The 57,671-nt window shown below is 44.1% G+C and carries 49 protein-coding genes (1 of these 49 only partly in view); 31 read left to right on the top strand and 18 right to left on the bottom strand.

The genetic code is table 11. From position 1 onward, the window contains the following. Window positions 1-541: 541 nt before the first annotated feature. Window positions 542-2,470: a 1-deoxy-D-xylulose-5-phosphate synthase gene (gene dxs / locus AC07NA_RS18220; RefSeq protein ID WP_494899115.1), complete on the bottom strand. Its 1,929-nt coding sequence runs from the start codon at window positions 2,468-2,470 to the stop codon at window positions 542-544. Between the two features lie 141 nt (window positions 2,471-2,611). On the opposite strand from dxs, the gene AC07NA_RS18215 reads away from it, so the two are divergent. The 3 genes from AC07NA_RS18215 (at window position 2,612) to AC07NA_RS18205 (ending at window position 8,021) form a co-directional block, all read left to right on the top strand. Then, window positions 2,612-3,364, top strand: coding sequence for a segregation and condensation protein A (locus AC07NA_RS18215; protein ID WP_345212590.1), 753 nt, complete (start codon window positions 2,612-2,614; stop codon window positions 3,362-3,364). A gap of 233 nt (window positions 3,365-3,597) precedes the next feature. Next, window positions 3,598-4,872 (top strand): serine hydroxymethyltransferase, encoded by a 1,275-nt coding sequence (gene glyA, locus AC07NA_RS18210; RefSeq protein WP_345212589.1) that lies wholly within the window; start codon window positions 3,598-3,600, stop codon window positions 4,870-4,872. Window positions 4,873-4,889: 17 nt separating this feature from the next. Beyond that, window positions 4,890-8,021, top strand: coding sequence for a PAS domain S-box protein (locus tag AC07NA_RS18205; RefSeq protein ID WP_494899009.1), 3,132 nt, complete (start codon window positions 4,890-4,892; stop codon window positions 8,019-8,021). 208 nt (window positions 8,022-8,229) lie between these two features. On the opposite strand, the gene AC07NA_RS18200 is transcribed toward AC07NA_RS18205, so the two are convergent. Then, window positions 8,230-8,928, bottom strand: a complete 699-nt coding sequence (locus AC07NA_RS18200; RefSeq protein ID WP_494899008.1) for a ComF family protein — start codon at window positions 8,926-8,928, stop codon at window positions 8,230-8,232. Window positions 8,929-8,951: 23 nt separating this feature from the next. Beyond that, window positions 8,952-10,019, bottom strand: a complete 1,068-nt coding sequence (rlmN, locus tag AC07NA_RS18195; protein ID WP_494899007.1) for a dual-specificity RNA methyltransferase RlmN — start codon at window positions 10,017-10,019, stop codon at window positions 8,952-8,954. Between the two features lie 151 nt (window positions 10,020-10,170). Here rlmN and AC07NA_RS18190 point away from each other — a divergent pair, with 151 nt between their 5' ends. The 14 genes from AC07NA_RS18190 to sov all read left to right on the top strand — a co-directional run bounded on the left by AC07NA_RS18190 (window position 10,171) and on the right by sov (window position 31,471). Beyond that, on the top strand, window positions 10,171-11,352 hold the full coding sequence (locus tag AC07NA_RS18190; RefSeq protein ID WP_494899006.1) for an amidohydrolase family protein: 1,182 nt from the start codon (window positions 10,171-10,173) through the stop codon (window positions 11,350-11,352). Window positions 11,353-11,456: 104 nt separating this feature from the next. After that, window positions 11,457-11,741: an acylphosphatase gene (locus tag AC07NA_RS18185; protein ID WP_494899114.1), complete on the top strand. Its 285-nt coding sequence runs from the start codon at window positions 11,457-11,459 to the stop codon at window positions 11,739-11,741. Window positions 11,742-11,771: 30 nt separating this feature from the next. Further along, window positions 11,772-13,274 carry an oligosaccharide flippase family protein gene (locus AC07NA_RS18180; protein ID WP_494899005.1) on the top strand — a complete coding sequence of 501 codons (1,503 nt, stop codon included), beginning with the start codon at window positions 11,772-11,774 and terminating at the stop codon, window positions 13,272-13,274. Next, window positions 13,271-13,705, top strand: a complete 435-nt coding sequence (gene dut / locus AC07NA_RS18175; protein WP_494899004.1) for a dUTP diphosphatase — start codon at window positions 13,271-13,273, stop codon at window positions 13,703-13,705. The genes AC07NA_RS18180 and dut overlap by 4 nt, the downstream gene beginning before the upstream one ends. A 1-nt stretch (window position 13,706) precedes the next feature. Continuing rightward, entirely contained in the window at window positions 13,707-15,434 is a 1,728-nt protein-coding gene (locus tag AC07NA_RS18170) for a tetratricopeptide repeat protein (protein WP_494899003.1), read from the top strand. Beyond that, entirely contained in the window at window positions 15,412-16,203 is a 792-nt protein-coding gene (gene lolB1, locus AC07NA_RS18165; protein ID WP_494899002.1) for a lipoprotein insertase outer membrane protein LolB1, read from the top strand. The genes AC07NA_RS18170 and lolB1 overlap by 23 nt, the downstream gene beginning before the upstream one ends. A 17-nt stretch (window positions 16,204-16,220) precedes the next feature. After that, a complete protein-coding gene (locus AC07NA_RS18160) occupies window positions 16,221-17,543 on the top strand; it encodes a murein hydrolase activator EnvC family protein (RefSeq protein WP_345212579.1) in 1,323 nt (440 codons plus the stop codon). Window positions 17,544-17,595: 52 nt separating this feature from the next. After that, window positions 17,596-18,024, top strand: a complete 429-nt coding sequence (locus AC07NA_RS18155) for a Sec-independent protein translocase subunit TatA/TatB (protein ID WP_494899001.1) — start codon at window positions 17,596-17,598, stop codon at window positions 18,022-18,024. A gap of 40 nt (window positions 18,025-18,064) precedes the next feature. Beyond that, window positions 18,065-18,244 carry a Sec-independent protein translocase subunit TatA/TatB gene (locus AC07NA_RS18150; protein WP_345212577.1) on the top strand — a complete coding sequence of 60 codons (180 nt, stop codon included), beginning with the start codon at window positions 18,065-18,067 and terminating at the stop codon, window positions 18,242-18,244. A gap of 111 nt (window positions 18,245-18,355) precedes the next feature. After that, window positions 18,356-19,777, top strand: a complete 1,422-nt coding sequence (gatA, locus tag AC07NA_RS18145; RefSeq protein ID WP_345212576.1) for an Asp-tRNA(Asn)/Glu-tRNA(Gln) amidotransferase subunit GatA — start codon at window positions 18,356-18,358, stop codon at window positions 19,775-19,777. A gap of 66 nt (window positions 19,778-19,843) precedes the next feature. Continuing rightward, entirely contained in the window at window positions 19,844-21,247 is a 1,404-nt protein-coding gene (locus tag AC07NA_RS18140) for a lytic transglycosylase domain-containing protein (protein WP_494899000.1), read from the top strand. A gap of 93 nt (window positions 21,248-21,340) precedes the next feature. After that, window positions 21,341-23,641 carry an NADP-dependent malic enzyme gene (locus AC07NA_RS18135; protein ID WP_494898999.1) on the top strand — a complete coding sequence of 767 codons (2,301 nt, stop codon included), beginning with the start codon at window positions 21,341-21,343 and terminating at the stop codon, window positions 23,639-23,641. Window positions 23,642-23,668: 27 nt separating this feature from the next. Beyond that, complete coding sequence (ruvA, locus tag AC07NA_RS18130; protein ID WP_494898998.1) at window positions 23,669-24,253, top strand: Holliday junction branch migration protein RuvA; 585 nt, start codon at window positions 23,669-23,671, stop codon at window positions 24,251-24,253. A gap of 225 nt (window positions 24,254-24,478) precedes the next feature. Next, entirely contained in the window at window positions 24,479-31,471 is a 6,993-nt protein-coding gene (sov, locus tag AC07NA_RS18125) for a T9SS outer membrane translocon Sov/SprA (RefSeq protein ID WP_494899113.1), read from the top strand. 185 nt (window positions 31,472-31,656) lie between these two features. Here the strand turns inward: sov and AC07NA_RS18120 are convergent, their stop codons facing one another. After that, window positions 31,657-32,706: a hypothetical protein gene (locus tag AC07NA_RS18120; RefSeq protein WP_494898997.1), complete on the bottom strand. Its 1,050-nt coding sequence runs from the start codon at window positions 32,704-32,706 to the stop codon at window positions 31,657-31,659. A gap of 242 nt (window positions 32,707-32,948) precedes the next feature. On the opposite strand from AC07NA_RS18120, the gene AC07NA_RS18115 reads away from it, so the two are divergent. Next, entirely contained in the window at window positions 32,949-33,392 is a 444-nt protein-coding gene (locus tag AC07NA_RS18115) for a YqhG/Tai3 family protein (RefSeq protein WP_494898996.1), read from the top strand. 31 nt (window positions 33,393-33,423) lie between these two features. On the opposite strand, the gene AC07NA_RS18110 is transcribed toward AC07NA_RS18115, so the two are convergent. After that, window positions 33,424-35,193, bottom strand: coding sequence for a hypothetical protein (locus AC07NA_RS18110; protein WP_494898995.1), 1,770 nt, complete (start codon window positions 35,191-35,193; stop codon window positions 33,424-33,426). Window positions 35,194-35,579: 386 nt separating this feature from the next. On the opposite strand from AC07NA_RS18110, the gene AC07NA_RS18105 reads away from it, so the two are divergent. From AC07NA_RS18105 to AC07NA_RS18065, 9 genes are all read left to right on the top strand, one after another. Beyond that, on the top strand, window positions 35,580-37,118 hold the full coding sequence (locus AC07NA_RS18105; protein WP_494898994.1) for a MiaB/RimO family radical SAM methylthiotransferase: 1,539 nt from the start codon (window positions 35,580-35,582) through the stop codon (window positions 37,116-37,118). 105 nt (window positions 37,119-37,223) lie between these two features. Further along, window positions 37,224-37,595, top strand: coding sequence for a four helix bundle protein (locus AC07NA_RS18100; RefSeq protein ID WP_494898993.1), 372 nt, complete (start codon window positions 37,224-37,226; stop codon window positions 37,593-37,595). A 133-nt stretch (window positions 37,596-37,728) separates the two neighbouring features. Beyond that, window positions 37,729-38,994, top strand: a complete 1,266-nt coding sequence (locus AC07NA_RS18095) for a sigma-54 interaction domain-containing protein (RefSeq protein ID WP_345212569.1) — start codon at window positions 37,729-37,731, stop codon at window positions 38,992-38,994. 6 nt (window positions 38,995-39,000) lie between these two features. Then, complete coding sequence (locus AC07NA_RS18090) at window positions 39,001-39,516, top strand: LptE family protein (protein WP_494898992.1); 516 nt, start codon at window positions 39,001-39,003, stop codon at window positions 39,514-39,516. Between the two features lie 21 nt (window positions 39,517-39,537). Then, window positions 39,538-40,995 (top strand): hypothetical protein, encoded by a 1,458-nt coding sequence (locus AC07NA_RS18085; protein ID WP_494898991.1) that lies wholly within the window; start codon window positions 39,538-39,540, stop codon window positions 40,993-40,995. 9 nt (window positions 40,996-41,004) lie between these two features. Then, window positions 41,005-41,367 (top strand): preprotein translocase subunit SecG, encoded by a 363-nt coding sequence (secG, locus tag AC07NA_RS18080; protein ID WP_345212566.1) that lies wholly within the window; start codon window positions 41,005-41,007, stop codon window positions 41,365-41,367. 248 nt (window positions 41,368-41,615) lie between these two features. Continuing rightward, window positions 41,616-41,891: a co-chaperone GroES gene (gene groES, locus AC07NA_RS18075; protein WP_345212565.1), complete on the top strand. Its 276-nt coding sequence runs from the start codon at window positions 41,616-41,618 to the stop codon at window positions 41,889-41,891. Window positions 41,892-42,026: 135 nt separating this feature from the next. After that, a complete protein-coding gene (gene groL / locus AC07NA_RS18070; RefSeq protein ID WP_345212564.1) occupies window positions 42,027-43,664 on the top strand; it encodes a chaperonin GroEL in 1,638 nt (545 codons plus the stop codon). Window positions 43,665-44,029: 365 nt separating this feature from the next. After that, on the top strand, window positions 44,030-44,815 hold the full coding sequence (locus AC07NA_RS18065; RefSeq protein ID WP_345212563.1) for a mechanosensitive ion channel family protein: 786 nt from the start codon (window positions 44,030-44,032) through the stop codon (window positions 44,813-44,815). 3 nt (window positions 44,816-44,818) lie between these two features. Here AC07NA_RS18065 and AC07NA_RS18060 read toward each other — a convergent pair whose 3' ends face one another. From AC07NA_RS18060 to AC07NA_RS18035, 6 genes are read right to left on the bottom strand one after another with little or no spacing between them, the layout of a single operon-like run. Then, window positions 44,819-46,165, bottom strand: coding sequence for a DUF58 domain-containing protein (locus AC07NA_RS18060; protein WP_494898990.1), 1,347 nt, complete (start codon window positions 46,163-46,165; stop codon window positions 44,819-44,821). Window positions 46,166-46,176: 11 nt separating this feature from the next. Further along, window positions 46,177-47,154 carry an AAA family ATPase gene (locus tag AC07NA_RS18055; RefSeq protein ID WP_494898989.1) on the bottom strand — a complete coding sequence of 326 codons (978 nt, stop codon included), beginning with the start codon at window positions 47,152-47,154 and terminating at the stop codon, window positions 46,177-46,179. Between the two features lie 3 nt (window positions 47,155-47,157). Further along, entirely contained in the window at window positions 47,158-48,336 is a 1,179-nt protein-coding gene (locus AC07NA_RS18050; protein ID WP_494898988.1) for a DUF4350 domain-containing protein, read from the bottom strand. Then, window positions 48,333-49,097, bottom strand: a complete 765-nt coding sequence (locus AC07NA_RS18045; RefSeq protein WP_494898987.1) for a DUF4129 domain-containing protein — start codon at window positions 49,095-49,097, stop codon at window positions 48,333-48,335. Before AC07NA_RS18045 ends, AC07NA_RS18050 begins: the two co-directional genes overlap by 4 nt. Before the next feature lie 3 nt (window positions 49,098-49,100). Continuing rightward, window positions 49,101-49,988: a hypothetical protein gene (locus tag AC07NA_RS18040; RefSeq protein WP_494898986.1), complete on the bottom strand. Its 888-nt coding sequence runs from the start codon at window positions 49,986-49,988 to the stop codon at window positions 49,101-49,103. Then, window positions 49,972-50,952 carry a stage II sporulation protein M gene (locus AC07NA_RS18035; protein ID WP_494898985.1) on the bottom strand — a complete coding sequence of 327 codons (981 nt, stop codon included), beginning with the start codon at window positions 50,950-50,952 and terminating at the stop codon, window positions 49,972-49,974. The genes AC07NA_RS18040 and AC07NA_RS18035 overlap by 17 nt, the downstream gene beginning before the upstream one ends. 95 nt (window positions 50,953-51,047) lie before the next feature. On the opposite strand from AC07NA_RS18035, the gene AC07NA_RS18030 reads away from it, so the two are divergent. Continuing rightward, window positions 51,048-51,788: an RDD family protein gene (locus tag AC07NA_RS18030; RefSeq protein ID WP_494898984.1), complete on the top strand. Its 741-nt coding sequence runs from the start codon at window positions 51,048-51,050 to the stop codon at window positions 51,786-51,788. Here AC07NA_RS18030 and AC07NA_RS18025 read toward each other — a convergent pair. Then, window positions 51,763-52,173, bottom strand: coding sequence for a DUF2752 domain-containing protein (locus AC07NA_RS18025; protein WP_494898983.1), 411 nt, complete (start codon window positions 52,171-52,173; stop codon window positions 51,763-51,765). The two genes, AC07NA_RS18030 and AC07NA_RS18025, sit on opposite strands and share 26 nt — an antisense overlap. Continuing rightward, complete coding sequence (locus tag AC07NA_RS18020; protein ID WP_494898982.1) at window positions 52,174-52,488, bottom strand: CD225/dispanin family protein; 315 nt, start codon at window positions 52,486-52,488, stop codon at window positions 52,174-52,176. Between the two features lie 105 nt (window positions 52,489-52,593). On the opposite strand from AC07NA_RS18020, the gene AC07NA_RS18015 reads away from it, so the two are divergent. Then, on the top strand, window positions 52,594-54,021 hold the full coding sequence (locus AC07NA_RS18015; RefSeq protein WP_494898981.1) for an L-serine ammonia-lyase: 1,428 nt from the start codon (window positions 52,594-52,596) through the stop codon (window positions 54,019-54,021). Window positions 54,022-54,027: 6 nt separating this feature from the next. Here AC07NA_RS18015 and AC07NA_RS18010 read toward each other — a convergent pair whose 3' ends face one another. The 5 genes from AC07NA_RS18010 to AC07NA_RS17990 all read right to left on the bottom strand — a co-directional run bounded on the left by AC07NA_RS18010 (window position 54,028) and on the right by AC07NA_RS17990 (window position 56,891). Further along, the gene (locus AC07NA_RS18010; RefSeq protein WP_494898980.1) at window positions 54,028-54,762 is read right to left on the bottom strand and encodes an SGNH/GDSL hydrolase family protein; all 735 of its coding nucleotides are present in this window, start codon (window positions 54,760-54,762) and stop codon (window positions 54,028-54,030) included. Then, window positions 54,759-55,481 carry a lipoyl(octanoyl) transferase LipB gene (gene lipB / locus AC07NA_RS18005; RefSeq protein WP_494898979.1) on the bottom strand — a complete coding sequence of 241 codons (723 nt, stop codon included), beginning with the start codon at window positions 55,479-55,481 and terminating at the stop codon, window positions 54,759-54,761. Before lipB ends, AC07NA_RS18010 begins: the two co-directional genes overlap by 4 nt. Next, complete coding sequence (locus AC07NA_RS18000) at window positions 55,478-56,125, bottom strand: 4'-phosphopantetheinyl transferase family protein (protein ID WP_494898978.1); 648 nt, start codon at window positions 56,123-56,125, stop codon at window positions 55,478-55,480. The genes lipB and AC07NA_RS18000 overlap by 4 nt, the downstream gene beginning before the upstream one ends. Window positions 56,126-56,235: 110 nt before the next feature. Further along, complete coding sequence (locus AC07NA_RS17995) at window positions 56,236-56,649, bottom strand: type II toxin-antitoxin system VapC family toxin (protein ID WP_494898977.1); 414 nt, start codon at window positions 56,647-56,649, stop codon at window positions 56,236-56,238. Next, window positions 56,646-56,891 (bottom strand): DUF6364 family protein, encoded by a 246-nt coding sequence (locus tag AC07NA_RS17990; RefSeq protein ID WP_494898976.1) that lies wholly within the window; start codon window positions 56,889-56,891, stop codon window positions 56,646-56,648. The genes AC07NA_RS17995 and AC07NA_RS17990 overlap by 4 nt, the downstream gene beginning before the upstream one ends. Before the next feature lie 202 nt (window positions 56,892-57,093). Here AC07NA_RS17990 and AC07NA_RS17985 point away from each other — a divergent pair, with 202 nt between their 5' ends. Further along, window positions 57,094-57,261: a hypothetical protein gene (locus AC07NA_RS17985; RefSeq protein WP_494898975.1), complete on the top strand. Its 168-nt coding sequence runs from the start codon at window positions 57,094-57,096 to the stop codon at window positions 57,259-57,261. A 74-nt stretch (window positions 57,262-57,335) separates the two neighbouring features. Beyond that, window positions 57,336-57,671, top strand: the 5' portion of a protein-coding gene (gene dcd / locus AC07NA_RS17980) for a dCTP deaminase (protein WP_494898974.1). Its footprint extends 201 nt past the window's final position; only the first 336 of its 537 coding nucleotides appear in the window; it begins with the start codon at window positions 57,336-57,338; the stop codon falls past the right edge of the window.

Below are 57,671 nucleotides of genomic sequence, written 5' to 3'. Positions count from 1 at the left end.
CTGCGTTCAGAATGACAGTTTTTTAATACGTAAGGGGTAGGTACGAAGTAATCTCTACTTAGTTTTTTGGCTTGTGCTGTAATTAACCTTGGTCTGCTCTTGGGCGCAGGGCCCCATTACTTTTGAGGACAAAAGTAACAAAACCCTTGTCCAGCAAAAGGCTTCTTTGCCGCACAAGGCCATACCCCGCAAAACGTGCAGAACTTTGGGCTGGAACTTTTGCCCCGCCGCTCGTTCCTTACCCACATGCAACAAGTTCACTATGCCCGCCTTTGCGCTTATGGCCTTCAATATTCTGCCCGTTTTCGCCCGAAGCTGTTTGCTGACGGAAGAGTAAATAAAAGAGCTGTCGCGAGTTTAGCATAGCGTAACTCGTGACTTAGCATGGCGTAAGCTTTCAGCTTACAGTTGAGGTAATGGTTTTCGAGTAAACGACTCTGTATGCCGGGGATTGCTTTACTACGTTAGCAATGACGAGTTTTATATAAACAGGAAGAGCGGCCAATAGCCGCTCTTCCTGTTTATATATTAATATACTCCTTTACGAAGCTATAGTATGTGTATTCTTCTTAATACCGATCTTTTTTACCTCTTCGGCGATGGAATTGGCATCGTAACCGCATTCGGCCCAAAGCTCGGGTTGTTCGCCGTGTTCAACAATGGCATCGGGCATGCCTAGGCGTTTTACTGTAGCGCTGTAACCGTTATCGGCCATAAACTCTAATATGGCGCTTCCCATACCGCCATCAAGGCAGCCGTCTTCAACAGTAATTACCTTGCCGAATTTTTGGAAAACATCATGCAGCAGGTCGGCATCTAAAGGTTTTACAAAGCGCATATCATAATGGGCAGGGTAGTAGCCTTCTTCGTTAAGGGTAGCAATAGCTTTTGTTGCCTCGTTGCCGATCGCACCAATGGTTAATATCGCTACGTCTTCGCCGTCGCAAACCTTGCGGCCTTTACCTACAGGTATAGCCTTGAACGGACGTTGCCAGTCTACCATTACCCCGTTACCACGCGGATACCTGATCACGAATGGTCCCATGTTTTCCTGCTGGGCAGTATACATCAGGTTGCGCAGTTCTTCCTCATTCATAGGGGCAGATACCACCATGTTAGGGATGCAGCGCATAAAAGCTAAATCATAAGCGCCGTGGTGTGTTGGTCCGTCGGCACCGGCAATACCGGCACGGTCAAGGCAAAATATCACGTTGAGCTTTTGTATGGCTACGTCATGTATCACCTGGTCGTAAGCGCGTTGCATAAAGCTGGAGTAGATGTTACAAAAAGGCACCATGCCCTGTGTAGCCAATCCGGCAGAAAATGTAACGGCGTGCTGCTCGGCAATACCAACATCGAAAGCGCGGTTAGGCATGGCCTTCATCATCAGGTTGAGAGAACAGCCCGATGGCATAGCCGGCGTAATCCCCATTATTTTAGGGTTTTGCTCGGCCAGTTCAATAATGGTATGCCCAAACACATCCTGGTATTTAGGTGGCTGGGGTTTATCGTATTTTGTTTTCTTGATCTCGCCGGTTATTTTATCGAACAGGCCGGGAGCGTGCCACTTGGTCTGGTCTTTTTCGGCAAGGGCGTAGCCTTTACCTTTTACCGTGATGCAATGCAACAGCTTAGGGCCGGGTATATCACGCAGATCGTTCAATACTTTTGCCAGATGCTTTACATCGTGCCCGTCGATAGGGCCAAAATAGCGGAACTTCAAAGCTTCAAAGAAATTGCTCTTTTTCAGCAGAGTGCCTTTAATGCTCTTCTCAATTTTTTGCGCTATTTTAAAAGCATCAGGCCCAATGGCCGAAAGCTTGTTCAGTACATGCGCAATATCATCGCGAAAGCGGTTGTATGATTTTGAAGTGGTAATATCGGTAAGATATTCCTTAAGCGCGCCCACATTAGGGTCGATAGACATGTTATTGTCGTTAAGGATCACCAGCAGGTTTGAGTTTTCAATACCGGCATGGTTAAGCGCTTCAAAGGCTAAACCGGCGGTCATGGCGCCATCGCCAATTACGGCTACGTGCTGCCTGTCGGTTTCGCCTTTATATTGCGAAGCCACAGCCATGCCCAAAGCGGCAGAAATAGAAGTAGACGAGTGGCCTACGCCAAAAGTATCAAATACGCTTTCGCCACGTTTGGGGAAACCACTAATACCTTTATAAACACGGTTGGTATGAAAATCGTTACGGCGGCCGGTAAGTATTTTATGGCCGTAAGCCTGGTGGCCTACGTCCCAAACCAGTTGATCGTAAGGGGTGTTTAAAACATAATGCAGGGCCACGGTAAGTTCTACCACACCAAGACTGGCGGCAAAGTGCCCGCCGTTTACCGATACAACGTCAATAATATATTGGCGCAGCTCCTGGCAAACCTGTTCTAATTCCTCTTCTTTAAGCTGCTTTAAATCAGCCGGGTACTGTATTTTCTCCAACAAATTCCCGGCGGGTACCTGCATCGACATTAATTACAAATTTTAACCTGCAAATTACGGTAAATAATTATAAATATCACGACAAGCCGCAACATATAATTGTTTTAAATAAAACGCTGCCGGGTATTCATTTAAGTCTCAATTAACCTTAATTTTGAGCAGTTTATGTCTGACGATAATTTTGAAATAAAATTACCCCAGTTTGAAGGTCCGTTTGATCTGTTGCTTTTCTTCATAGAAAGAGATGAGCTCGATATTCAGGACATCCCCATCGCGCGCATTACCGACGACTTCCTGAACTACATTCACCAGATGACCATTTTGAACATGGAGGTAGCCAGCGAGTTTATTTTTGTGGCCGCTACCCTTATGCGCATCAAGGCCAAAATGTTACTGCCCCGCTACGAAACCGACGAAGCCGGCAACGAGATTGATACCAAGGAAGAACTGATACGCAAACTGGTAGAATATAAACGCTTTAAAGACCTTTGCGAAGAAATTCGGCCGTATGAAGATGAACGCTTTAAACAGGAAAAACGCGGCAACATAAAGCAGGACCTGGAGCAACTGGAAAAAGTTCCCATTCCCGGCGAAGAACTTTCAGACCTGAGCCTTTACCGCCTGATGGTAGTTTATGGCAGGTTGATGAAGAACTACTATAACCGTACCGAAGAGGTAAAGCATACCATTGTACAATACCCATATACCATAGAAGATCAAAAAACGGCCATCGGCGATTTGCTCCGCATAAACCGGATGATGGATTTTAAGGCGATGGTAAGTCAATCAGAAAACAAGGTGCATTTTGTATACAACTTTTTAGCCATGCTTGAAATGCTGCAGCAGGAACTGATAGATATACAGATAGGCTTAGGGTATAATAACTTTTGGATATCGGCTAAGGAGATTCAGGAATAAAGATTCAGGACGAAGTGGGTAAACCAACCAGCGGAATAGATTGAAAAATAAGGAGATTAGGATAAGGCGAGTCATATATAACCATAGCACTGCGAAGTGTAAATTGATTAAGATATTGTAAAGATCAGGTCATGAATACGTAAAACCAATTTGGTATTTGGTCTTGCCTCTTGATTCTTAACTCTTAATTCTCAACACAATTGCCTAACTTAGGGGCGTTTTTTAAATATAACATGAAAAGAGACAAATTAATTTTTAAGCTGCTTGACGAAGAACAGCAGCGCCAGGAAGAAGGCATTGAACTGATAGCATCTGAAAATTTTGTAAGCAAACAGGTAATGGAAGCTGCCGGTTCTGTAGCTACTAACAAATATGCCGAAGGCTTACCGGGCAAACGTTACTATGGCGGTTGCCAAATTGTTGATGAAATTGAAACCATCGCTATTGACAGGGCTAAGCAATTGTTTAATGCCGAGTGGGCAAACGTGCAGCCGCACTCTGGCGCGCAAGCCAATGCCGCGGTAATGCTGGCCTGCCTTCAGCCGGGCGATAAAATTCTTGGGTTCGATCTTTCTCATGGAGGGCACTTAACTCATGGTTCGCCGGTTAACTTCTCGGGTAAATTATATGAGCCTCATTTTTATGGTGTAGTTAAAGAAACAGGTCTTATCGATTACGCGCAGCTTGAAAAAGTGGCGCTGGAGGTAAAACCAAAAATGATCATCTGCGGCGCTTCGGCTTACTCGCGCGATTGGGATTACGAATTTATACGCGCCGTTGCCGATAAGGTAGGCGCTATTGTACTGGCCGATATCTCGCATCCGTCGGGTATGATTGCCCGTGGTTTACTGACCGATCCGCTGCCGCATTGCCACATTGTAACTACTACTACACACAAAACATTGCGCGGCCCGCGTGGTGGTTTAATACTGCTGGGTAAAGATTTTGAGAACCCATGGGGCATTAAAACGCCAAAAGGCGAAACAAGAATGATGTCTTCCCTGTTAGATATGGCAGTGTTCCCCGGTACACAAGGTGGCCCGCTTGAGCATATTATAGCAGCAAAAGCCATCGCGTTTGGCGAAGCCCTTAGCGATAGCTACATGAAGTACATTTTACAGGTTAAAAAGAATGCCGAGGCTATGGCGAAAGCATTTGTTGACAGGGGTTATGAAATTATATCGGGCGGTACTGATAACCACCTGATGTTAATTGATCTGCGCAACAAAAACATCACCGGTAAAGCTGCCGAAAACGCCCTGGTAACAGCCGACATCACAGTAAACAAAAACATGGTTCCGTTTGATGACAAATCGCCGTTTGTTACATCGGGTATACGTGTTGGTACGGCCGCAATTACCACCCGCGGATTGAAGGAAAAACAGATGGAGGAGATCGTAGAGCTGATTGACGCGGTAATTATTGACCCGGAAAATGAAACTTCTATCAAGAAAATACGTAAGAAAGTGCATAAGCTAATGGACGATTACCCTTTGTATAAAGAGTAAAAGTGTGGGAATAATAAATGGAGATAAAGCAACAATCTATTTCAGATATTGAACCTGAGCGCCTCCGGGCGCTTAGGTCTTACAATGTGTTAGATACATTACCTGAAAAAGAATACGATGCCATTACCCGTTTAGCTTCCTATATATGCCAGGTGCCCGTTGCGCTCATCACCCTGATAGATGCCGACAGGCAATGGATAAAATCAAAAGTAGGCATTGATGCCGAAGAGATACCTCGCGCGGATGCTTTCTGCAATTACACCATCCTTAATGATACTATACTGGAGGTGCCCGATGCGCAGCAAAGCGAAATTTTTAAAGACAACGTATTTGTTTCGCAGGAGCCTAACATCAGGTTTTATGCCGGTGCCCCGCTGGTTGATCCGGATGGTTACCGTTTAGGATCGTTGTGCGTAGTGGATACCGTTCCGCGCGAACTGAACGATGAACAACGCGATGCCTTAACCACGCTTGCAGGTGAGGTAATGTCGCACTTTAATCTGCGTAAGCAAAAACTGGAGCTTGAAGAAAGCCTAAAGGCATACCAGGAATTTTCAAACCTTTTCAATACCTCGCCCGAAATTCATTGCATAATGGATAAGGAGTTCAGGATTGAACTGATAAATAAATCGGTTACCCGCATTTTGGGTTACGAGGTTGATGAGGCCATCGGTCATGCTATATGGGATTTCTTCCCGGAGGAAAACCGCGTAGCCTCGTTAAAAATATTAAAAGAAGGCCTTGGCAAACAGCAAAGGGCCATTGAGATGGAAACCCCCATCATCAATAAACTACAGGAAATTAAGTGGATAAGCTGGACAATTACCTTTAAGCAAAATAAATGGTATGCCAGCGGTCGAGATATCAGCTACCAAAAAAAGGTACTTGCCGATTTGGAAGAATTATCGTTAGTAGCCAGCAAGATCAGCAATGGCGTGGTAATTAGTGATGCCAACGATAAGGTGACCTGGATAAACGATGCCTTTGAAACCATTACCGGCTTTAACCTTGCCGATGTAAAGGATCGCCGCTTGCGCGATGTGATACTGAAAGATCAGGGTCAAAACGCGTCAATAGATGAGCTGGATGAGTTGATGAGCCGTAAAAAGGCGTTCGAGATCGATTTGCTTAGTACCACTAAAGATGGCGAAGATCTTTGGATCACTGTGCTCAACTCTGTAATATGCGATCAGGATGGTAATGCCGATAAATACATCCGTGTAATTATCAATATCACCCCGCGTAAAAAAGCCGAGCAGGAACTGGAGATCATGTCGTTCGCGGCGCGTAAATCGCCAAACGGTATCATCATTCGCGATGCCAATGGCGTGGTAATGTGGATGAACAAAGCCATGCAAGAGGTGATAGGCTATAGCTTTGAAGAGGTAGAAGGTAAAAGCATGGGCAAGATGCTGATAGGTGAAGAAACCGACCTTGACGTATTTAACTCGGCCGTAAAAGCAGTGCAGGAGAACAAGGCTTATGATGTTGAGCTGAAGATATACCCTAAAGATGGTATTGTAAAATGGGTGAGCATGTCTAACAGTCCCCTGTTTAACGAAAGCGGTAAGGTAGAGCGCCAGATAGGGGTGATGTATGACATTACCGAACGCAAAAAATCAGACCAGCAGCTGAAAATGTTGTCGCTAGTGGCCAGCAGCACTACGGGTGGCGTTATTATTAACGACCATAATGGCAATGTAGAGTGGATAAACAACGGTTTTGAAAAAATAACCGGTTATAATATAAATGATGTACGCGGCAGGCACCTTGGTGATGTAGTAAAGGGCGAATTAACCGACTTCAGCATTATTGAGCGTACCCGCGAACTATCAAAAAACAAGCAATCTTTCGAGGTTGATCTGCTGATATACCGTAAAGACGGGCAACCGCTATGGATCTCGGTGATCAATTCGGTAATTTTGAACGAGGTAGGTAAGGTTGATAAATACATTGAAGTAATTATTGATATCACCGCTAAAAAGAAGGTAGAGCTGGAGCTGATTGCGGCCAAGGAAGAAGCCTTGCAGCTTAACCGTGCCAAGGATATGTTTATATCGGTATTGAGCCATGAGATGCGCACGCCGCTGAACGCGGTGATAGGCATGTCGCACCTGTTGGTGGAAGATGCCGCTACCGAATCGCAGCGCGAAAACCTGAACATCCTGAAGTTTTCGGCAGAGAACCTCATGACGCTTATCAACGATGTGCTCGATTTTACCAAGATAGAAACCGGGAACGTGGAGCTGGAAAAAGCGAATATGAATATGCGCGAACTGATACAAAGCGTTACCAGTTCTATACGCTACCGTACCCGCGAAAAGAACATCACCCTTACGCAGAATATTGACCCAACCATACCCGATGTAGTTATTGGCGACCGCACCCGCTTATGCCAGATATTGCTTAACCTGATGAGCAACGCGGTTAAGTTTACCGAAAAGGGTGGCGTAACAATTGATTTAAAAGTAATAGAACAAAGTAGATCGAGCGTACGTATACGGTTTGCTGTAACAGATACCGGCATTGGTATACCCAATAATAAGATAAATACCATATTTGAGTCTTTTAAGCAGGCAGATGCGGCTACCACACGCAAATACGGCGGAACAGGCTTAGGGTTGCCGATTAGTAAACGCCTGATAGAACTGCACGATTCACGTATTAACGTGGATAGTGTGCCCGAACAGGGATCTACATTTTGGTTTACCATTACATTTAACAAGGCCGATGGCCAAACGCTTAGTAATAATAATACAGTGGAAACAGAACTAAATATTAACGTATTAGTGGTGGACGATAACCAGATAAACAGGTTACTGGTTAACAAAGTACTTACAAAATGGGGCGCATCAACAGATTTTGCCGAGAACGGACGTGAGGCTGTAGATAAAATTTTAGCTAATCATAACTACGATGCGGTATTAATGGATATCCACATGCCTGAAATGGGCGGACTGGAAGCCACCCAGCTTATCCGTTCAAACGACGAATCGTACTACCAGCAGTTGCCTATTATAGCGCTAACCGCGTCGATGCTGAATGCGGAGATCAACCAGATCACCGATGCAGGCATGAACGATTTCCTGCTGAAACCGTTCGACCCGAAAACGCTTTACAATAAATTGAGCCGCTACCAAAAGCAATAATTTGGTGAAGGGGGAGTAGTGAATGGTGAGTAGTTAGCGGTGAATAGTAGATTTTAGAATGATTTTTTATGCAAAGCGCGATGGGGAACCCATCGCGCTTTGTGTTTTACTTCCCCTGTCATGCTGAGAGAAACGAAGCATCTGTCACTTGCAAGGTATGGCGAAGAAGATCCTGAGCGGAGTGAAGGATGACAGTTATTTACAATTCTTATTCCGCATACGCAATCGCGGCTACGCTTAATTTTAATCCCGGTATTTTGAGGAGTTCCAATCCGCAGGCTTCGAGGGTTGAGCCGGTGGTTACAATGTCATCAACCAATAAAATATGTTTGCCTGCCAACTGTTCCGGGTTTTGTACCGCGAAAACTTCCTGCATGTTCTCGAAGCGCGAAAAGCGGCTTTTTTTGGTTTGGGTTTCAGTCGCTTTTATCCTTACCAGGTTATCAATAACTACCGTGGCGGTTAACTTGCTTGCCAACCCATCGGCAAAGCAGGCGCTCTGGTTAAAACCGCGCTTACGCAATTTGCTTTTGTGCAAGGGGACAGGAATAATATGATCGATACTGTTGTAAGTAGAAACCTCGGTTAGCTGTTCACCCGCTATACTGCCCAGCAGCACGCCTATTTGCTGCACACCATCGTACTTAAAACGGTGCACCATATTTTGCACCTTGCCGCCTTTAGCAAAGTGGAGCAGGGCATAAGCGCCTTCAATATTTATTTTACCCCAAAACTGGCGCGCCAAAATATTATCGTTATGCTGATGAAAATTGGTATAAGGGAGGTTATAGCGGCAATCGATACATAAAATATCTTCGCCGCCAACCAGGCTGCCATTGCAGGCGGCGCAAAGCTCGGGGAATATCAACGAAATAAAATCAGCAAGATAACTGTTCCTTATTTTCATTGATATGCTATGAGCTGTATTTATTAAGAAACCTTTTCTTTTTCGTTCTCTTTTATTGCCAGCTGACCGCAGGCGGCATCAATATCCTTACCACGGCTACGGCGCAGGTTGGTGGTGATGCCTTGCTTGCGCAAGTAATCGGCAAAGGCCTCTACCTTATCTTCACCGGCATTAATGTAACTGGCAAAGGCTATCGGGTTATATTCAATAATGTTCACCTTACAAGGCAGGTGCTTGCAAAAGCGGGCCAGTTCTATGGCATCCTGTATACCATCGTTCACGCCATCAAAAATAATGTACTCGTAAGTTACCGCGTTTTTGGTTTTGGCGTAGTAATACTTTAAGGCTTCGGCAAGCGCTTTAAGCGAATTTTGCTCGTTGATAGGCATAATAGTATTACGTTTTTCATCGTTGGCGGCATGCAATGACAGGGCCAGGTTAAAACGCACCTGGTCGTCGCCCAGTTTTTTGATCATTTTGGCAATGCCTGCGGTTGATACCGTGATACGCTTGGCAGCCATGTTAAGTCCTTCTTCCGAAGTGATTTTTTCTATCGACTTTAATACATTGGCGTAATTAAGCAGGGGTTCGCCCATGCCCATATAAACAATGTTGGTTAAAGGAGTATTATAATTCTCGCGCGATTGCTTATCAATTAACACCACCTGGTCGTATATTTCATCGGGGTTAAGGTTGCGCTTGCGTTCCATGTAACCTGTAGCGCAAAATTTACACGTAAGGCTGCACCCAACCTGCGATGATACGCAAGCCGTCATTCTGTCGGTTGTTGGTATTAAAACCCCCTCAATTAAATGATTATCGTGTAGAATAAAGGAATTTTTTATAGTTTTATCTCCACTAAGTTGTGAACTGTGAATTTTAACATTATTAATGGTGAAATTTTCGTTTAACTTAGTGCGCAGTTCTTTTGAAATATTGCTCATTTCGTCGAATGAGAAGCACGATTTCTTCCATAGCCATTCATACACTTGTTTAGCCCTAAAGCTCTTTTCACCAATTTGTGTAAAGTGCTGTTGCAGACTTTCAAGCGTTAGGTTGCGGATGTCAATTTTTGCCGTTGTATTATTCACAATACAAAGGTACTTAAATTAAAAAAATTTATATTTTTTTAAAATCATTTCTTTTATTTGGTTTAAAAACAATAACTATAGGTTAATTGTATTTTATTGATGGGGCATAAAAAGTAAAAAGAACGTTTATAGAAGATGCTAATAGATACCGATGAAAAGTTTTAAAGCCGATTACGTTTTCCCTGTTTATGCCGATCCGATTAAAAATGGAATAGTAACCGTTGACGATAATGGTAAAATAATATCAGTTACTGATAACCCCTCCGCTGCCGGTGTAAAACCCGGCGATATCGAAAACCTTAACGGTATTATTTGTCCCGGTTTTGTAAACACCCACTGCCATCTCGAACTTTCGCACCTTAAAGATAAAATAGCCCAGGGTAACGGGCTGGTTAATTTCGTAAAGGAAATTATCACTATTCGCCGTAATGGCGAGGTAGAGGCCGATGCCATTGCCGCCGCCGAAAAGGCCGACCGGGAAATGTACGATAACGGTATTGTTGCCGTTGGCGATATTGCCAATACCGATGTTAGCCTGGCTATAAAAGCCAAAAGCAAATTATACTACCATACCTTTGTAGAGGTGCTGGGCTTTTTGCCCGACAAGGCTAACGAGATATTTGATAATGCCTTGCAACTGCTGCAAAAGTTTAAACCCGCCCCGGCATCAATTACGCCGCATGCGCCATACTCGGTATCTAAGGAATTATTTAAGCTGATAAAAAAACACAGCGATGCCAATAATAACCTCATTAGCATGCACAACCAGGAGTGTGAGGATGAGAACAAGTTTTATCGCTACAAGCTGGGTAATTTTAATGAGCTGTATGAATTTTTAGGAGTTGATATCAGTCACTTTAAACCGCAGGCACGTAACTCCATACAATCAATAATACCGCTGCTTACCAGTAACCAGGATATATTGCTGGTGCACAATACCTGCACCAACCTGAAGGATATTTACTTTATTAAACGGTTTGACCGTAACATACACTGGTGCTTTTGCCCCAATGCTAATTTATATATCGAAAAGCGCCTGCCAAAAATCAACCTGTTTTTAGATCAGGGCTTTAATATTACCCTGGGTACCGATAGTTTGGCTTCAAACACAAAGCTTTGTATCCTTAATGAAATGCGCACCATTCAGCAAAAGTTCCCGGCCATAACGCTGGAGAAACTGGTGCAATGGGGTACGCTCAACGGTGCCGAATTTTTAGGTATAGCCGGTGAAATAGGCAGCTTACAGGCAGGTAAAACCCCGGGACTTAACCTGATCTCCGGCCTGGACGGCTTTAAAATTACTCCCGATACTAAGGTAAAACGTTTGATATAGCCTTAAATTTTGCCGTTATTAGGTTGATTAAATTGTATTGAGTTAATTTGCATTAGTGTTGAAATAGCCACACACAATTTACATTCACCTGTTAACTATAAATGATAAAACATATTGATATTACGGTAAAAGGCAAGGTACAGGGCGTATACTTCAGGGCTACCACCAAAGCCGTTGCCGACCAGCTGGGCGTGCGCGGTTATGTAAAGAACCAGCCCGACGGCGATGTTTTTATCGCTGCTGAAGCCGACGCCCCCACGCTTGAAATGTTTTTGGAATGGTGCAACGAAGGCCCCGAAGATGCCGAAGTAAGCTCGGTTGAAAGCCATGATGGCGAATTAAAAAACTATCGTAATTTTGAGGTCATGAAAAAGGACCGTGCCTGGTAACGGATTTTAAAACTTTTCTTCTTTACATCATTGTCAACTGCTAAAAAATTTGCCGGCCAAACCGCTATTTATGGTTTAAGTACCATTGTTTCGCGCACGCTGTATTTTATACTTACCCCTATACTTACCAATATATTATCAACAAAGGTATACGGTATTTTTACCAAGATGTACAGCTGGGCATCTATCCTCGGTGCCATGCTTTCATTCGGTATGGAAACCACCTATTTCAGGTACCTCAATAAACGTAGCGATAGTAGGGATAAGGTTTACGCTAACTCTTTTATAGCCGTTTTGGCTATGAGCGTGGTGTTTTTAACCTTTAGCGTATTGTTTTCGCGCCCCATAGCCCTGTGGCTCAAAACGGGTAATACCAATACCGTTGAAGATTATGTTTTTTACGTACGCTGCTTCATCTATATATTGACTATTGATGCCATTTGCGTAATACCCTTTGCCAAGTTACGCGCCGATAACCGGCCGATGCGTTATGCTTACATCAAGTTTTTGAATGTGGTATTGGTGGTAGCGCTCAACTTGTTCCTATTATTTGGTGTGCCATACATTATTAGTAATAATTTGCCGGGTGCCGCGTGGATGCAGCAATGGTACAGGCTGCATTGGGTAGGTTATGTGTTTCTGTCGAATTTGGTTGCCAGTGTTTTTACGCTGCTGATGTTGCTGCCGGAAATCTTCCAGATAAAATTGAAATTCGATAAGGCCATATTGAAGGAGATGCTATTGTATAGCTTCCCGATATTGGTGGCCAATATGTCGTTCATCATTAACGAGAATTTAGACAAGCTTTTGCTTGATAAACTGTTGCCGCAAAGCATCAGCGAGCAGGAGATTGGCATTTACGGGGCCTGCGCCAAAATAGCGCTGTTCCTGAGCATATTTGTACAGGCGTTCCGCTTAGGTGCCGAACCCTTCTTTTTCAGCCATGCGGAAAGCAAAAATTCGGGACAAACCTATGCCCGTATCATGAATTATTTTGTGATAGCAATATGCCTCATTTTTGTGGCGCTGATAGCCAATATCGAACTGCTTAAGTACTTCATCAGGGCGTCAAACCCGATACAGCGCGAGCTTTATTGGTCGGGATTGAAAATTGTGCCGGTGCTGCTTTTCGGTTATATCAGTTTGGGTATTTACATGAACTTGTCGGTATGGTATAAACTGTCTGATCAAACCAAATACGGGCTTTACATTTCGGGTATTGGCGCATTGCTAACCATAGTGCTCAATATCATCTTTATCCCTAAATACAGCTATGTGGCTTCGGCCTGGATCTCGCTGGCAGCGTATGCTTCCATGATGATACTATCCTATTTATGGGGGCAAAAGAACTACCCGATTCCTTATAATGTAAAAAAGAACCTCGCCTATATAATTTCGTCGGTAGCAATAGTATATTTATCTTTTGTTGTTTTTAAGCGCAACATCTTTATAGGTAACGCCATGCTACTGGCCTACACGGGCGTTGCATTTTATTTTGAACGTAAAGAATTGATGAGCATATTTAAAAGATGATTATAAAAGTAATTAACAAGTCGCAAAATATTTTACCGGCCTACGAAACGGCCCACGCCGCGGGTATGGACCTCCGTGCCGATCTGGAAGCAACAATAACGCTTAAACCATTGGAGCGTAAATTAGTCCCAACTGGGTTGCATATCGAATTACCTGAAGGTTATGAGGCGCAGATTCGTCCGCGCAGCGGGTTGGCATACAAACATGGTATAGGCATTGTTAATTCGCCGGGTACTATTGATGCCGATTACAGGGGCGAGATCAAGGTATTGCTGGTCAACCTGTCTAACGATGATTTCGAGATCAATACCGGCGACCGTATAGCTCAAATGGTAGTGGCACGCCACGAAACGGTGCAATGGGAAGAAGTTGAACTGCTGAACGAAACAACCCGCGGTGCAGGCGGTTATGGGCATACAGGGAATAAGTAACATGAAGAAAACGCTGTTCATATTAATGCTGGCATTACCTGCCCTTACCTTCGCGCAAAACGCGCCCGGGGGTGGGGTAGTTATGGTTGTATCCAAACCAATGTCATCAATGGACAGTATTATGGCCAAGCAGCTCTTCTTTTCTGCTCTTCGCGAAAAAACCATCGAGAATGATATGCTGGCTATTGACCTGTTTAACCGCGTATTGCAGGTAAACCCGGCCAATGATGCCGCTTTGTTTGAACTGGCTAACCTGAAAAAGAAACAGGATAAACCTAACGAAGCGCAACAACTGCTGGAAAGGGCCGTAACCGTAAATGCTGATAACGAATGGTATTGGGTGGCCTTGGCCGATAGCTACGAAAAAAGCAACAATATCAACAACCTCGAAAACGTATTTAACGAGCTCATCCGCATAAACCCCGATAAGCCCGATTATTACTATGATAAGGCCAACGTGTACTTTTTACAAAAGAGGTATGATGAAGCGCTGAAGGTATACGATTTTGTAGAAACCCTTACAGGGATCAATGATGACCTGCTGGCGAGCAAACAAAAGATCTATCTGAAACAGGGGAGGGTAGATAAAGCCGCTTCTGACCTGGAAGATATCATTGCCGAAAATCCGGGCGAGTTCAGGTATTACCTGCTGCTTTCCGAACTGTATAACTCTAACGGGTTTAGCGATAAGGCGCTGGCTGTGTTGGAACGTGCCGGTAAACTTAACCCGAACAACGGGATGCTGCATTTGGCATTGGCCGACATCTATCGCGATAAAAAGAATTACGAAGGCAGCTTTAACGAGCTGGTGCTGGCATTCTCCAACCCCGATGTTGATGTTAACCAAAAGCTGAAGATCGTGCTGGGCTATCTGCCTAAATTTCCCGACCCTAATGCCAAGGCAAGCGCTTTGGAGTTGAGCAAGATCCTGTCGGCTACGCACCCCGCAGATGCTAAGGCGCAGGCGCTGTACGGCGATATGCTTGTGCAGAACGAAAAATATAAGGACGCCAAGCCGCTGTTCCGTAAAGCCATTCAACTATCTAACGATAACTATGCCGCTTTTGAGCAATTGGTGAGGTTGGAATTATCAGACAGCGAATATGATGCTGCTATAAAAGATGGCGAAAACGCGCTGTCGTACTTCCCAAACCAGGCCTGGCTTAATTATTTGGTAGGCGTGGCCTATCAGCAAAAAAAGAACTGCGATAAAGCGGTAAGCTACCTGCAAAACGCTATCGCTATTGACGATCAGGACAAAAGCCTGATGGGATATACCTACGCCTCATTGGGCGATTGCTACCACGAACAAAAGAACGATAAGGCATCAGACGATGCTTATGATAAAGCATTGGAATATAATCCGGATAATGCGTTCACCCTTAACAATTATGCCTACTATTTATCGTTAAGGAATGAAAGGTTAGACAAGGCCGCGTCAATGTCAAAGCACTCTAACGAGTTACAACCCAACACGGCATCGTTTGAGGATACTTACGCCTGGATACTTTTCAGGCAAAAGAAATACGCCGAGGCACGGTTATGGATAGAGAAGGCCATTATGCACGATAAAACAAGTAGCGCCGTTCAGATAGAACATTATGGCGATATTATGTTTTACTTAGGCGACACCAACGCGGCCGTACAAAACTGGAAGAAAGCGAAGGAAAGTGGCAGGCAGTCGCCGGTTTTAGAAAAAAAGATAAATGAGAAAAAATATTCGGAATAGCCTGTTCATCATTTGCTGCCTGGCAATAATGGCAAGCTGTAAATCAAAAAAACAGGTAATAGTAAACCGTAATGATAGCGCGGCAACCAAGCCCGCTAATGATGTAAGCCTTAAACTGGCTGCCATCCGCGCCAAACAGGTAAGCTTCAATACCTTTTCGGCCAAAGCCAAAACCGATTTGAACATCAATGGCGATAGTAAAGATGTCACCATGACCATCCGCATCAACCGCGATAAAAAGATCTGGGTATCCATCACCGCTATATTGGGTGTTGAGGTAGCCAGGGCACTGATTACGCCGGATAGCATACAGATCATCAATAAATTTCAGGGGCTGTACATTAAAAAGCCGTTCAGCTATATTTATAAATTTGCCAGCAGCCAAATCAATTACAATACTTTGCAAGCGCTACTGGTAGGCAACGCCATTCCCGAAACGTTGAACGAGGGCAGCAGCTTTGAGGTGGTTAACAATAATACCAACATGTCGGGCAGTTTAAAAGACTTGGTATATAAGCTCATTTTAGGGCCCGATCTGCGGGTTACGCAAACCAGTTTAACCAATCAGCTGGCGCAGCAATCGTTACAGGTTACCAATAATGTGTTCATACAGGCTAATGACAGGGCAGTGCCATCGCAAATAGATATCGCTTCTGTTGTGAAAAGTAAAAAAATACAGGTTAATTTGCGTTACAGTAAAGTAGAGTTCGATCAGCAGTTAGAATACCCTTTCAGCATCCCTGACCGTTATTCGCCCGCTGCCGATTAATAATTATTATTGACTTGATGAGATTTTTAAAATTAGTACTCCTTATAGTTGTTGTTTTTACCGCTGTTGACGCGTTTGCCCAAAGCAGCGCCGAGCTGAAGCGCCGCCGCGAAAAACTGACACAAGAACTGGAGGACCTTAACCGCGAGTACCTTGAAACGGCCAGCAACAAAAAATCATCATTAAAACAACTGAGCTTGCTAAAGGCGCAGATCACGCTTCGCGAAGAAAAGATCACCAATATCAACTCCGAAGTAAGAAACTTAGATAATCAAATCTCCGAGAACAATAATTCCGTACGTAGTTTGCAGGGCCAGTTAGATCAGTTACGTAAAGAATACGCCGGTATGGTGCTCTTTACTTATCATAACAAAAGCGCCTACAATAAGATGATGTTTATTTTTGCCGCAAAAGACTTTAACCAGGCTTATAAACGTTTAAAATATTTACAGCAGTTTGCTACTTATCGCGAGCGGCAGGCCAGCTATATTGAGGGTACACAAAAGGATCTTCACGTAAAAATAAACGAGCTCGACAGGACAAAGAAGGAAAAACGCGACCTGTTGGCCGATCAGCAAAAAGAGAAAGAAACGCTGGGTAAAGAGAAAAATAACCAGGTAAAAGTAATATCAGACCTATCAAAGCAGCAGGGTGTTTTAAAGCAGCAGCAGCGTGAGGTTCAAAGTAAGATAGCTAAAACCAATAAGGAAATAGCTGCAACAGTACGAAGAGAAATTGCCGAGGCAAGGCGCAAAGCCGAAGCCGAAGCACGCGCGGCAGCAGCGGCCGAAAAAGCAAGGCTGGCGGCAGCAGCGGCGGCGGCAAGGGTTGATAACGCGCCGATAAATACGCCGACAAGGCCGGCACCTAAAGCCATTACTAAAAACTCAAGTAATAGTGAGGTGCTTAATGCCACGCCGGAGGCAGCCAAGCTGTCGAACGACTTTTTGGGTAACCGCGGCAGTCTGCCATGGCCGGTAGCAAGCGGGGTAATTACCCAGGAGTTTGGCACTTATTACCTTGATGGTATCCGCACCGAAAATACCGGTGTTGATATTAAAACATCGAGCGGAGCGGCTGTAAGAGCAGTGTTTAACGGTGAGGTAAGTAATGTGGCCAACATCAGCGGTACCTACGTAGTGATCATAAGGCATGGTGAGTACTTTACAGCTTACTCCAACTTACGGTCGGTAAGTGTATCAAAGGGGCAAAAAATAAGCACCAAGCAAACGGTGGGTACGGTAGCTACCGATGGGGCAACAGGCGAAACCGAGGTGCATTTTGATTTATACAAAGGTCAGAACCCGGTAAATCCTAAAATTTGGCTGGCGCCTAATTGATAAAAACTTTGTAGTTTTGTAATTGTATATATTTGTACGCTAATTGAATATCATGTTTAGTTCAGTTTTTTTGTTCTTGAATATTGGCACACCCGAAATGATCCTCATTTTGTTTGTGGCATTATTACTGTTTGGTGGTGATAAGCTGCCGGGTTTGGCCCGAGGCTTAGGGAAAGGGATACGTGATTTCAAAGATGCATCAGAAGATGTGAAGCGCGAGATCAATAACCAGATCAATAATTATGATGATAAGCGCGAGCAGCAAAAGCTTATTGAAAAAGAAGCTGAAGTAACCGCGCCCGAGGCAGATGCCACAGCGCCTGCCGACGATGTTGACCGGATGATAGCCGAGCATTCATCAGCCAAAGAAGAAAACCTAAACACCGATAATAACGTAGATGAAAGCAGCGTTGAAGAACAACCTGCAAAAGAAAAACCTGTTTTTACGCCGCCTGCTAACACGGTGGAGTATAAGGGTTAATTAATAGAATAATATAATACACACATAAAAAATTAAAATCATGGGATTAGGTGCACCAGAAATTATTCTGATCATTGTTGCAATTTTATTATTGTTCGGAGGTAAAAAAATTCCTGAACTAATGAGAGGTTTGGGTAAGGGCGTGAAGGAATTTAAAGACGCGAGCAATAACCCGGATGACAACGTGACCACAGTTCACACTGACGAGAAGAAAAACTAATTCGTAACTGAATTAACCATCTTTGTTCTGCAAAAAGCAGAAAACTTATTTTAAAACTTATCAGTTGATTATTTTTTATTTTTCAACGGATAAGTTTTTTATTTTAGCCGAATGACTAAATTTTATTCCTCTTTAACGGAGGTAAAGGGTGAGTTACAAAGCGGAAATACAACGGTTGAAAAACTGGTTAAGGGATACTTGAGCCGCATTGAGAAATATGCTCACTTAAATGTTTTTAACGAAGTATTTGCAGATGAGGCATTAACGCTTGCCAAAGCGGTTGATGCACGTATAAAGGAAGGCACTGCCGGTAAACTTGCCGGTATGGTTATCGGTATTAAAGATAATATTTGCTACAAAGGCCATAAAGTAACGGCCTCCTCAAAAATTCTTACAGGTTTCACATCAATATATTCATCAACCGTAGTTGAACGCTTGCTTGCAGAAGATGCCATTATTATTGGCCGCTGCAATTGCGATGAGTTTGCCATGGGCGCATCAAACGAAAGCTCTTACTTTGGCCCGGTAAAAAACTTTGCCGATAATACCAGGGTAGCAGGCGGTTCGTCGGGTGGTTCGGCGGTGGCGGTGCAGGCCGATATGTGCTTGGCGGCTATCGGTACTGATACAGGCGGTTCGGTAAGGCAGCCCGCGGCATTTTGCGGCGCCATAGGCTTAAAGCCAACTTACGGCCGTATATCAAGGCATGGCATTATCGCCTACGGTTCATCTTTCGACCAGGTTGGCCCTATCACCAAATCGGTAGAGGATGCCGCGTTGCTGTACAGTGTGATGGCTGGTCCGGATGCTTACGACAGTACACTTTACCAGCAACCTGTTGAAGAAGTAAAGGTTACGCCCGATTCATCCAAAAAACGCATTGCTTACTTACAGGAAGCGATATCGAGCCCTGGTGTTGATGAGGAAGTAAAAACCTCGCTCATTAACGCTATTGAAAAACTGCGTGCCGAGGGTCATACGGTAGAACCTATCGCGTTTGAATACATCAATTACATAGTACCCACTTATTATATATTGGCTACAGCCGAGGCATCTTCAAACCTGTCGCGGTTTGATGGAGTGCACTACGGCTATCGCAGCCCTAACGCTACCGATCTGGTATCAACCTATAAACGCTCCCGTTCCGAAGGTTTTGGTAAAGAGGTGAAGCGCCGTATTATGCTGGGGACTTTCGTGCTAAGTTCGGGTTATTATGATGCCTACTATGCCAAGGCGCAAAAGGTACGCAGACTGATACAGGACAAAACAAAAGAGATACTGGCAGAGTACGACTTTTTGATGGTGCCAACCGCTCCGGAGCCTGCTTATGAGATAGGTAAAGGCGAGGCCGACCCGGTAAAATCATACCTGGCCGATATTTTTACGGTGCAGGCATCGCTTGCAGGGGTACCCGCTATTTCTTTGCCTGCCGGCAATAATAGTAAAGGATTACCGTTAGGTTTACAATTATTAGCAAAACATTTTGCCGAAAAGGAACTGTTAAATTTTTCTGAATATTTCCTTAAGCTGTAAAAAATTAATACTTTAGTAAAATGCATCCCTGTGAGCATTAGCTATTTGTATAAAAATCCCTAAAGAATGAAGAGATTATTTACGTTTTTTATCTGTCTGTTATTACTACAAATTGCCCAAGCCAACCCTGCAGATTCTTCCCGTTACGCCCTATTAAAAGCTTATGCGCCCAACAACGGCGCGCCAACACACGATACCATATTTGTACCTGTTGCCAGCCAGATCATTCCGCCGGCATCGCACGAGTACAGCATTTTTAAGCGCAGGCTCGATTCTATCCAAAAAGATGTTCAGCTTGATTATAACGAATACGTACAAAGCTATATAGACAATTATGCCCGTCGCCGCGATGATATGGCATCTATATTAGGCAAATCAAAATATTACTTCCCAATTTACGAAAAGGCTTTCAGGGATGCCGGTATCCCCGAGGAAATAAAATTCCTGTCCATAGTTGAATCGGAGCTTAACCCTAACGCTGTTTCAAGGGTAGGTGCAACCGGGCCATGGCAGTTTATGTTTGCTACCGCGAGGTTGTACGGCTTAAACATGGATAACTATGTAGATGAGCGCCGCGACCCTATACAGGCCAGCTACGCCGCTGCTGCGTACCTGCGCGATGCTTACCAGGATTTTGGCGACTGGCTGCTGGCCATCGCATCATACAATTGCGGTAAGGGTGCTGTTACCCGCGCTATTGAAAAAGCCGGAGCTAACGATTTTTGGTCGATACGCCCATACCTGCCTGCCGAAACAAGGGGCTATGTACCTGCATTCATCGCCATGAACTATGTGATGAACTATTACAAGTTCCATAACATTACGCCGCAGGCTTGCAACTTCTCAATAAAAACCGATACGGTAATGGTAAACAAGTTTGTGCCATTGCAAGGTATAGCCAAAATACTGGATATCGATGTTAAGGAAATTACCCTGCTAAACCCGGCTTACAAACGCATGATCGTTAATGGCACTACAGCCGCGCCACGCAGGTTGATCATCCCACAAACAGCAAAAGAAAATTACAGCGCTTTATATGAGGCATTGAATGGTCCGGGCTTTTCGGTACCAGACGCGCCGCGAGTGCAGTATGCATCAAACACGGCCGACGATACAAAACCCGAGCGTACGCCAACTTCTCATAAAGTTCGCCGCGGCGAAACCCTTGCCGGTATTGCCGATAAATACGGCGTAGAAGTGCAGGACTTAAAAGTTTGGAACCACCTGCGCAGCAACAAGGCAGTGGTAGGTAAAGTACTTCGCCTGAGCGAAGGTGCCGAAGCCGATGAACCTGCACCAAGAGCTAAAAAGATCAAAGAATTTATTACCTACAAAGTTAAGCGCGGTGATACGTTAAGCGAGATCGCGGCTAAATTTGAGGGCAGTTCTGTTGAAAAGATCCGCGATTTGAATAACCTTAAAAAAGGCCGCATTCAGCCAGGCATGAAGCTTAAAATAAGCGGCGTATAACATTTAGTTTTCCCTTCTTTATTTATTTCGAAGCAATATTTTGTGCCGCTGTTCAAAATAGAATTGTAATTTTGGGCGCTTGATATTGAGAAAATGAACAAACCCAATCGTAAACAGGATGCTTTAGATTACCATGCTAAAGGCCGTCCCGGTAAGATACAGGTAGTACCTACCAAACCCACCAATTCACAACGCGACCTTACTATGGCCTACTCGCCCGGCGTTGCCGAGCCATGCCTGCGCATTGCCGAAAATGTGGAAGATGTTTATAAATATACTGCCAAGGGCAACCTCGTAGCGGTTATCAGTAACGGTACCGCGGTATTGGGTTTAGGCAATATAGGTCCCGAAGCCAGTAAACCTGTAATGGAGGGTAAGGGCTTGCTGTTTAAGATCTACGCGGATATCGATGTGTTCGATTTAGAGCTTAACGCTAAAAATGTTGACGACTTTGTAAATATAGTAAAGGCACTTGAGCCAACTTTTGGCGGGGTGAACCTCGAAGATATATCGGCCCCAACCTGCTTTGAAATAGAGCGCAGGCTTAAAGCCGAAATGAATATCCCGGTAATGCACGACGACCAGCATGGTACGGCCATTATATCGGGTGCCGCGCTGATGAACGCCTGCGAAATTCAGGGCAAAAAGCTGGACAAAATTAAAATGGTAGTGAATGGCGCGGGTGCCGCCGCTGTTTCCTGCTCAAAAATGTACCTTTCGTTAGGGGTTAAAAAGGAAAATTTGGTAATGTTCGATATTAATGGACTATTATCAACCGAACGCACCGACCTTGACGAGATCCGGTCCGAATTTGCCACTACCCGTAAAGACATTAAGAACCTTACCGATGCCATGAAAGGCGCGGATGTGTTTGTAGGGCTTTCGGCAGGTAATGTGGTTACGCCGGATATGCTGAAAGGCATGGCTAAAAACCCTGTTGTGTTTGCCATGGCCAACCCCGAGCCCGAGATCAATTACGATTTGGCCACCGCCGCCCGTAAGGACATTATTATGGCTACCGGCCGGTCCGACTATCCTAACCAGGTGAATAACGTACTGGGTTTCCCGTACATTTTCCGTGGGGCTTTGGATGTAAGGGCTACCGCCATTAACGAAGAAATGAAGATTGCTGCCGTACATGCTATTGCCGAAATGGCCAAAAAGCCTGTGCCCGAAGCGGTGAACCTTGCATATAATATTACCAACCTGAAGTTCGGCCGCGATTATATTATCCCTAAACCGATGGATCAGCGTTTGATCACCGAGGTGTCGGCAGCGGTAGCTAAAGCCGCTATTGATTCGGGTGTGGCACGCAAAACCATCAGTGATTGGGATGCTTACGCCGAAGAGCTGCGAACCCGTTTAGGCGGTAACGATAAGCTGTTGCGTAACCTTACCAATAAGGCTAAGCAAAACCCTAAACGTGTAGTATTTGCCGAGGCCGATACTTACAAAATACTAAGGGCTGCCCAAATTGTTAAGGATGAAGGCATCGCTACGCCGATATTGCTGGGTAATGTAGATACCATCAAAAAGATCATGCGCGAGAACGACCTCGATCTGGATGATGTAGAGATCATCGATCCGCGCGAGGGTACAGAGAAGCTGGAAGAGTATGCCCAATACTTGTACAAAAAACGTCAGCGCAGGGGTATAACCTTGTTCGAGGCGCGTAAATTAATGATTGACCGTAACTACTACGGCGCGTCAATGGTGCAGTTTGGTGAGGCCGACGCGCTGATATCCGGTCTTACAAAAAACTATGTTACTACTGTAAAACCTGCCTTGCAGATCATCGGTACCGAGCCGGGTGTAAACCGTGTAGCCGGTATGTATATGATGATCACCGCTAAAGGCCCCGTGTTTTTTGGCGATACCACCGTAAACGTAAACCCAACGGTTGCCGAACTGGTAGATATTACCGTACTGATTGAACGCAGTGTAAGGCAGCTCAACATCGACCCAAGGGTGGCTATACTTTCGTACTCCAACTTTGGCTCAAATGAAGGCGAAATTCCTGAAAAAACCCGCGAAGCGGTAAACATACTACACGAGAAATATCCGGATATGATAGTGGACGGTGATATGCAGGCCAACTTTGCCCTCAACTCCGATCTGCTGGCAGATAATTTCCCTTTTTCAACCCTTAACGGTAAACCGGCCAATACGCTGATCTTCCCTAACCTTGAATCGGGTAACATCGCTTACAAGCTATTGCAGGAAATTGGCGGTGCCGAAGCGGTGGGTCCAATTTTGCTGGGCTTGAAAAAGCCGGTGCACGTATTGCAACTGGGCAGTTCGGTACGCGAAATTGTGAACATGGTTACCATAGCCGTGGTGAGCGCGCAGGAACGCGAAAGGGTTAACAATGCAAAACCTGTAAAACGTAAATAATACTCAATACAATACAACAAAAACCTTATGTACGCATATATTGATGGTAAGTTAGTGTTCAAAAGTCCGGCCTATGTAGTTATTGAGGCCGGGGGAGTGGGCTATCATATCAATATATCTGTAAACACATTTTCACTTTTAGGCGAAGCCGAACGCTGCAAACTGTACACGTGGCTGCATGTTAAAGAAGACGCGCACACACTGTACGGTTTTGCTGATGAAGGCGAACGCCGCCTGTTTTTGCACCTGATCTCCATATCAGGCATCGGCCCCAATACAGGGCGGATGATGCTATCATCCATCACACCGCAGGAAATTCAAACCGCTATTGTAAACGGTAATGTTTCATTAATTCAAAAGATAAAAGGCATCGGCCCAAAATCTGCCCAGCGCATAATTCTGGAGCTGCAAGACAAGCTGCGTAAGGAAGGACCTGAGACTTTATCTACCGTTTCTGTAAGTAAAACAGCTAAAGATGAGGCACTTGCGGCATTGGTAATGCTCGGTTTTGCACGAAATGCCGTAGAGAAGTTTCTTGAGAACGAAATGAACAAGAATAATGCAGACATTACAGTAGAACAACTTATAAAGTCTGCGTTAAAAAGTTTATAATTACAGTAAATTTTCTACAACCAATTCCGGCAGTGGTGCGTAAAATGCACCAGTGAGCAATATTACGTGTGATGGGCAATACTACAGGAGATCGAAGGATCATGGCTGGTTAGGTCTGTATTTAAAAGTTATTATTAATATTAATTTGATTGACTTTTGATAAAGATTTCTACCGGTAAATTCATCGTCATTATACTTATCGCCTGTTTATTCAGCAGCGTTAAGATGACCTTTGCCCAGCAAGCCGGTGGTGCTAATCAGCCTGTTGATTCGGGCAGGGTAAAAATCCCTTTCACATTACCAAAGTCAAACCCGATGCGTGCGCGTGAAGGCTTCTTTCTGCCCGATCCGCCAAACCTGGAACGCACCCTCGAATACGATCAAAAAAATAACCAGTACATGCTGGTAGAGCGTGTAGGCAATTTGCAGGTGCGCCCTGCCCAATACCTCACCTTTGCCGAATACCTGCGACTAAGCCAGCGCGCAACACAACGCGAAAACTTCAAAAAAGCGGCAGATAGTTATGCCTATGAATCGCAGCAGGAAGGTTTTGTGCCGAGACTGAAAGTGCGTAGCCGTACATTCGAGAAAATATTTGGCAGTACTGATATCAGCATTAAACCACAGGGTTCGGCCGAGATGATATTTGCCGGGCAGGTGAACAAGAACCAAAACCCACTTTTCAATGCCCGCCAGCGCAGCCAGTTCAACTTCAATTTCGACCAGCGGATACAACTGAACGTAACCGGTAATATTGGCGACAGAATAAAGATTGCTACCAACTACAATACCGATGCCCAGTTCCAGTTCGATAACCAGCTGAAACTCGATTATACCGGTAAGGAGGATGATATTATTCAAAAGATAGAGGCCGGTACGGTAAGCTTGCCACTGAATACTTCGTTGATCACCGGGAGCCAGGCGCTGTTCGGAGTAAAAACCAAGCTGCGTTTTGGCAAGCTGGATGTAACCAGCGTATTCTCGCAACAACGGTCGCAATCAAAAACCATAACCATTACCAATGGTTCGCAACAGGGCGAGTTCAGGGTAACACCTGCCGATTACGAGGCCAACAAGCACTACTTTTTGGCACAGTATTTCCGCGATAATTATAACAAGGCGCTGTCGCGGATACCGCTCATCAGCTCAAATATTAACATTACCCGTATTGAGGTATGGACAACCAACCGTACCAATACAACTACCGATTCGCGCGATATTATGGCCTTCCTCGATTTGGGGGAGAACAAACCGTATAATACCACCTTGCTGCAACGCGGTACATCTGGCCTGCCGGCAGGTTTCCAGGGACCGGGTTTTCCACAGCAATCAAATAACCTGTTAAGTTTGCTATCGGCCAACGCGCGGTTAACTAATTCGAATGAGATCCCCAACCTGTTTCGTGGAACGGGCAATACCGATAACTACGCCAAACTTACCTACGCTCGTAAGCTGACCGACAGGGAGTTCACCCTACACTCGCAGTTGGGGTATATCTCGCTCAACTATCCGCTGAATAACGATGAAGTGCTGGCTGTGGCGTTTCAGTATACTTACAACGGGCAAACCTTCCAGGTGGGTGAGTTTTCCAGCGATGTATCGGTTGATGCCAATACGCCCAAAATGCTGTATGTAAAATTGCTGAAGAACGAGTTGCTGAAACCATCGCTGCCAAGCTGGGATCTGATGATGAAGAACATCTACTCGCTGGGCGCGTTCCAAATCAGTCCGACAGATTTCAGGATGCGCATTGCCCGCCTGGATGACAAAAGTGGTATCGAAAAACCGGTGATGGACGAAGGACAGAACCTGAAAGACAAACTGTGGCTGCGCATAACCGGCCTCGATAACCTGAACCAGCAAAACGATAACCAACCCGATGGCTACTTCGACTTTTTAGAAGGCGTTACCATTGACTCGCAGCAGGGCCGCATCATGTTCCCGGTGGTGGAGCCTTTCGGTTCTGATCTGGCCAAGCAATTTTTACCATCCGAGGCGGATATTGCCAAACGTTATGTTTACCAGCCACTGTATGATTCTACCAAGACCATCGCGCAGCAATTTTTCCCGCAACTTAACCGCTATGTGATAAAGGGTACGTATACCTCGCAGGGCGGATCGGAATTTTTACTGAACGCGGTGAATATTCCGCAGGGTTCGGTAGTGGTTACGGCGGGTACTTTAAAGCTCACCGAGGGTAACGATTATACGGTTGATTACAGCGCGGGCCGTATCCGTATCATTAATCAGGCGCTGTTATCATCGGGCCAGCCCATTAATATCAAGCTGGAAAATAATGAGCTGTTTGGCGTGCAGCAAAAAACATTGTTCGGTACAAGGTTAGATTATTTGGCCAGCCCTAAACTGGCATTGGGTGCCACCATGATGCACCTTACCGAGCAGCCCATTTCGCAAAATGAAGCCGTGGGCGATGAGTCGATCTCTAATACAATATGGGGTTTTGACGGTACTTACAGCTCAACATCGAGGTTGCTTACGCGGATGGTTGATAAAATTCCGCTGATCAATACCAAAGAAGAATCAACTGTAAACTTTACCGGTGAATTTGCCCAATTATTGCCGGGTACACCGGGAGTATTAACCTACGCGGGTTCAAAGAACGGTACTTCGTACCTGGATGATTTTGAGAACAGCAAATCGGTAATTGATGTAAAGAGTTATATCAACTGGCAAATTTCGGGCACGCCGCAGCTGTTCCCCGAATCGCAGGATTTTGATATGCTGAGCTATGGCTTTAACCGTGCCCGGCTTGCTTTCTATAATATCGACCCCATATTTTATAACAGTTCGGGCACATTCAATCTTTCACGTGCTGAACTATCAAACCATTACGTAAGGCAGGTACTGGAAACGGAGGTGTTCCCTTATAAGCAATCTATCACCGGGCAGCCATTGTTTTTGCCAACGCTTAACCTTGCCTTTTACCCTAACGTGCGCGGACAATATAACTACACCACCACCGGTATCAATAATGATGGTACGCTGCAAAACCCGCGCTCGCGCTGGGGCGGTATATTCCGCAAGCTGGAAACCAACGATTTTGAATCGCTCAATGTGGGCTATATCGAATTTTGGGTGCTCGATCCGTTCATCTATAAACCCAATTCGGCAGGTGGCGATCTTTACTTTAACTTAGGTAGTATCTCCGAAGATATTTTGAAGGATGGCCGCAAGAGTTTGGAGAATGGCTTGCCTGCCGATGGTGACATTAGTAAAACCGACGAAACCTCATGGGGGCGCGTACCTAAACTGCAACCCGTTATCAATGCTTTTGATAACGACCCTAATGCCCGTAAACTACAGGATATTGGTTTGGATGGTTTAAATGACGATGCCGAGCGCAATAAGTTTTCGACCGTGGTACAGCAAGTGACCGGGCAATTGGCGCCGGCCGCAGCCACCACGTTCTCTGCCGACCCGTCATCAGATAATTTCCAGTACTACCAGGGTAACGACCTCGACCAGCGCCGTGCCGGTATCCAGGAGCGTTACATGAAATTTAACGGTACAGAGGGTAACTCGAAAACTACCGAACAGGCGCAGGCCGATCTGGGTGTTACCACATCTGCGTCAACTTCGCTGCCTGACGGGGAGGATATCAACCGGGATAATAACATGAGCCAAACCGACGAGTATTTCCAGTACCGGGTATCTATCCGTCCGCAGGACATGCTGGTAGGGCAAAATTTTATTACCGATAAAGTTACCTCACAAGTAAAAATGGCCGATGGTACCACACAAGCGGTTAGCTGGTACCAGTTCAGGGTGCCTATTAACGAGTATGAATCGCGCGCGGGTAATATTCAGGATTTTAAAGCCATCCGTTTTATGCGGATGTTCATGACCAACTTTGCCGATACCTCGGTATTGCGCTTTGCTACCCTGCAACTGGTGCGCGGTGAGTGGCGCGCGTTCAATCGCGAGAAAAACCCGCTGAATATAATAGCCGATCCGGAGATAGCCAACCCAACGCTTGATAATACCATTATTGATGTACAGGCTGTAAATATTGAAGAGAACGGTAACCGCACGCCCATACCTTACGTGGTGCCGCCGGGTATTCAGCGCCAGCGTAACTACAACAACTTAAAAACCGATACCCGCCTAAACGAGCAATCGTTATCGTTATATGTAGATAAGCTGCGCGACGGTTATTCAAAGGCGGCCTTTAAAACTTTTTATAACGATCTGCGGTCGTACAAAAAAATACAGGCCTTTGTGCACGCCGAGGGCGATCAGTTGAAAGATAACGACATCAGCGCGTTTATACGTTTGGGAATTGATTACCAGGATAACTATTACGAGTACGAAGTGCCGCTAAAGGTTACCATACCGGGTACCCGCGACCCTGATGCGATATGGCCTGCCCAAAACGAAATAGACCTGGAGCTTGAACTGCTTACCCGTGCCAAGCTGGCACGTAACAAGGCGCTTTCGCGCCGGGACGCGGGTGTGGCTTTAAATTCGATATTCGTGTATGTGGAGAACGGTAAACGGGTGTTGCTGAAAGGGCAGCCCGATTTGAGCCGCTTGCGTACTATTATGCTGGGGGTACGTAACCCTTATAAAGGTACCGGCACTAATACGGCTGATGACGGACTGGACAAGACCGCTACGGTATGGGTTGATGAGCTGCGTTTAACAGACTTTGACCAGCGCGGTGGATGGGCAGCATCGGCAAGGTTTAATACCAAACTGGCCGACTTTGCCGATCTTACCATGTCGGGCACTAAGAGCACGGTGGGTTTTGGTTCGCTGGATTCGAGGGTGAGCGAGCGGAGCCGTAGCGATAATCAGTCGATGGATGTTGCTGCCAATGTGGAGTTAGGCAAGTTCTTCCCCGAGAAAAGCGGGATACATATACCGGCTTACGTTAACGTATCTACCCAAAAGGGTACCCCGCAATACGACCCTATTACCGGTGATATTGAACTGAAGAAAGTACTGGCGGCAGAAGAAAACCAGGCACGGCGCGATTCGATAAAGAATATTGTAGAAGATTACAGCATCCGCAAGAGTATCAACTTTACCAATGTGCACAAGGCCAAAACCGATCCATCGGCGCCAAGCCATGTATGGGATGTGGAGAACCTGAGTGCCAGCTACGCCTATACCGAATATCGCCACCACGATTATATTACCGAGCTTGACCTGCAAAAAACTTACCGGTTCGCGCTGGCTTATAACTACAGCAATCAGCCTAAGTATTATGAGCCTTTCAACAAACTGATCAAGAGTAATATGCTGGCCCTGCTGAAAGATTTTAACTTTAGCATACTACCGTCGCGGTTGAACTTCAGTATCAATTTTGATCGTTTTTACTCCGAAAATACACTCCGCACCAATAACGACCCGAACAATTCCCTGCCGCTGCTGGGTGCCAATGTGCCTACTACCTTCAACAAAAACTTTAACATTACAAGGGTATACGGTATAGGCTGGAACCTGTCGAAATCGTTGCAGATGGATATCGACGCGACTAACCTGTCGGTAGTTGACGAACCTGCCGGGCGTGTTAACGGGTTGAAGCGTGATACCCTTTGGGAGAATTTGAAAAGGCTTGGCCGTACCACCAACTACAGCCATACTATCAACTTTAACTATACCACGCCGATCAGTAAGATCCCGGGCCTGAACTGGACCTCGGCAATTGTGCGGTACAGTACCCACTTCAACTGGCAATCGCAACCGGAGTTTTCCATTAACGACCCAAGCCTGAACGTAGGTAACAGCATCCAGAATGCCCGTACCATACAGGTTAACCCTACACTGAACTTCATGACGCTGTATAACAAATTTCCGTTTATACGCGCCGCCAATAACCCGAATAATAAGGACAAGAGCAACTTCCTGATAGGGTTATTAACCAGTATTAAAAACATAAGCGGTACCTATACCCGTACCGAGGGCACATTTTTGCCGGGTTACTTACCACAAACAGACGTGTTTGGACAGGATGTTGGTTTAGGTGCGCCGGGCCTGGGCTTTGTGCTGGGCAGCCAGGCTGATATACGCGGCAGGGCGGTAGCTAATGGCTGGCTATCGCAGGATACCTTGCAGAACCAATTGTACGTGAAAACCTATAATGAAGACATCCGCCTGAAGAGTACCATTGAACCGATAAAAGACCTGCGGATAGAGCTAACCGCTTTCCGTACGGAAGACAGGAACTATCAAACCAACTTTAAATACCTGCCCGAGAACAGGGGCTTTGAAAACCTGAGCCCGGTAACTACGGGTAACTACAGCGTGTCGTTCCTGTCGATAGGTACAGCATTTAAGAAGGAGCGGGGGATAGATAATACATCGCCGGTGTTCCAGGAGTTTTTGAACAACCGTAAAAAGGTATCGCAAAGGCTGGGCAGGCTTAACCCTAATTCGGGTGTAGCCAATGGCGAGTATGCCGATGGTTACGGTCCGAACTCACAAAACGTGCTGGTAACGTCGTTCCTGGCGGCTTACACAGGGAAGGATGCCAGTAAAATGAGCCTGAACCAGTTCCCGAAAATACCTATCCCCAACTGGCAGATCAACTACAGCGGTTTTAGCCGGATGGGAATGCTGAAAGAAGTTTTTGACTCGTTTGATATAAGGCATGGTTACCGATCATCGTACAATGTGAGTGGTTATAGCACGCTGCTGCAATACACCGAGGCGAACGGCAATGTAAATTCGAGGGATGTAGATTCGGACTTTTTGCCTTACTACCAGTTTTCGCAGGTGACCATCTTTGAGCAGTTTGTACCGTTGATAGGCATGGATATGCGTTTTAAAAACAGCATGACCGCCAACTTTGAGTACCGCAAAAGCCGTACGCTGAGCCTGAGCTTACTGAACAGCCAACTGGCGCAACAAAATGAAAATATAGTGGTGCTGGGCTTTGGTTACCGTACTAACAAGTTCAGGTTCCCTTTTGGACTGTTTAGTGGTGTAAAAACCAATAACGATATGAACTTTAAGCTGGACGTAGCCCTGCGCGATAACAAAACCCTTATTTACCGTGCCGACGTACAAGCCGCCGAAGTATCATCAGGCGCGCAAAACATCACACTAAGGCCATCGGTAGATTACGTGATCAACCAGCGCTTCAACCTGAGCCTCTTCTACGATTCAAACATTACCAAGCCATACACCTCGCAAAGCTTTAATACGTCGTTCACCAATTTTGGGGTTAATTTGAAGTTGCTGTTGCAGTAGACATTCATAACCAAATGCTGTCGCGAGTTTAGCGCAGCGTAACTCGTGACACAATATGGGTTAAGCTTTCAGCTTAACTGACCAATAAAACAAACGTATTTGTAACCCGAAAGCTGAAAGCTTTCGCCATGCTAAGTCACGAGTTACGCTTCGCTAAACTCGCGACAGCAGGGACATTGAGCAATTTATTTTTTAGGGCCATAAAATGAAGTGCCTCCTGCATTTGTTTTTAATTCTAATTGTTGAGTTTTAACAGTTTTGTTTTTATCAACCATTGAAAGGTATTTTCGTAGTATTTTCTTTTGAAGCGAATTGCCTGTTTTTAGTGTGGTATCAATGTGACGGCGGAAGGCCTTAACAAAGAGGCTATCATTACCAAAATCGCCAAAGCATGCAATTTTTTCAGCGGTGAGATATTCTGCTTCGTTCTTATAGTTTGCAATATCGAGCTTGTATTTATGTTCTTTGCCGTTGTAGGTGTAATCCACATTGTCTTCACCTTTAATTAGCGATATGTCTTCATGTGCGCACCAGGCACAATCAGACTCATAGATACTGCCAGGGAAAAAGTTATATGAATATTCTACTGATAAGGCATCATCTGAGTTTCCTCTAAATTCAAATGAAGATTTTATCGACTGGTTAATGTATAAACCCCACCCATATATATGAGCATCATTTATTATATCAAGGCAGTTGTAAACATGGTTATCTGTCAATTTATAAAAACTATATCCATCAACATATACCCCCGAACCATGATTATAAACGCGACGTAAATAAAATGTTTTGTTTTTAGAATAGTTGTTGGCTAAATATAGAGTAGGGATACTATAAAAGGTATCTATTCTTTCTATGTAAATAAGATACCAATTATCATTTGCCTTTTTTAACACACATAGATAAGGAGAATAATCGCCCCATCCTTGCAGGCAAAGAAACTCATTTGTTCCATCCCCATCCAAATCTGCCTGCATTGAATTAAAAACAACCCCGTCATCCGGATTGGTATCCGTAGCATGTGGATTAAATATCGTGTCGGGGGCAATTAGTTCAGCAAACTCCCTTACTAAAGAGGTGTCAATATTTTTGTAGTTAAATAGAGTTGCTTTTTTCACCCAATTATCGGGTATTTTTTTCCAGTTAGGATCAACAATCTCTTTGTTGGTAGATTGGTTGTTGTTGCAGGAGGTGAAAATTAAAACTAAAATGATAAGGTGAATTTGGCGATGCATTGTATTGAATTATAATGTTGAAGTTAAGTTATTTAATACAAAAAGAATTACCCAATAATTCAATTACATTAAAAACTTGCATAAGTAAAACGAGATAGACACAGGGGGACTCATATTAATAAAGTAGAATCCCTGTAATTCGAAAGCTTAAAGCTTTCGCCATGCTAAGTCACGAGTTACGCTTCGCTAAACTCGCGACAGCGGGGTAGGAAGATATTTATATATTAGTGAAATATTATCTTATGAAAAAAGCGGCTCTAATAATTTTATTTATAATTAACGCAGGTATTTCAAAATCGCAGAATATTGAAGAAAAACAGGCAATTGCAATGCTCAAAACTTTTTACATAGCATATATGTCCGAGTTTTCTAAAGATGATATAGCAGGGTTAGAGCGTGCATTAGCCCAATTAAGACAAACATATTGTACTGCTAAATGTGAAAAGCAATATAAAAGATTAGTAGCAGAAACGGATAGCGACCCTATCATAAAAGCTCAGGATAGTGATGCAAAATTGACTAAAAGCTTAATCATAATACGAAACCTGAAAAAGCCAAACCAGTACACTGTTTCATATAGTTATGATGTATATAAGGAAGATGGTAAGCTTGGTAAAGAAATTGTAACCATTAATTTGTTATTAATAAAAGAAAACGGTCATTACAAAATAAATCATCTTTTGTAATTCAAGATTGCTTTTTGCTTTAGCAAATAATCTATTTGCCCTTCTTTTTCTTCCCTTGATTCTCTTTCACCTTTTTCTCTTTCTCCAAATCCTTCTCGCTCATGCGGGCGTTGGCTTTTTTCTCCATTTCTTCGCTTACGCCTACGCATTCTTTTACGCCTACAAACAGGGCTTTCCACATAATTTTGAAGAAGGGGTAACTCACCGGTCGTACGTAGGTTACATTGGCAGATCGGGGTGCTTTGCCGGGCTCGTCGGGGTTGTTGCGTTTTAGTACCAGCATATTGGCAATTAACGACATCAGCCCTTTCTTTTTTAGTTTGCCGTCGTCCTCGTCGAGCTTCATTACGTTTATCTTTAAATCGTTATAAAGTAGGGTCACTTTGCCTTTTGCCACGTGGCGGTTCACGTTCATATCAAACGTAAAACGATCGAGGTTACCCGATGTAGCCTTTACCAGCGAAAGCGGTACAATAGCCTTGTTCAATGCCGAAAGTTTCATCGGCCCCAATGTGCCGCTGTAGCTAAAGGCGGCATCTTTATCAAGCAGGTTAAGCTTAATGGCAACGTCCAATCTGCCGCGGTCCATAAAATAGGTGGTGAGCTTAATATTGCTTATCGCGTTATTTTTAAGCGCTTCTTCCTTATTGGTAATGTTATAAATATGCCCGTTGGTGTTACTGAACGATAGGGTGCCCGCCTTTTTCGATTTTTTGTTGAATTCGCTGTAAGTAACGTGCATGTGTTTCAGCAAAATGGTATCAACCTTTAGCCCGAAATTTAATTTGCGCAGGGCAACATGCGGAAAACTGCTCACCTTGTCGGCGGTAAGATTAGGGACCTTATTGGGAGCGCCAAATACGCTCAAGGTGCCATTGGTAAAGATGATGCTCGACGCGCTTACCGAGCGGTACTTATGGTAGTTTAAAAAATCGAACCTGTTAAGCTGCAAGGTGTCGAGGGTTAGCGTAAACTTATCGCTATGTGTTTTGGTGAAGAAGAGTACGCTGTTGAGCGGTTTAAAGGTAAGCCCTACAATATTAAGCTGTGATGTTTGGGTGGAAAGTTTCAGGTTCTTGATCTTGTATGCATAAAGTCCGTCGGGTGTTTTGCCCGAATAATGATTGATCTCCGTATTGATATCACGGCAGTAAAAAAATCTTGATGTATCGTTTTGCGTGGTCGAATCAATAAAAAGGTCTACCGCGTGCAGGTTCATTTCCCGCAGTTCGGTACGCAGGGCGCGTTTGCCCGAGTAATCGGTATGCCTGAATTTTACCTCATTAAACAGTATCTCACCAACGCGTATGGATTTCATGGTTTTCGAGATCTTTTGCCAAACGGTACGCTTATCATTGGTGGTATCTTTGGTATGGTTCAGCTGGTAGCTCATGTCCAGTTCGGGTTGATCCATTACTACCTTACCCACTACCAGCTTCTTCGTAAAGTAAAACTTAAACGGACGGATACCCGAAAGTATCAGCCGTTGCACCTTTAAATCGTACAGGTTATTGGGGGCTATGCCTTGCTTTTTCTTTTTGTTGTAAACGGCGCTATCAACCTTTAGGGTAGCGCTATCAATGGTGATGCGTCTTTGAAAAAGGTGTAATTCGGCATGGGCGAAGTCGGCTTTGTAAAGGCCGTCGCTGGCTTCGTGGATACTGCTTTTTATTTTATCTTCTAATAAAGGCGAAAAGTAGCTATTAATAAATATAGCAAACGCCACTAACGCGCCTATAAAAATGAGTGTTGAATAAAGTAATATCCGTTGCCATTTGTGCTTAAAAAATTTTAATGCCATGCGTTAGTCCGTTTGTTTTAGCCGCGTATCTTTTATCCGCAGCCATAGCCGCTTCCTGTTCCACCCGCCTCTTTTATAGTTATTACTTAGTCGTATTTTTCCTTCTCACTTTTCCCGCTTCTTATCTCACCATCTCATAGCTTATGCCGCATATTCCTGATTCCTGCTTCTGTATTCTTGTTTCTTGTATCGCTTAAATTTATTAAGAAAAGCGCTTGTTTTAGCCATTTCTGCAAACTATTTGCGGATTCGATAACGGTTTTGCTTCAGTTGTTAGTTTAAAGCCAAGGTTATAACAATAAAAAAGTCATTTTGTTAAATACTGACAAACTGTCATTCAATATTTAAAAGTTTATGTATTTTTGCAATCTTAAAAAAATGCAAGAATGATCGATTTGGTTCTCCCGGATAAAACACATGATGAAAGCAGGCAGGGCGAGGCGTTGTTATTAGAACCGGTTACCGGTAAAAATAATGGCCGCAAGCTGTATATTGAAAGTTATGGTTGCGCCATGAATTTCTCCGACAGTGAAATTGTAGCCTCCATATTAGCCGAACAAGGTTTTGAAACCACTTCAGATTATAGCGTTGCCGATGTAATATTTATTAATACCTGCTCTATACGTGAAAACGCCGAGCAGCGTGTGCGCAACCGCCTAAAAGAATTTACCGTAGCCAAGGTACGTAACCCGGGCATGGTAGTAGGTGTGCTGGGCTGTATGGCCGAACGCCTGAAATCGAAATTTTTAGAAGAAGAAAAACTGGTTGACGTAGTAGTTGGCCCCGATGCATACCGCGATTTGCCTAACCTGATAGACCAGGTAGATGGCGGACAAAAAGCCGTTAACGTGTTATTGTCGCGCGAGGAAACCTATGCCGACATCAGTCCGGTGAGGTTAAACAGCAATGGTATTAATGCCTTTGTATCTATTATGCGTGGTTGCGATAACATGTGCTCGTTTTGCGTGGTACCGTTTACCCGTGGCCGCGAACGAAGCCGCGAACCGCTGTCGATAGTAGCCGAGTGTGCCGATCTGTTTGATAAAGGCTATCGCGAGGTAACCTTGCTGGGTCAAAATGTCGACTCGTACAAATGGAACCCGGAAGCAAAAAATAAAGCCGCCAAACCAACCGACGAAGCCAGTAACGAAGAGTTGCAGGAGAAATTTTTAGAGGATGGCTCAACGGTTGTATCACATGGTGATGATTTGGGCATGGCAACTGTAAACTTCGCCAATTTGCTGGAGATGGTCGCTTTGATCAGTCCGGAATTGCGTGTGCGTTTTTCGACCTCGCACCCTAAAGATATTACCGACGAGGTATTGTACACCATTGCTAAGTACGAAAACATTTGTAACTATATACATCTGCCGGTGCAGTCGGGTAATAGCCGCATACTGGATATGATGAACCGTACGTATACCCGCGAGTGGTATATAGACAGGATTGATGCCATCCGTCGTATTATTCCGGGTTGTGCTATATCAACAGATGTGATCACCGGTTTTTGTACCGAAACAGAGGAAGAACATGCCGATACCGTAAGCATGATGGATTACGTAAAATACGATTTCGCTTACATGTTCATGTATTCGGAAAGACCGGGTACTTTGGCCGCCAAACGTTATAAGGATGATATACCGGAAGATGTAAAAGGTCGTCGCCTGCGCGAGATTGTAGCCAAGCAACAGGAGTATTCATTCTACCGCATGCAGGAGCAATTGGGCAAAGTGCAAAAGGTACTGATAGAAGGCACCTCAAAAAAATCGCAGGATGATTATTGCGGCCGTAACGATCTGAACGCCATGGTAGTATTCCCGAAACAGGAAGGCTACAAACCAGGCCAATACGCCTATGTAATGGTTGAAAGAACTACTACAGCTACGTTGATAGGGAAAATAGTTGAAAGACAGAATCAAGAATAAAGATTCAGGATTCAGGAATCAAGATTTAGGTGCAAAGCATCGGGAGTAAATAATTAAGAAACAAGAAAAAGTTACCTAAGGATATATAGCAGACCTTAACCTTACATGAAGCACAACTTTAAAAATTTAAAGGTTTGGCAAAAATCAATGGATGTTACCGATCTGATTTTTGAGTACTGTAAAGAGATTCCTGTTAACGAAAGATATAATTTAATAGACCAGATAAACAGATGTTCATGCTCTATCCCATCAAACATAGCCGAGGGATCGGGCAAGCGGACTAAAGTGCATTTTGCGGAGTTCTTATCAACGGCGTTGAGTTCGGCTTACGAATTAGAAACGCAATTGTTAATATGCGAACGCAGAAAGTATGGTTCTTTAGAAAGAAATAAAGCATGTTTGGAAGCTATAGGGGAGGTACAGAAGATGATATTTATGTTCAGAGAATATATTCTGAATAGCGAAGATCCTTCTTGATTCCTTACTCTATATTCTTAACTGTTTTAGAAGCTATAGGGGAGGTGAGAAAGATGATATTTATGTTCAGAGCGTATATTCTGAATAGTGAAGATCCTTCTTGATTCCTGACTCTATATTCTTAACTCTAATTATGGATATACAAGAAATTAAACAACGCTTTGGCATCATCGGTAATTCGCCGTTGCTGAACAGGGCTATAAATATTGCCAACCAGGTTGCACCTACTGATATTTCGGTTTTAATAACCGGGGAGAGTGGTAGTGGTAAGGAGGTTTTTTCGCACATCATTCACCAGATGAGTCCGCGTAAGCACGGGCCGTTCATCGCGGTTAACTGCGGCGCTATACCGGAGGGGACTATCGATTCGGAACTTTTCGGGCACGAAAAAGGGGCTTATACCGGTGCCGTTGGCGAACGTAAAGGATATTTTGAAACAGTGAACGGCGGTACCATCTTTTTAGATGAGATTGCCGAAATGCCGCTGGGTACCCAGGCACGTTTACTGCGTGTTTTAGAATCGGGCCAATACATTAAGGTGGGTTCATCCAAGGTAGAAAAAACCAATGTGCGCGTAATTGCCGCTACTAATGTGGATGTGTACGACGCCGTAAAGGCTGGTAAATTCAGGGAAGACCTGTACTACCGTTTAAATACGGTGCCTTTGCGCATACCACCACTGCGCGATAGGAAAGAAGACGTTTACCTGTTGTTCCGCAAGTTTACTTCGGATTTTACCGATAAATACCGCAGCCCGGCCATTCAGCTGGATGATGAAGCACAGCAGGTACTGATCAATTACTCGTGGCCGGGTAACGTGCGCCAGTTAAAGAATATGGCCGAGCAACTGGCCGTTCTGGAGCGCGACCGTATCATCACCGCGCCAATACTGCTTACCTATATTCCGCACGAAACCAGTGGGCGTAATTTGCCTATGCGGGTTGAAAATCAACCTAAAGAAGATTTCTCCGAAAGAGACATACTTTATAAGGTGCTTTTTGATATGAAGCGCGATATGGTAGAGCTTAAAAAGCTGGTAGCCAATATTATTGAACATGGCGGCGTATCAACAAATTATGCCGATCATACTCAAACACTTAGCCAGCTTTACCGCGATATTGAATTGCCTAATAATGCCGATACGCAATTTACACTGCAACAGCCCGTTAATAATTCGGTTAATGCCAATATAGGTGCCAATAACAACCTCAATACGGATGATTTTCATATCACCCACGAAGCCGAGGAAGTAGAAGAATCGCTGTCGCTGGTTGAAAAAGAATCAGACCTGATCAGGAAGGCGCTGAAGAAACACAAAGGCAAGCGTAAACTGGCGGCCAACGAGCTTGGTATATCAGAACGTACCTTATACAGAAAAATAAAAGAGTTAAATTTATAAGGCCGAATGAAAAAGGGACTTGTTTTTTTTATTGGCGTTTTCGCGCTGATGCTTATTTCGCAATCGTGCAGTATAACGCTTAACGGCTCGTCAATTCCGCCGGGCTTAAAAACCATTAATATCGAATTTTTTGAAAATAACGCACCCCTGGTAGTATCCAACCTAAGTCAGGATTTTACCGAGGCCTTAAAAGCACGGATCCGTTCGCAAACAAGGCTGAGCATTGTAAGGGGCGAGGCCAATGCCACCATGTCGGGCAATATTGTAAACTATACCATTACACCGGTATCGGTTGAGGCAACGGGCAGCAATACCCCACCTATAGCAAGTGGCTCGCGTTTAAGCATAACCGTTAACGTAAAGTATGTTAACGATGTGGATAAGAAGCTTAATTTTGAGCAGCAGTTTACCAAATACAGCGATTTTAAGGGCGATATATCATCGCAGGAGCAAAATTTGATAGTACTGATCAACCGTCAGCTAACCGAAGATATTTTTAATAAAGCCTTTGCTAATTGGTAGTCAATTTGTAGTTTCAACCTCGTGGATCAATATCAGAATAACAGGCAGAACGAACTCTTGTATGAATTATTGGCCGATCCGGCTAATACAGGGCAGTTTCATGCGCAAAATTTACAGCAACTGGTAAGTCAGTATCCGCAAAGCGGCTTTTTACACGCGCTGCTGGTACATGCCGGCGGAGGGCAAAACCCTGCGCAGGCAGCGGCCTATTTTGATACCCGTGCGTTGCAAAAACTGATACAGGATGCACCGGGACTTCCGGCTGTACAACTGGAGCAGGTATTTCACCAGAGCGGTAGCATTGGTTTACGGGAGTATAATGATAATGCATCGCTGGCGGCCGAAATTGAAGCCAGGCCGGTACAGTACTTTGACGACGCGCAGGTGATCGAGCTAAGTACCGAAACCTATCCTGAAGCCATCATCACCCCAGTAGATGAAATTACACCGCTAATTGAGGCGCAGGGCGAAGAAACTCCTATATACAGTGAACCGCAAACGGAAGAAGCGCCTTTGCAGTTTATTGATGAAGAGGCCAACCCAACCGCAGTTGAGGATAGTTTACAACCTGTTCAGGGAGCTGTTGATATTGAAGACGAGGTATATGACGAAATAGTAGGGATAGAGCATATTGCTATTGATGCCGTAAATAATAACACGATTGTTGCCGATAGTGAATCGGCCATATTAACGTATGCCGATCCGTTTAGCGCGGAAGATAGCCATAACCTGATCCACCCGGAAGAGGAGGCAATCCCCGATGGAACTGCTAAAGCCGAAAATACTTTTAACATAAAGGACGAAGCTGAAAAACTTTATGTAGGTAATATTGCCGCTACCGATTACTTTATGTTCGATCGTGCTTTTAGTGAGCGTACATCAACTAATGAAACACCCGAGCCCGAGGCGCAGCCGGTAACCGGGCAACCTGCTGAACAAAAAACGGTAGCTGATGACGAAGAGGTAATGAAATACCACGACGACACCATGCCGTATACCTTTATGTGGTGGCTCAGCAAAACGCGTAAAGAACATGCCGGTGTAAACCAGCCCTACGCGCACTTTAAACCGCAGGCCGTACAGGCTACTAAAACAGGTGCCGCCGTTCCTGATGCTTTACAGCACCAGTATGTTGAAAATATATTTCACATAACCTCGGTTGAGCAGTTGGATAAAAGTACCGCCCAGCATGTAGAGACTAACGTAAAACGCAAGGGCGACGAAATTGTGGAACGCTTTATAAAAGAAGAGCCGCAAATTAAACCGCCAAGCAGCGAAAGGCTCGATAACGAGAACAAGGCCCGCAAAAGTTCTGAAGATCATGGCGAGCTGGTTTCTGAAACATTGGCTACTATTTATGCCGATCAGATGCTATATCACAAAGCCATATCTATTTACAAAAAATTGATGTTGAAATTCCCGGAAAAAAGCCGTTACTTTGCCGACCAGATTAAGAATTTAGAAAAAAGAACAAATTGATATAAAAAAATGTATTTAGTTTTATCCATCATCGCTATTATTGTTTGCATACTGTTGGGCCTTATCGTGCTGATACAGAACCCTAAAGGCGGTGGCCTGGCTTCAAATTTTTCAAGCTCATCACAATTGATGGGTGTACAAAAAACAGGCGATTTCTTAGAAAAAGGCACTTGGGTGCTTGCCATTACCGTGATGATATTATCGTTAGCTATCAACGTTGCCGTTAAAGGTGGTGGCGGTGCTAATGCTACTACCGGCGATCCTGATTTGAACAAGCAAATTGAAAATGCTTCAAAACCAACCGCTCCTGTAGCTGCTCCGCAAAGCTTCCCTGCCGCGCAACCAAAAGCACAGGATACTACTAAAAAGTAATCAGCCACAAAAAAATATTGAAAAAGCTCCGGCGACGTTAAGTTACCGGAGCTTTTTACGTTTATACCGCACTGCCATCATGACACCGCTAAACCGACGAGGTAACATGCTGTTTAAATTAGGATGATATTAAACTGACAATACAACAGTACTTATGCCAATTAGTAAACAATGTGGCGCTTGGCACAATTGATGTAGCTTACATGCAATACATAAAAAACAATTTAAATTTTAAATAAGCATAAGTTATGTCGTTAAACATTAAACCTATCGGAGACAGAGTAGTAGTTGAAGCTGCTCAAGCCGAAGAAAAAACTGCTTCCGGAATCATCATCCCTGATACTGCAAAAGAAAAACCACAACGCGGTACCGTAGTTGCTGTAGGTGAAGGTAAAAAAGATGAGCCGTTAACTGTTAAAACAGGCGACCAGGTTTTATATGGCAAATACGCCGGTACCGAAATTAACTACGAAGGTAAAGAGTATTTAATTATGCGTGAATCTGATATCTACGCGGTACTTTAATCAATGTGCGATTTATTGAATGAGCGATAAGTTCTGCACCGTTCAATGATCAAAAAGAAAAAATAAAATATTTACGAGTGGGTATTGACTTTTAAACCACTAATTCAATAACTCACTAATTCACTAATTAAAAAGATGGCAAAACAAGTTAAATACAATGTTGAAGCACGCGACGCACTGAAAAGAGGCGTTGATATTTTAGCCAATGCGGTTAAGGTAACTTTAGGTCCTAAAGGTCGTAACGTAATTATCGATAAAAAATTCGGTTCACCTGCTATCACTAAAGATGGTGTTACTGTTGCTAAAGAGATCGAACTGAAAGATGCTTTAGAAAACATGGGTGCGCAAATGGTTAAAGAAGTGGCATCAAAAACTGCTGATATTGCAGGTGATGGTACTACTACTGCTACTGTATTGGCACAAGCTATTGTAACTGCAGGTATTAAAAACGTAGCTGCCGGTGCAAACCCAATGGATTTAAAACGCGGTATCGACAAAGCAGTATCTGCAGTTGTTGAAAACCTGCGCTCACAATCACAAACTGTTGGCGAAGACAATAACAAAATAAAACAAGTTGCTTCTATCTCTGCAAACAACGACGAGGTTATCGGTTCGTTAATTGCTGAAGCGATGGGTAAAGTTGGTAAAGATGGTGTTATTACTGTTGAAGAAGCAAAAGGTACCGAAACTGAAGTTAAAACTGTAGAAGGTATGCAGTTTGACCGTGGTTACCTTTCTCCATATTTCGTAACCAATGCTGATAAAATGGAAGTAGAGCTGGATAGCCCTTACATCCTGATCTACGATAAAAAGATCTCTTCAATGAAGGAATTACTTCCGGTATTGGAGAAACAAGTACAAACAGGCAAACCATTGTTAATTATTGCTGAAGACCTTGATGGCGAAGCATTAGCTACATTGGTAGTTAACAAGATCCGTGGTTCACTGAAAGTTGCTGCTGTTAAGGCACCAGGCTTCGGCGATCGTCGTAAAGCTATGTTAGAGGATATCGCTATCCTTACCGGTGGTACTGTAATATCTGAAGAAAGAGGTTACAAATTAGAAAATGCTGATCTTTCTTACTTAGGTACTGCTGAGAAGATCCTTATTGATAAAGACAACACAACCATCATCAATGGTGCTGGTCAGGCTGATGATATCAAAGCCCGTGTTGGTCAAATCAAATCTCAAATTGAAACTACTACATCTGATTACGATAAAGAAAAACTGCAAGAGCGTTTAGCTAAATTATCAGGTGGTGTGGCTGTACTTTATGTAGGTGCTGCTACCGAGGTTGAAATGAAAGAGAAAAAAGACCGTGTTGACGATGCTTTACATGCAACCCGTGCGGCTGTTGAAGAAGGTATAGTTGCAGGTGGTGGTGTTGCCTTCATTCGCGCTGTTGAATCTTTAAACGACCTTAAAGGTGCTAACGAAGACGAAAACACAGGTATCCAGATCATCCGTCGTGCTATTGAAGAGCCTCTTCGTCAAATTTGCGAAAACGCAGGTATCGAAGGTTCAATCGTAGTACAAAAGGTTAAAGAAGGTACTGCCGATTTCGGTTACAATGCACGTACTAACGTATACGAAAACTTAATTGGCGCCGGTGTTATCGACCCAACTAAAGTAAGCCGTGTAGCTTTAGAGAACGCTGCTTCTATCGCGGCCATGCTGTTAACTACCGAGGTAGTATTAGCTGACGATCCGGAAGATGAAAAAGCCGGTGCCGGTATGCCTCCAATGGGCGGCGGCATGGGTGGTATGATGTAATACTTCCTGAGTTATCCGGTAAAACGGAAACATATACTGAAAGCCTTGTATGTAAAAGCATACAGGGCTTTCGTTTTTTTAGTGCGTTTATAATCGGCGTTTAAAGCGTAAAAAGCCAATAAACGACGGATATCAGCCTAAATGTTATCAAAAAATAAACTGCTTGTAATTATTCTACGTATTTGCACGTAAATGATGTTATATGCCTGCTTAGGCATAGCATTTGATTATATGAGCACATGAAACGTCTAACCTTAAAAAGAAAATATTTACAAACCCGTTTATTTGAGTGGGTTGTGTTAAAGTCGCCGGAGTTCCTGGTGTCGCTTATGTAATAATTTGCTAATTTCGTGCTTATATTAAGTATGAAATTACAAGACTTTTACGACAGCGCCTATAAATGGATCCTGCTGCATGGCCCTGATATTGTTAGCGGATTAATAGTACTCATTATTGGCCTGTGGTTCATCAGGCTCCTTAAATCGCGTATCATCGCTCAAATGAGCAAACGCGAGGTTCATTCATCCCTTCAATCTTTCCTGCTTAGTTTATCAATTACCGCCCTGCATATACTGCTGGTGTTAACGGTAATGCAAATACTTAAAGTAGAGGCAACCATATTTACCACGCTTGTGGGCGCGTTTGGTGTGGCCGCCGGTTTGGCCTTATCGGGTACGCTGCAAAACTTTGCGGGTGGGGTGCTCATCTTATTGCTGAAACCCTTTGAACTGAACGATACCATCCGTGCGCAGGGGCAGGAGGGCAGGGTAACCACTATACAGATCTTTTATACCGTACTGTTAACCATTGATAATAAAACCATTATTATACCTAACGGAAAGTTGTTTAACGAGGTGATTGTAAACATTACCCGCGAAACCCAGCGCCGTTTGGATTTTGAGATAGAATTGAGCTACGCCGCCAGCCCCGAAAGTGTGATGGAACTTATTGCCGATGCCGTTAAAACCGCGCCGGGAATACTGCCCGACAGGCCAGTGAAGATAGGCATAGTACGATTGGCTTTTGACCGCGTTACCTTTGTGGTAAATATATGGGCCGAGCCGGCCGAGTTCCTGAATGCCAAAACGTATATCCACGAAGAGGTAATTAAAAAGCTGATGGCCCAGGGTATAAAGTTCCCGGGTACCTGATGGTTATATGCGCTGACGTGCCTTAATTTCGAGGTAGCGGTTAACGGTATTAATGGTAAGATTTTTTGGCGCGGTAAGGATGGATTGTATACCATGCTTGGCCAGTTCCTTTACAATCACCTTTTTCTCGTTAGCAAATTTTTCGGCAATGGTTTTTATATAGATGTTCTCAACATCTTTGGCCGGTTGCTCGCTTATGGCTTTCAGTTCGGTATTCTCAAAAAATACTACCATCAGTAAATGGAACTTAGCTATGCGTTTCAGGAATGGCAGCTGCCTTTGCAGTGCCGACATGCTCTCGTAATTAGTAAAGAACACCACTAAACTCCGCTGTTTTATTACACTGCGTACGGTGCTGTACAGCGCTTCCATATTGGTTTCGAGGTAGCGGGTTTTCTCTTTGTATAAAACTTCCAGTATGCGGTTCAGCTGTACCGGCCGGCGGTCGGCAGGTATAACGGAGCCTATCTTTTCGCCAACGGTGATCAGTCCGGCTTTGTCTTCCTTTATCAGCGCCACGCTGGATAGTACCAGACTGGCATTAATGGCATAATCGAGGAGGCTAAGTCCGTCAAAAGGCATCTGCATTGACCTCGACTTATCAATTACGCAATACACATGCTGCGATTTTTCGTCGGTATAGGAGTTCACCATAAAGCTGCCCTGTCTCGCGGTGGCCTTCCAGTTAATGGTGCGGTAATCATCGCCGGGTACGTAGTTCTTTACCTGCTCAAACTCCATGCTATGGCCAAGCCTGCGGATCTTTTTGATCCCCACTTCGCTCAAGCGGTTTGATATGGCCATCAGTTCATACTTGCGCATTTGTAAAAATGAAGGGTAAACGGGCAGGGTTTCGGCCTGTTCAAAGGTATAACGTCGGCTTATTAAACCCAAGGGCGACCGCACATATACCCTGATATCGCCAAACTCGTATTCGCCGCGTTTGGTAGGGCGCAAAAAGTAATTGATCTGTTTTTGCTGGCGCGACAGCAGGGTGGTTTTAAACCACACATCGCGTTTTTGAAACTGAAAGGGGATCTCATCAATAATACCTATCGTGGTAGTGAACGAATATAGGTTTTCGATATAGATGCCCAGTTCATTATCATCGCTGTTGCTAAGCCGCTCGGGGGCGTGCCTGCGTGCAAATATGCCTTTTGAGGTATTGTAAAGCATCAGCACATCAACCAGTATCAACAGTATCAGCGTATAAAAAACCAGTTCGGGTATAATGCCTAACCATTTAAAAAAGAACCCGAATAAAAATACCACCACGCAAAGCGTTAGCCCCGCAAACAGGCGGTTGTTAAGAAATAGGTTTTTATAAAATAAACTGAATACTTTTTTCACGCAGTGCGGGCTTATCTTGGTACTTCAATTTTCTGGATGATCTGTGCAACCACATCATCGGTGGTGAGGCCTTCCATCTCTTTGTCAGGGGTAAGCATCAGGCGGTGCCTTAACACCGGCGGCGCTACCCATATCACATCTTCAGGGGTAACAAAATCGCGGCCTTTAATGGCAGCCAATGCCTTAGCTGCATTAACAATAGCCAGCGACGCTCGCGGTGATCCACCCAAAAACAAGGCTTTATTGTTACGTGTTTCGTGGATCAGTTTGGCCACAAACTCCAGTATTTTAGGCTCCACATGAAAGGCTTTCACCTGCTCGCGCAGGGCTACAATATCATGTGCTGATAATACCGGGTGTACATCGGCCAGTTGATCACTGGTTTTGTGCTGGTGCTGTTGGGTAATAATGGCTATCTCTTCTTCAAGTGTAGGGTATTTTACCTCTATCTTAAATATAAAACGATCCAGCTGGGCTTCGGGCAGGCGGTAGGTACCTTCCTGCTCAACAGGGTTTTGGGTGGCCAGTACAATGAACGGCTCATCCATTTTATAGGTATTGCCATCGTTGGTAAGCTGGCGCTCTTCCATCACCTCAAACAAGGCCGACTGTGTTTTGGCCGGTGCCCGGTTAATCTCATCTATCAGTACAATATTACCGAAGATGGGGCCATGCTTAAACTCAAAATCGGCCGTTTTAGGGTTAAACACTTGCGTGCCCAAAATATCCGACGGCATCAAATCGGGGGTGAACTGTATACGCGAATATTTGGCGTTGATGGCCTTGGCTACCAGTTTAGCGGTCAGCGTTTTGGCTACGCCGGGTACACCCTCAATCAGTATGTGCCCATCGGCAAGTATCCCGGCAATAATAAGATCAATAGTTTCCTGCTGACCAACGATAATTTTGGCAAGCGTGGCTTTTATTTGCTCAACGGCAGCGTTAAGCCTGCTCATATCCGTTCTATTCTCAAATATTTCTTCTTCCATTGTCTATACAGATAAGGTATAAAATTTTTCGATCAGTTTGTTTAGTTCAATCAGCTCGCTGTCGCTAACCTGACTTTGGTGTGCTATGTAATTAATGTAATTCACCATATCGCGTACAAAATTTAGCTCGATGCCGCTTTTTGCTGCAAAGGTGTTCACAAATTCATTATCTAACTTGTTGGTTTTAATAAGATAACGATCGCGCACATGCGTAAGAAAGTACAGTATCTTTTTATGGGCGATGTTTTGATTGTCGCGCTGCTCGTAGTATACCTGCCCAACCACGTTAATAAAATCAACAGTAGAGTTTTTAAGCGGCTCAATAACAGGGATGATCCTTTGCCTGCGTTTTACCTCGTACAACACAAACAGCAACAAGCTACCTAATGTAATGTAATAAGCCCAGCGCAGTTCGGCATTGGTAAGAAAAACCTTCATCGGCGAACCTTCATTCTCTGTGCCCTGCGTATAGTACTCATCCCACAGGATCTGTTTAGGGCTGTTCAGGTAGGATAGGGCATAGGCAGAATACTCGGCACCCTGCGTTTTCAGCAGGCTATAGTTACTAAACAGTTTAGGATTGCTGATAAGGTATAACGATCCTTTGCCGAATTTAAACCGCACAAAATTGGCCTTATGCTGTGTGTTTTGTCCAAGCAGTAAAGCGCGCGCCGTATCAAGCTGACTAAAGTACATGTTGCCCGCCTGCCTGTCTACGCGGTACTTCTTTTCCGGATCGAGAGCGGGGTTTACAAAACCTACCAGTTCATCGTTATTGGCAGTGTCGTATTTATTGTCAGTTTCTATCTTCAGATTTTTATCAAACAAGCTCCCGAAGTTTTCAACGGCTATAAACGCATCGTTACCAGCTTTGATGTATGCGGTGAGGCGTTCATAATCAGGTTTTGATAACTCAATCCCCCCGCCTATAAGTACGTAAGCTGTGTTTTTTAGGGTAGTATCGGCTAAGGTGTTATAAACAGGTTCGCGCACCGCTCGGATCTGCGATTTGGGGAATATGTCTTTAGCCCTGTCGTACAAAATAAAGGTACCGAATGGGATTTTATCGGTATTGATATAAGTTTCCTTCCAGTTGGTAGGCTTGGGTTTATTTAGCTGCACAACAATGTACAATACAAACAGCGATATGGTTACTATAAGGTATATCTTCAGGCTTCTCATGCTATTTGCTGTTTAAATTGCTGAAAAAGCACGTTAATATCTTTGTAAGCAGGTTCGTCAATTATAAAATTACCGTACCATACATATTCAAACCGGCGGGTTAATGAGCCAAAGGCCTGCTGTTTTTCCGCGTCCTGCAACTCGTAATAATAGGCGGTGTTGGTTTTGTCAATTTGCCAGTCTATCAGGTTTTTATCGCTTAGTTGTTTAAGGCATTTTAAATACAATAAACGAACAGCGAGGCGATAATTGCCCTGCGTTACGGCAAGCTCTATTTCGGCATCAAAATCAATCTCATGGATATTCTCCAGTGTTTCGTGATAGGGCACCGAAGCCTTTTTGGGGCCTATGCCAAAAACACCGGTAATGTCAATGCCCACAAGTTTTAATATCACAAAAAGCAAACCTGCAATAGCTATAACTAAAAATGTGTACTTCAGTATAATAAAAGCCTCGGGTGACATGTGGAAACCACGGAAAGGCGCCCCAAACCAATCCCAAAAACGATCCCACCAGGTAGGGCCCTCGGTAGCGCCATTATCATACCTAAAATCGCGCTGCGAGGCATATTTTTCCAAACTGGCATCGTTAAACTTCTGGGGTTTAACGGCTGCGCTATCGGCATGCAATATGGCCGGTGTTTTCTTCACCGTTTTTATAACTTTTTTTACCGCAGGTGGATTCTTATCTACCGCCCATGTAAAAGAGCATGGCAGTACCAATAACAGTGTAAGTAAAAGAAAAGGAATTAACCTGCGCATAGTTTAGTATTGTTCGGTAGGCAGGTGCGATGCATCATCATCTTTCCCTAAGTTATTTATGCGGTCCATAAGGCCTATGCCTTCCTGTCGTTCGGTATAGCTAAAATAACACAAACTGAGCGCTATGGCCAGTAACGAGTACGACAGGTACATTACGTTAACCAAAAAGGCAAAAAATACCAGTAGTGGTGTGGTAAAGCTTTTGAGCACCAAAAAGAGTTTTAATACGGTGATTAATGTTATTGGCAAACTCGCTATACCCGCCGCGAAACCAATAATGAGCGACACCACGAATATGATACCGAAAGTCATCCACCAGTTATTGCTGATCAATTTAAAGCATTTACTAAATGCGAAACTAAACGAGGTGTTCTCAAATATCATTATCGGCATAGCCAACGCAAATACTGTACTTACATAAATACCGGGTATAACACAAAGTACAAAACCCACTATAGTGAGCAGTATTAAAAGAAAGCTACTGCCTATGCATCTCAAAAAATAGTACTTTACATAACCCCATACTTCTTCTAAAGTAGGTTTTTCCTGCTCTTTTTTTTCGCGATATACGGCTATATAGCTAAAGGTTACCAAAAAAATCAGAAAATAGTATAAGCCCACCGCTACATAATATAGGCCCATGCCTAAAAAATAATCGTTAAAAATACCCGATCTGAAAACGTTAGGATTTGGCTGGTTTTTAATATCCATCATATTCATCATGCCCATTTGCATAAATGAATAAGCCGCGGTACCCAACAGGGTAAAGGCGCCGCAAATAACTATCAGCGGAATAAAAAGGGGCTTAAAATTATCTTTCAGAAAAGTGAAGCTATCGCTGATTATCTGTCCGAAATCTCGGATGCTTCTTAACTCAAACTTCGGTGTCATCAATGTAAGGGGTTGTTTGGGTAAATTGTTTATTAAGTACGGCCGGATATATTACCACGTACCATAGTATAAATATAAAGGAAAGAGCAAGTATGCTTACGCTTAACCATATAGACATTTCGGTGTGGCGGGTTACATAACCTTCAAAAAAAGCGGCGGTAACAATAATGGGTAAAATGCCGAGGGCAATCTTGATCGCGTCCTTTCCACCCGCTTTTAATGATACCAGGCGGCTGTACGTTTTAGGGAAAAGCAGGCTGTTGCCTAAAATTAGTCCCGCGGCGCCGGATATAATGATGGTTGATATTTCGAGCGTGCCATGTATCCATATCACCAATACCGATTGAAGGCCCAGCCCTTTGCTGAAGAAATAGTATTGGAACGAGCCCAACATAATGCCATTGTATACCAGCATATATAAACTGCCAACTGACAGGAATATGCCGGATACTACCAGCTTCAGTTCAACCATAATATTGTTGAGCCCAATCATTAAGAACATTTCAAACTCCCCCATCTTTTTATATACCCCGAACGGATCGCCTTTGGCAATGTTATCATTCGTCATGTTCACATAGCCGTCGCCAAGTATAAGGTTCACAAAATGCCCGTCGTATTTGGCTGATAGGACCCCCATCAATGTTGAAACCAAAAAGAAAGCGAAAGAATACAACAATAGCCTGCGGTACTTGAAAAATATCAATGGCAACTCGTATCGCCAAAACAGGATAAAACGGTTGCTTTTCTCTTTTTTGTTTCTGTAGATGGATTGATGGAAACCCGATGCCAGTCCGTTAAGATATTTGGTAGTATTTGAACGCGGATAAAAAGTTTTGGCATAAGCGAGGTCATCAGTTATGCTGATAAAGCTTTCGCCCAGCTGATCGGGGTCAAGCCGTGATTTGTCGGCTTCGTAAGCTCTCCACCTGGCAGAATTTTGTTTTATAAACAGGGCCTCACGCATCGTTTACTCGGTATTAGGATTTTTTGTTCAAAATAGCCACAAATTTTTAAACTGCAAGTAAAAAATGCAATAACAAATTTATATTTGTTACTAACATGCAGACCGTAACCATTCACACCACGCAGAATATTGATATCGACTATGAAATTGCCAGTCTTGGCGACCGCGTGCTGGCAAGGTTGATTGATTATGGTATTTTCTTTGTTTTGGCGATAATAATAGGCATAGGTGGAGTTGCTGCATTAGGTGACGGGCAGCTTGTGGGTTTTATATTTGTAGGCCTGTTTGCACTTTTTGTTTTTTACGATTTGATATGCGAAGCCATTTTTAATGGCCAAAGCGCAGGCAAACGTATTATGAAGATAAAGGTGATCAGTTTAGATGGCGCGCGCCCTTCGTTTGGGCAATACCTTATGCGCTGGCTTTTCAGGTTGGTTGATTTTGCCATAACCGGGCAACTGGGCGGACTTATTTGCGCCGCGAGTACGAAAAACATACAGCGTATTGGTGATATAGTGGCCGGTACCGTGTTGATAAAAACTACTCCCCGCACTAAAATGGAACACATCGTATTCAAACCATCTGAAGATACTTACGAACCTGTTTTTAAAGATGTTAACTTACTTAGCGATAAGGATATTGCCCTGGTGGGTGATGTGATCAATACCTACTTTAAAACCGGTAACGCAGTTGTAGTGTATAATATGGCCGCCCGGATAAAAACGCATCTGAATATAGCGGCTCCCGATAATATGAACGACCTGCTGTTTTTGCAAACCATTGTGAAAGACTACAGCCACATCACCGCTTTTAATGATTTGCCGCTAAATAGCTAAAAGGCTGCACCGGGATATTTCGGGCTATCCAGAAAACAATTACTATAGCCGCTATAACTTTAGGCGTTATTGGGTGGTAAAGTATTTTCAGGCGAATATCTTTATTGTAGAGCCATGCAGCTGCTTTATATCCAAAATGTACGGCCAGCAGGGGCAGGCTTAGTACCAGCAAAATGTTATAACTGCAAGCCAGCTTAATATCGCCGTGTAAAAGCGCGTGTACCGCACGTTGCGAGCCGCAGCCGGGGCAGTCTAACCCCGTTAGTTTATGAAACGGGCACTGCGGAAAAAAGGAATACTTTAACGGGTTGAAAAAGTAGTATATAACTAATATTGCCATTACCGCGGTAGCAGCAATGGCAATATTTATTTTCTTATTGTGCATTTAAGATCTGCCTAACATACCGGCACCTACGCCAAGTACCACAACAAATAATATGTAAAGTACAATAACACCTATACCAACAAAAAAACCAATTTTGGTCCATTTACCGGCTTGTTGAGATGCATGCAATGCGCCGGCATAATCGCCAACATCATACTTGCTATTTACAGATGCGGAGTTGATAATGCCCACTATACCGAAAGGTAAGCAGCAAAATAACGTTACTAAAATTGATTCAACCAGCCAGTTTTTCGGGCGGATTGTTGGCGACTGGCCAAAAGGACTTTTTTGATCGAAAGGAGGAGTGGGTTCCATAGTGATAGATTTTTTTAGATTTTTTTGAAAGTTATTAAATCGATTTCAAATATTAAAACCTTTAATTAAAAATTTTATAGCCCTTTATGCTTAATTTTGCAAGCAATGCAAAGAGAGCAAATTTCGGTTTTTGATATGTTTAAGATAGGCATAGGCCCGTCGAGTTCGCATACGCTTGGTCCGTGGAGGGCGGCGCAACAATTTGTACAGCTATTAAGCGATACCGATGCGTTGCCGTTGGTGGCGGGCATCAAGATATTGCTGTACGGCTCACTGGCCAAAACCGGCCGTGGCCACGGCACCGATATTGCCATTTTGCTCGGCCTTAGCGGCGATGACCCCGTAACCTTTGAGGTAGATAAGATCAACTCTAAAATAGCGCATATTACCCGTTCGCATAAGCTGGAATTGGGCGGTACAAAAGAAATAAGTTTTTATACCGACGACGACCTGCTGTTCCTGTTTAATGAAAGCCTGCCCTTTCATCCCAACGGTGTAACTTTTCAGGCTTTTTTAAGTACAGGTAAGGCCGTATCTGCTACCTATTATTCAATAGGCGGTGGTTTTGTGGTAAAAGAAGGTGAAGACAAAAATGCCAAAGCCGAAGTTGACCTGCCCTTCCCGGTAGAAACAGCCGGCGACCTGCTGCACTGGTGCATGAAAACCGGTTTGAAGATCTCGGAAGTGGTAATGGAAAACGAACTGGCCTGGCGCAGCGAGCACGATACCCGCGACGGTGTGCTCAATATATATCGCGTGATACGTGAGTGTATTTATCGCGGCTGCCATACCGGCGGTTCATTGCCGGGCGGACTTAACGTAGCCCGCCGTGCCATCAACCTTAACAGAAGATTAACCGCAGGTCATAGCTACAGCAATTATGATGAATGGATAGCAGTGGTACGTGAAACCGGCTGCACCTTTCAAAGCATACTGGATTGGGTAAGTTGTTTCGCGCTGGCTGTAAACGAAGAGAACGCTTCTTTCGGCCGTGTGGTTACCGCGCCAACTAATGGCGCCGCGGGAGTGATACCGGCAGTGCTGCACTATTTTATCGCTTTCTGTGATGGTTACGAGGATAAAAAGATAGCCCAGTTTATTTATACCGCTTCGGAGATTGGGAGCATCTTTAAAAAAGGAGCTACCATATCGGCTGCTATGGGCGGTTGCCAGGCAGAGATTGGCGTATCTTCGGCGATGGCAGCTGCGGCATTAACCGAGTGTTTGGGCGGTTCGCAAAGGCAGGTATTGATGGCCGCCGAAATTGCTATGGAGCACCACCTCGGCCTAACCTGCGACCCTATCGGCGGGTTGGTACAGGTACCCTGCATAGAGCGTAATACCATGGGTGCTATAAAGGCCATCACGGCATCGCAGCTTGCGCTGCAAAGCAACCCCGATAATGCCAAAGTAAGTTTGGATGCAGTGGTTAAAACTATGTGGCAAACCGCGCAGGACATGAACTCCAAATACAAAGAAACATCCGACGGCGGCCTGGCGGTAAACATCCCGATCAGCTTACCGGAGTGTTAATAAAGGCTATTTGCTATTGAGGTGTTTGGCGACAACAGGTGCCAGTTTATTGATCCATTCGGAATACATTTTACCCGATGGGTGCAAACCATCGCCGGCTACTAAGGCTTTATCATAAAGCGCGTTGCGCGATATTTGGGTAATATCAACAAACGTTACACCAGCCTTGCCTGCTTCATCTTCGGCAATGGCGTTGTAGGCGTTTATCTCTTTCTCAATTTTTTTAGTATCCGACCCGGAAGCGAACGGCGTAACGCCATAATCAGGGATAGAAACCACAAATACGTGCTTGCTATTGTTGCCCGCGTAGTTTAAAGCCGTGTTAAGCAGCTGCACAAATTCGGTACGGTAGGTATCGATATTGTAACCGCGGTACTGGTTGTTAACGCCAATAAGCAGGGTTACAATAGTGAACTTGTCTTTGATGTCTTTTTGTTTGATGGCAGCTATGAGTTCATTGGTGGTCCACCCGGTGCGGGCAATAATTACGGGTGGCTGAATATTGTAATCGTTTTGCTTCAGCACGGCGGTAAGCCTGTTCGGAAAGTTTTCGTTGGCAGGTACGGCTTCGCCAATGGTGTACGAGTCGCCCAGGGCAAGGTAGGTAACCGTGCCGGTATCGGTAGCTTTGGGTATTGTATCGTTATTGGCCACAGGCATGTTTTGACGCAAGGGCATCAGCTTTGTTTTGCTGCACCCGCTAAGTATGGTTATCGCTATTATAAAATGTACTATCCTCATATCATCTCCATACCAAAAAGTACGGAAATATGATGTTTAAGGATTTGTTTAACTTTATTAATATCAACTATTTCGCCAAGTTCGGCCTGCATACTGGTTACGGCTTTATCATCAATACCGCAGGGCACAATGTTTTTAAAGTAATCCAGATCGGTATTTACATTAAAAGCCAGCCCATGCATAGTAACCCAGCGACTGCAACGTACGCCCATGGCGCAAATTTTACGGGCACGCTCATTATCGGCATCCAGCCACACACCTGTAAAACCAGGATAGCGGCCTGCCGTTAGTCCAAATTCGGCCATGGTTAATATCACGGCTTCTTCTAAAGTGCGCAGGTATAAATGTATATCGGTAAAAAAATTATCAAGGTCGAGTATCGGGTAGCTTACAATTTGCCCGGGACCATGATAGGTAATATCGCCGCCACGATTAATAGGGTAATAAACCGCGTTTTTGGCTTTCAGTCCCGCTTCGTCAAGCAGTAAATGTTCGGGCTTGCCGCTTTTACCAAGGGTGTATACGTGCGGGTGTTCGCAAAAAACAAGATAGTTTGGGGTAAGGGTAGTTTCCTCATAATCATCGTTGGCGGCTACCAGGCGGTTACGCAGTTCTGTTTTCAGGCCAACGGTTTCGGCAAAAAGTTTCTCCTGCCTGTCCCAGGCCACCTGGTAATCGGTAAGGCCCCAATCCTGAAAAATTACTTTCTTATTCTTCATACACTATATTCTGTTACGTAACCTATCATGTAATCTTCATATTGCTGATAGCCTACGGTATAATCTATCGCTACATTACCTTTACGCAGTTTGGCATCTACTACGCCATGTCCTTCAAAACGGAAGGGTTCCAGCAGGATGTTATCTAAAAAGGAAACTTCTTTTTGTCCGTAACATTTGTAGATAGCCTCTTTGGCGCACCAGCAAACATACAGTTCCTCAATTTTACGCTCTTCGCTGATAAAGCCCCGCTCATTCGGGTTCATAAATTTATGGGCTATACGCTCCACCTTTTCTTTCACCAGTTCAATATCGATACCCACATGATATTTTTTGCTGATCATCACCGCGGCAAAATCAAACGAATGGCTGAACGAGATCTGGTACGGATGGTTAACAAGGTAAGGTTTGCCATGGCTGTCGACCTGGCAATCAATGTACTCGTTGGTGCTGAGCATGTGGCGCAGTAGTACACGTGTGCTTAACCAGTGCAGGTGGCGTTTATTGGTGCCCAGTTTTTCAACAACGGCTTTTTCTTCGTCGTTTAACTGTAACTGAACATACAGGTCCTCAGCAGTTTCCTCAATTTTCCAGAGGGCAAATTCAGTATCATCATCAATCTGTTGCCTGTATGCTATAGCCATAAAGTAAAGGTGCAAAATGCAGCACAAAATTAAATCAAATTATTATCATTTGTGCAGTAATAATATCAGCGGCTTAACACTAACTAAATACTTGATTTCATCCGGCGTGATTATAAATTATTTAACAACTCATCCGGTGGCAGCACTGTTATTCCAGCATCCTTAAAATCTTTTATATTTCGGGTCACTATAAAATCCAGTTGATCAATAGTTCCGGCCGCGATTATTTGTATAGCATCTTCAAAATCTTTGTGTTTTGATAATAAACTTTTCCTGATAACGGGTAAGTCGATTGCAATGATGTCAATAAGATCTAACAATGAGAGTAATACACTTCTCAGGTCGGCTTCAGGCATGTACTTCTTTAATAAATAATGAGTAGTGGCGAAAGCATGCGATGATGTGTATAGCTTAACCTTTTTTCTTTCGGCCAAGTCAAATAACGCAATGGCATATTTACTGAAAGGGGCTCTATCGGCAAGAAGATCGATCAGGATGTTAGTATCCACAAACACCGTTTTCATAGGTGCTTATTTTTGAGGTAATCATCTAATTCTTTTTTCTCGTCAAAATCGAGCGGAAGTTTAACTGCTCCAATAATTTTTTTGAGTTTCGGTGATAATGTTTCAGTATTTGTATGCTCTTCGGTTAAAGATTCAAGATAATTCCCAACCAATTCAGATAAGCTTCTGCCGGTGTGTTTGGCATAAGATTTAGCTTTATTAATAGTGCTCTCTTCTACTGTTAATGTCAACTTAGTTACCATGACACGTGTAATTTTTACAAAGATACGTATCGTAAAAGTGAAATTGCAAATTATTGTTGATGCCCTGTTTCAAGGCCAAGCTAATCATGTAGTTAACCAGAGTATATGCTTGGCTTTTTTGCATAATAAATTTTCTGCACCATGTAACGTACGCGGGTAAACTTCCGTCATAGTAGTAATAACCATCACAATAAGTAAAAGAATGAAAAAGTTATATACAGCCGTAACTATTTTAATAGCCCTCGCCATCACCGAATCGTGCCGGAAACAACAGGTTGATAAGATCATTGCAGGGCAGGGGCACCCGGTACAAAAAGAAATTAAGCAATCGCACCAGGGCAACGCCAGCATCCATAAAGTAGGTTACTGATAGTTGTTGATATTATACCTTTTGCGCTTAAGTTAAATAATGATAATTTAGCCGAACAGAGCTCATCAAAAGAAATGATATTATCCGACAAGCGCATCCTCGAAGAAATTGATAAAGGACATATAATTATTGAACCCTTCAGGCGCGACTGCCTCGGTACCAACTCTTACGATGTGCATTTGGGTAAATACCTGGCCACCTATAAAGACAGGGTGCTGGATGCCAAGCTCCACAACGAAATCACTTCTTTCGAGATCCCCAAGGACGGCTTTTTGCTGCAACCCAATACCCTGTACTTGGGTGTTACCGTTGAGTATACCGAAACACATAAACACATTCCTTTTTTGGAAGGTAAATCAAGCACCGGCAGGTTAGGTATTGATATTCATGCCACAGCCGGTAAAGGCGAT

The sequence above is a fragment of the Mucilaginibacter sp. GW821-FHT07G05 genome (assembly GCF_059418565.1).
The sequence above is the reverse complement of the archived record's forward strand: the minus strand, read 5'-3'. Positions and strand labels throughout refer to the sequence as shown.

Excerpts from the sequence above, each read along its gene's own strand:
- dxs (WP_494899115.1), bottom strand. The coding sequence starts at position 2,470 with ATGCAGGTACCCGCCGGGAATTTGTTGGAGAAAATACAGTACCCGGCT.
- AC07NA_RS18215 (WP_345212590.1), top strand. The coding sequence starts at position 2,612 with ATGTCTGACGATAATTTTGAAATAAAATTACCCCAGTTTGAAGGTCCG.
- glyA (WP_345212589.1), top strand. The coding sequence starts at position 3,598 with ATGAAAAGAGACAAATTAATTTTTAAGCTGCTTGACGAAGAACAGCAG.
- AC07NA_RS18205 (WP_494899009.1), top strand. The coding sequence starts at position 4,890 with ATGGAGATAAAGCAACAATCTATTTCAGATATTGAACCTGAGCGCCTC.
- AC07NA_RS18200 (WP_494899008.1), bottom strand. The coding sequence starts at position 8,928 with ATGAAAATAAGGAACAGTTATCTTGCTGATTTTATTTCGTTGATATTC.
- AC07NA_RS18190 (WP_494899006.1), top strand. The coding sequence starts at position 10,171 with ATGAAAAGTTTTAAAGCCGATTACGTTTTCCCTGTTTATGCCGATCCG.
- dut (WP_494899004.1), top strand. The coding sequence starts at position 13,271 with ATGATTATAAAAGTAATTAACAAGTCGCAAAATATTTTACCGGCCTAC.
- AC07NA_RS18170 (WP_494899003.1), top strand. The coding sequence starts at position 13,707 with ATGAAGAAAACGCTGTTCATATTAATGCTGGCATTACCTGCCCTTACC.
- lolB1 (WP_494899002.1), top strand. The coding sequence starts at position 15,412 with ATGAGAAAAAATATTCGGAATAGCCTGTTCATCATTTGCTGCCTGGCA.
- AC07NA_RS18160 (WP_345212579.1), top strand. The coding sequence starts at position 16,221 with ATGAGATTTTTAAAATTAGTACTCCTTATAGTTGTTGTTTTTACCGCT.
- AC07NA_RS18155 (WP_494899001.1), top strand. The coding sequence starts at position 17,596 with ATGTTTAGTTCAGTTTTTTTGTTCTTGAATATTGGCACACCCGAAATG.
- AC07NA_RS18150 (WP_345212577.1), top strand. The coding sequence starts at position 18,065 with ATGGGATTAGGTGCACCAGAAATTATTCTGATCATTGTTGCAATTTTA.
- gatA (WP_345212576.1), top strand. The coding sequence starts at position 18,356 with ATGACTAAATTTTATTCCTCTTTAACGGAGGTAAAGGGTGAGTTACAA.
- AC07NA_RS18140 (WP_494899000.1), top strand. The coding sequence starts at position 19,844 with ATGAAGAGATTATTTACGTTTTTTATCTGTCTGTTATTACTACAAATT.
- AC07NA_RS18135 (WP_494898999.1), top strand. The coding sequence starts at position 21,341 with ATGAACAAACCCAATCGTAAACAGGATGCTTTAGATTACCATGCTAAA.
- ruvA (WP_494898998.1), top strand. The coding sequence starts at position 23,669 with ATGTACGCATATATTGATGGTAAGTTAGTGTTCAAAAGTCCGGCCTAT.
- sov (WP_494899113.1), top strand. The coding sequence starts at position 24,479 with ATGACCTTTGCCCAGCAAGCCGGTGGTGCTAATCAGCCTGTTGATTCG.
- AC07NA_RS18120 (WP_494898997.1), bottom strand. The coding sequence starts at position 32,706 with ATGCATCGCCAAATTCACCTTATCATTTTAGTTTTAATTTTCACCTCC.
- AC07NA_RS18115 (WP_494898996.1), top strand. The coding sequence starts at position 32,949 with ATGAAAAAAGCGGCTCTAATAATTTTATTTATAATTAACGCAGGTATT.
- AC07NA_RS18110 (WP_494898995.1), bottom strand. The coding sequence starts at position 35,193 with ATGGCATTAAAATTTTTTAAGCACAAATGGCAACGGATATTACTTTAT.
- AC07NA_RS18105 (WP_494898994.1), top strand. The coding sequence starts at position 35,580 with ATGATCGATTTGGTTCTCCCGGATAAAACACATGATGAAAGCAGGCAG.
- AC07NA_RS18100 (WP_494898993.1), top strand. The coding sequence starts at position 37,224 with ATGAAGCACAACTTTAAAAATTTAAAGGTTTGGCAAAAATCAATGGAT.
- AC07NA_RS18095 (WP_345212569.1), top strand. The coding sequence starts at position 37,729 with ATGGATATACAAGAAATTAAACAACGCTTTGGCATCATCGGTAATTCG.
- AC07NA_RS18090 (WP_494898992.1), top strand. The coding sequence starts at position 39,001 with ATGAAAAAGGGACTTGTTTTTTTTATTGGCGTTTTCGCGCTGATGCTT.
- secG (WP_345212566.1), top strand. The coding sequence starts at position 41,005 with ATGTATTTAGTTTTATCCATCATCGCTATTATTGTTTGCATACTGTTG.
- groES (WP_345212565.1), top strand. The coding sequence starts at position 41,616 with ATGTCGTTAAACATTAAACCTATCGGAGACAGAGTAGTAGTTGAAGCT.
- groL (WP_345212564.1), top strand. The coding sequence starts at position 42,027 with ATGGCAAAACAAGTTAAATACAATGTTGAAGCACGCGACGCACTGAAA.
- AC07NA_RS18065 (WP_345212563.1), top strand. The coding sequence starts at position 44,030 with ATGAAATTACAAGACTTTTACGACAGCGCCTATAAATGGATCCTGCTG.
- AC07NA_RS18055 (WP_494898989.1), bottom strand. The coding sequence starts at position 47,154 with ATGGAAGAAGAAATATTTGAGAATAGAACGGATATGAGCAGGCTTAAC.
- AC07NA_RS18050 (WP_494898988.1), bottom strand. The coding sequence starts at position 48,336 with ATGAGAAGCCTGAAGATATACCTTATAGTAACCATATCGCTGTTTGTA.
- AC07NA_RS18045 (WP_494898987.1), bottom strand. The coding sequence starts at position 49,097 with ATGCGCAGGTTAATTCCTTTTCTTTTACTTACACTGTTATTGGTACTG.
- AC07NA_RS18040 (WP_494898986.1), bottom strand. The coding sequence starts at position 49,988 with ATGACACCGAAGTTTGAGTTAAGAAGCATCCGAGATTTCGGACAGATA.
- AC07NA_RS18035 (WP_494898985.1), bottom strand. The coding sequence starts at position 50,952 with ATGCGTGAGGCCCTGTTTATAAAACAAAATTCTGCCAGGTGGAGAGCT.
- AC07NA_RS18030 (WP_494898984.1), top strand. The coding sequence starts at position 51,048 with ATGCAGACCGTAACCATTCACACCACGCAGAATATTGATATCGACTAT.
- AC07NA_RS18025 (WP_494898983.1), bottom strand. The coding sequence starts at position 52,173 with ATGCACAATAAGAAAATAAATATTGCCATTGCTGCTACCGCGGTAATG.
- AC07NA_RS18020 (WP_494898982.1), bottom strand. The coding sequence starts at position 52,488 with ATGGAACCCACTCCTCCTTTCGATCAAAAAAGTCCTTTTGGCCAGTCG.
- AC07NA_RS18015 (WP_494898981.1), top strand. The coding sequence starts at position 52,594 with ATGCAAAGAGAGCAAATTTCGGTTTTTGATATGTTTAAGATAGGCATA.
- AC07NA_RS18010 (WP_494898980.1), bottom strand. The coding sequence starts at position 54,762 with ATGAGGATAGTACATTTTATAATAGCGATAACCATACTTAGCGGGTGC.
- lipB (WP_494898979.1), bottom strand. The coding sequence starts at position 55,481 with ATGAAGAATAAGAAAGTAATTTTTCAGGATTGGGGCCTTACCGATTAC.
- AC07NA_RS18000 (WP_494898978.1), bottom strand. The coding sequence starts at position 56,125 with ATGGCTATAGCATACAGGCAACAGATTGATGATGATACTGAATTTGCC.
- AC07NA_RS17995 (WP_494898977.1), bottom strand. The coding sequence starts at position 56,649 with ATGAAAACGGTGTTTGTGGATACTAACATCCTGATCGATCTTCTTGCC.
- AC07NA_RS17990 (WP_494898976.1), bottom strand. The coding sequence starts at position 56,891 with ATGGTAACTAAGTTGACATTAACAGTAGAAGAGAGCACTATTAATAAA.
- AC07NA_RS17985 (WP_494898975.1), top strand. The coding sequence starts at position 57,094 with ATGAAAAAGTTATATACAGCCGTAACTATTTTAATAGCCCTCGCCATC.